We start from the raw sequence: 57,671 nt of genomic DNA, 5'->3' as shown, positions 1-57,671 counted from the left end.
CACCACGACGAACTCGAACGTGGGCGGCAACACGGTGACGCCGAACGTGACCGTGCAGCCATTCTTCTCCGGCGTGCTGCTGGACGTGACGCCGCAGATCGACGACGACGGCAACATCATGCTGCACGTGCACCCGTCCGTCAGCTCCGTCACCACCATCAACAAGACCGTCAGCCTGGGCAGCGCGGGCTCGCTGAACCTGCCGCTGGCGGCGTCGTCCACGTCCGAAATGGACAGCCTGGTGCGCGGACGCAATGGCGAGATCGTCGCCATCGGCGGCTTGATGCGCCAGGCCACGTCCAGCGACCAGTCGCAGCTGCCCGGCGTGGGCAACGTGCCCGTGCTGGGCGCGCTGTTCCGCAACAAGGACAGCGTGAGCCAGAAGCGCGAGCTGGTCGTGCTGATCAAGCCCACGATCGTCGACGACGCCAGCACCATGACGACCGACATGCAGGACACGATGCGCCGCATCGAGCGGCTCGACCCGCAGCGGGGCCGGTGATGTACGAAGCCCACTTTGGCCTGACCGAGGTGCCGTTCTCGATCACGCCGGACACCAGTTTCTTCTTTGGGAGCCCGCATTCGCAGGAAGGCCTGAACACGCTGCTGGTGGCGGCCCGCAGCGGCGAGGGCTTCATCAAGATCACCGGTGAAGTGGGTACCGGCAAGACCCTGCTGTGCCGCAAGTTCATGGCCACCCTGGGCGACGGCTTCGTCACCGCTTACGTGCCGAACCCGTATCTCGAGCCGCGCGCGCTGATGATGGCGCTGGCCGACGAACTGGAGATCGTGCTGCCGCGCGACGTGGACCAGCACCAGCTGGTGAAATCGCTGACGACGCGGCTGCTGGAGCTGGCGGCGCGCGGCCAGCACGTGGTGCTGTGCCTGGACGAGGCACAGGCGCTGCCGCTGGAAAGCCTGGAAGCGCTGCGGCTGCTGACGAACCTGGAAACGGAGAAGAGGAAGCTGCTGCAGATCGTGCTGTTCGGCCAGCCGGAACTGAATGCCCACCTGGCCAGTCCCAAGATCAGGCAGCTGGCGCAGCGCATCACGTTCCATTACCACCTGGGCGCGCTGAAGCGCGACGACCTCGATTACTACCTGGCGCACCGGCTGCGCGTGGCCGGCTTCGCGGGAGCGCGGCTGTTCAGCGCGCGCGCGGTGCGCCGCATGTTCCGCGCCACCGGCGGCATTCCGCGTCTCGTGAACATCGTGGCGCACAAGGCGCTGATGCTGGCCTATGGCGAAGGCCGCCACCTGGTCGAGCAGCGACACGTGGCGCTGGCCGCCGGCGACACGATCGGTACCCGGCCGGCGCGCGTGCCGCGCTGGGCGTGGCTGGCCAGCGCCACAGCGCTGGCCGCCGCGGGCGGCATCGCCCTTGCGTTGACAAGATGGGCCTGACAGATGAGCTTAATTAACAAGATGCTGCAGGATCTCGATGCGCGCGGCGGCACCAGGGCCCGTGCGGAGGGCGGCGACGTGCGGCCGGTCGCGCCCGGGCGCACCGCTACCACGTCCGGCACGGCGATCGCGGTGGGCGCCGGCGTCGGCGCGCTGATCGTGGCGGCCGGCCTGGGAGGCTGGTATGCCCTGAACCGCGTGCCGGCCACGCCGGCAGCGGTGGTCGTGGCCGCAGCGGCGCCGGCGACAGCGGCGGCTGTCGTTCCGCCGGCTCCCGTGCCCGTGCCCGAAGTGCAAGCCGCTCCCGTGCCGGCCGTCCCCGTGCCGGCGGAACCGGTAACGGCAGCGGCTGCAACGGCGCCGGCCGGGGTGGCGCCGCTCGTCGAACCATCGCCGACAGTCCCTGCACCCCATTCCGCCAGGCCGCGGGCACCGCGCAGGGAGCCTGCCATCACCGCACCGGTCGCGCCGCCAACGGAACGCGCAGCCGAAGCGCCGCCGGGGCAGGGCGCCACGCTCACGTCGCGCCAGCAGGGCGAGAACGCCTACCGGCGCGCGCTGGCCGCGCTGCAGGAAGGTCGCGTGAACGAAGGCATCGGCGCCCTGGAGGCAGCGGTGCTGGCGTATCCCCGGCATGAAGCGGCGCGGCAGACGCTCGTCGGCCTGCTGCTCGAGAACGGGCAGGGCGACGAGGCGATGCGCCACGCGCAGCTGGGCCTGGCGCTGGACGCCAACCAGCCGCAGCTGGCGATGGTGCTGGCGCGGCTGCAGCTGGAGCGGGGTGGGCCGGCCGACGCAACGCTGCTGCGCTCGTTGCCGCATGCGGCCGGCAATGCCGACTATCTCGGTTTCCTGGCCGGGGTACTGCAAAAGCAGGGCCGGCACGCGGACGCGGCGGCACAATACGAGGCCGCGCTGCGGCTGCGGCCCGCCAACGGCGTGTGGTGGATGGGGCTCGGCATCTCGCGGCAAGCCGAAAACCTGCGCCCGAACGCGCGCGAGGCGTTCCAGAAGGCGAAGGAGGCCGGGCTGTCGCCCGAACTGCAGGCATTTGTCGAGCGGCGGCTGGGGCAACTCGATTAGGCAGTCGAGCCCGAATCCCGTAACGAACGGCATTTGGGGCCGTCCCTGTTTTTGCGCTGTTTTTGCGCCGTGTTTTCGTTGTGCTACAAGCTTGCCAACTGGCCCCACACGCCTTTCATCGACACGGGCATGTCGAGATCATCCTCGGCCAGCGCGGTGGCGATGGCGCAGCCGGCCTGGCCCACGCGGCGCGGCAGCGGCACCGTGAAGGCTCGCCCCATGGCATCGCGCAAACAGAACACTTCCGGCTGGCCGCCATCGCGGTGCGCCACCACGCCGGTCTCGCCGCTGGCCAGTCGAACCACGGCGCCGGGAGGATAGGCGCCGATTTCGTGGCGGAACGCCGCCGTCAGTTCCGGGTCGGGCGTCCCTTCGAGCACGCGCGCCAGCGCGTCGTCCGGCAGGAGGGCGCGGCGGTAGTTGCGTGGCGAAACGCCTGCGCAATAGCGGTCCGCCATTTTCAGCAGGTGCGCGCAGGCTTGTGTGTCGCCATCGTCGTGTCCGTCCGGCGCGTGGTCCTGCAGCAGGTTGGCGAACCAGTCCGGTTCGGCGGTACGGGGGGAGGGCATGACGTGTGCATCGGCGGGCCGGTGGCCGTCCGCATGGCGCCCCGTGGCTTGCAGCGCCAGCGCGGCGGTCACGAGCAACAGCAGGCGGGACGGCCGCATGTTCAGGTGCCGTCCCACGAGCGCGGCGATGACGGCGGTCTCGATGCTGTGCCGCACAGCGTAGCTGCCGGCGACCTGGTTGCGCAGCACGCAGGCCAGCGCCACGTCGGCGGACAGGTCGATCGCATGCAGCAGCTCGCGCGCGCTGGCGCGCAGGCCGGCGGGATCGTCATGTTCCCGCGAATGTGCGGCGTTCTCCAGGCGCTGCTGTACGGCGTTCAGCGCGCGCAGCACGGACGGCGGCGCGGGCGGAAGGCCGGTGTCGCCCGCGTCGTCCGCGTCGCGGGAATGTTCTTGTGGGAGCATGCGCGGCGCCTCCGGATCAGATGCGGGTCAGATGCGCGACAGCCGGTCGAGCGCCAGCGCCAGCGTTTCGTCGCGCTTGGCGAAGCAGAAGCGCACGATGCCCGATTCCTTCGCCTGGCGATAGAACGCCGACACGGGAATCGCGGCCACCTTGATCTCGCTTGTCAGCCATTCCGCGAACGCCGCCTCGGGCATGGCGGAAATGGCGCCATAGCGCACGCACTGGAAATACGTGCCGTCCGCCGGCAGCAGTTCGAAGCGGCTGCCGGCCAGCCCGGCGCGGAACAGGTCGCGCTTTTTCTGGTAGAACGCCGGCAGTTGCTGGTAGGGCGCCGGATCGGCCAGGTAGCCCGCGATGCCGTGCTGCATGGGTGCGTTCACAGAGAACACGTTGTACTGATGGACCTTGCGGAATTCCCGCATCAGCGACGCCGGCGCGGCCACGTAGCCGATCTTCCAGCCGGTGGTGTGGTAGGTCTTGCCGAAGCTCGAGACGACGAAGGTGCGCGCCGCCAGCAGCGGGTGCCGGCTCATCGACGCATGCTGCTGGCCGTCGTACACCATGTGTTCGTACACTTCGTCCGACAGCACCAGGATTTCCGTGCCGCGCACGATGCCGGCCAGCGCTTCCAGGTCGGCTTCGCGCAGCACGCTGCCGGTGGGATTGTGCGGCGTGTTGATGACGATGAGGCGCGTATTCGTGGAGACGGCGGCCTGGATGCGCTCCCACGGCACGTGGTAGCCGGCATCGTCGAGCACCATCTGCACCGGCACCACGACGCCGCCGGCCAGTTCGACGGCCGGCATGTAGCTGTCGTAGGCCGGTTCGATGACGATCACCTCGTCGCCCGGGTGGACGACGGCCAGGATCGCCGTCGTCAGCGCCTGGGTGGCGCCGGCAGTCACGGTGATTTCGGTGTCGGCATCGTACGCATGGCCATACAGCGCGCCGATCTTGGCGGCGATGGCCTGGCGCAGCGCCGGCGTGCCGGTCATCGGCGGATACTGGTTGTGGCCGGCGCGCATCGCCTCGGCGACCAGGTCGACCAGGCGCGGGTCGCATGCGAAATCGGGGAAGCCCTGGCCGAGGTTGACGGCATCGTGCTGGGTCGCCAGCGCCGACATGCGCGTGAAGACGGTGGTGCCGACGGCGGGCAGGCGGGTCGTCAGCGAGGGCGTGACGGCATGCTGGAAGGGACTGGTCATCGATGGCTCATGGTCGGTCGGTTCGGATTGCGCGGTGCGGATTATTCTAGCGCAGCACCTGCCGGCGCGGGGAGAACCCACTGTTCCGGCGGCATCACGGCGAACATGCCGGCATTGCGCAGGCGGCGGGCCAGCTTCAGCAGCGCCTTGTCCTTCGTGATCAGCACCTGGGCACCGGCATCGCGCGCCAGTTCGAGGAACTTCTGGTCGTCGGGGTCGGTGCAGACGGGCAGGCGCACGCCCGACTCGGGCGGCGCCACCACCTTGATCAGCTCGTCGAACCGGGCCGCGCTGGCCGGGCGCGTGGAATCGTCCAGCGGCAGGTGCGGGTAGTGCAGCACGATGCGGTATTCGTCGCGGCAGTCGGCGCGCGTGACCGCTTCGACGGCCCCGCCCTCGATGGCCGCCAGCAGGGCGGCCCAACGGGGGTCGTGGAAGACGAACAGGTCCAGGCACACATTGGTGTCGATGACGATGCGCTGGGGTGCGCCCGTTGCGTCGGCGGGCTTGATGTCAGCGGGTTCGACGTCGGCGGGCTTTACTTCGGCTAATGCGGGTATCATGCGGGAAATTATTTTTGAGTGAACCAGTTTCGAATCATATGCTGATAGTGCTTTCCCCCGCAAAGAGTCTCGACCTCGACACCCCTCCCACCACCGACATCGCCACCCGCCCCGCCTTCCTCGACCATTCGGCGCAGCTGATCGGGCGGATGCGCGAATTCTCGCCGCACGAACTGGCCGAACTGATGGACCTGTCCGATGCGCTGTCCGCGCTGAACGTGGGCCGCTACGCTTCCTGGACCATGGATACCACGCATGCGCGCCAGGCCGTGATGACGTTCGACGGCGATGTCTACGACGGCCTCGACGCGCGCACGCTGTCCGCGCCGCAGCTCGACTACACGCAGGGGCGAGTGCGCATCCTGTCCGGCCTGTATGGCCTGCTGCGGCCGCTGGACCTGATCCATCCGCACCGGCTGGAAATGGGCACGCGGCTGAAGAACCCGCGCGGCAAGGATTTATACGCGTTCTGGGGCGACCTGATCACGCAGGAACTGAACGGTGCTGTCCGGGAGCAGGGTGCGCGCTGGCTCGTCAATTGCGCATCGGAAGAGTATTTCAAGTCGGTACGGCCGGCAAAGCTCGACGTTCCCGTGATCACGCCCGTGTTCGAGGAGTACAAGAACGGCCAGTACAAGATCATTTCGTTTTACGCCAAGCGGGCGCGGGGCATGCTGGCCCGGTATGCGGCCGTGAACGGGATCACCGATCCGGAAGCGCTGAAGCACTTCGATGCGGACGGCTACGCGTTCGCGCCGGACGCATCGAACGACGCGCGGTGGGTATTCAGGCGGAAGGCGGCCTGACGCTGCCAGGCCGGGACGCCGTCCCGGCCCTTGCAGGCAGGCTTACGAGGCGGACCAGAACTTCCACCACTTGCGCTCGGGCTTCGGCGCGCCTTCGTCGAGGAATTTGCTGGACGGGAAATTGAGCTTGAAGACGCGCATCGCGTCGTCGCGCAGGGCCACGTTGCCGAGCTTGTCGTAGCTGCGCACCATGATCCACAGCGCTTCCTCGATCGCCGGCGAATCCGCGTATTCGCGCACGGCATCCATCGCGCGGTTGGCGGCGGCCAGGTAGGCGCCGCGGCGATAGTAATAGCGCGCCACGTAGACTTCATACGCCGCCATCGCATTGATCAGGTATTTCATGCGGTCGATGGCGTCCGGCGTATAGCGGCTTTCCGGGAACTTGTCGACCAGCGCCTTGAAGGCGGCAAACGCTTCGCGCGTCGCTTTCGGGTCGCGCTCGGCCGGATCCTGCTCGTACACGAAGTTCAGCAGGCCGATCTGGTCATTGAAGTTGATCAGGCCGCGCAGGTAGTACATGTAGTCGACGTTCGGATGATTCGGGTGCAGCTTGATGAAGCGCTCGACGGCGGCCAGCGCCTGGGCCTGGTCCTGCGCCTTGTAGTAGGCATAGGCCACTTCCAGCTGCGCCTGCTGTGCGTACACGCCGAACGGGTAACTTGCTTCAAGGCGGTTGAACAACTGGATTGCCCGCTCATAATGCTGTCCGGCCAATTCTTCCTTGGCCTCCGAGTATAATTTCGAAGCGGACCAGCCTTTGGTCTCATCCGACTGTTCCGGTAACAGGCTGCAAGCCGAGAGACTGGCGAATAGCAAGGATGCTGCGACTACCTTCAATTTTTTTTGCATGTTCTCGTGCAAGAAGACGTTTAAACAAGATACGACCTGGCTGATTATAGCCGATGGGAATGCTGTGATATTGAATCCTGAGCCGAATCCGGCCGAACACCCCCTTGACCACGACCTGGACACCGACTTCGAGCCCGACCTGCTGGCCGACGATGTCCTCGGCGACGAAGCCGCCGGCTTCGCCGACCCGCTGGCCCCGATCGAACTGCACCTCACGCCCGACGTGTGCGGCGACCGCCTCGACAAGGTGATCGCGAAGCTGGTGCCGCAATTCTCGCGTGGCCGCCTGCAGAGCTGGATCGAGGAGGGCTTCGTCACCGTGGACGGCAAGCCGGCCAAGGTGCGCGCCACCGTGTATGGCGATGAAAAGATCGTCGTGCTGCCGCAGGCCGCGCCGGAAGACGTGGCGTTCGCGCCCGAGCCGATCGACGTCGACGTGGTGTTCGAGGACGAGCACCTCATCGTCATCAACAAGCCGGCCGGCCTCGTCGTGCACCCGGGGGCCGGCAACTGGTCCGGCACGCTGCTGAACGGCTTGTTGCACCGCTGGCCGCAGCTGGGCGGCGTGCCGCGCGCCGGCATCGTCCACCGCCTGGACAAGGATACGAGCGGCCTGATGGTCATCGGCAAGGACCTGCCGACGCAGACGGATCTCGTGCGCCAGCTGCAGGCGCGCACCGTCAAGCGCGAGTACTGGGCGCTGGCATGGGGCACGCCGCGGCTGTCCGGCACGATCGATGCGCCGATGGGGCGCCACCAGCGCGACCGCGTGAAGATGGCCGTGTCGACCGGCTTCGGCGCGAAGCCAGCGATCACCCATTACGAGCGCCTGGCGTCGGGCGAGCTCGATCGCCGTCCCGTCAGCCTCGTGCAATGCCGCCTCGAAACGGGCCGCACGCACCAGATCCGCGTGCACATGGCGCACCTGGGCTACCCGCTGGTGGGCGACTACGTGTACGGCAAGCCGCACCTGACCGGCGTGTTCCACCGCCAGGCGCTGCAGGCGCGCCGCCTGGGCCTCGTGCATCCGGCCACCGGCGAACCATGCGAATGGGAGATCCCGCTGGCCGACGATTTCCGCGCACTGCTCGAGCAATGCGGTATCGACGAGGCATCGCTGCACAAGGCGCCGGACGACGGCGCGTTCGACGACGACGACGATTACGACGACGAATGAGCGCACCGAACGTGACCCAGTGGCTGGTTCCCGACTGGCCGGACCTGCCATCGGGCGTCGGGGTGCTCTGCACGACGCGCCGTGGCGGCGTCAGCGCCGCGCCCTATGACGACGGCCAGGGCAAGGGCGGCCTGAACCTGGGCACGCACGTGGGCGACGTACCCAGGTGTGTCGAACGCAACCGCGATATCGTGCGCGCCGAACTGCCCGCCGAGCCGGCCTGGCTGACGCAGGTGCATGGCACCCGTGTGCTCGACGCGGGCACGGTGCACCACGATGCCGCACCACCGATCGCGGATGCCAGCTTCACGCACGAGCGCGGCGTGGTCTGCGCGATCCTCACGGCCGATTGCCTGCCGGTGCTGCTGTGCGATGCCGAAGGGCGCATGGTCGGCGCCGTGCACGCCGGCTGGCGCGGCCTGGCCGACGGCGTGCTTGAAAGGACGGTGGAATCGATGCGCGAGGCGGGCGCCGGCGAACTGATGGCGTGGCTGGGCGCCGCGATCGGCCCGAACCGGTTCGAAGTGGGGCCGGACGTGCTGGATGCCTTTTTGCGCCGTCCCGGCGTGGACGAAGCGGCCATCCGGAGCGCCTTCGCGCCATTCGGTGCAAAACCAGGTAAATATTTTGCGGACCTGTATGCGCTGGCCCGCATCGCATTGGCCGGGGTGGGTGTGCGCCGGGTGTGGGGCGGCGACTTCTGCACCGTGTCCAATTCCGGTCGCTTCTACTCGTACCGGCGCGACGGCGTTACGGGGCGGCAGGCCAGCCTGATCTGGCTGAAGTAGCCGCGGGCAAATGAGTCAGCGGTCGCGGGCAGCCGCTGCGGCGGCCTGCTGCGCGCGTTCCTCCTGCCGCTTGCGCTCTTCGCGCCGGCGCCGGCCGATGCGCCGGAAGCCGCCCGTCACATAGAGTAAAATTGCAAGGGGGATAACGCAGTACAGCAGGAAGGTCATGACGCCTGCGACGACCGTCGGCTCGGTCAGCGACATCAGCAGCACGACGTAAATCCAGGCAAGAGCAACGATCAGCATTGGTAGTTTCGGTTGGAATCACAAACAATTCTAAATGGAATATACATGAACATGCCCGACGCGCAGACACTGGCCGGCTGGATGGACCCCAGCCAGTGGAAATCCTGGATGCCCAATCCCGACGCCCTGGCGAACATGCCCTTGCCCGGTGCCGCGCTGTTGCGCGAAGCTGGCGCCACGGTGAAGCCCGACGTCCTGGAAACCCTCAAGAACGAATACATGGCCGAATTGGGAGCGCTGTGGCAGCAGCTCCTGGAAGGCAAGACGCCCGCGATCCGCGACCGGCGCTTCGCCAATCCGGCCTGGACCGCCAATCCCGTCACGGCCTTCAGCGCGTCCGCCTATCTGCTGAACGCGAAGTTCCTGCTGGCGATGGCCGATGCGGTCGAGGCATCGTCCCAGCAAAAACAGAAGATCCGTTTCGCCATCCAGCAGGTGGTCGATGCGATGTCGCCGGCGAACTTCCTGGCCACCAATCCCGAGGCGCAGCAGGCGCTGCTGGAATCGAAAGGCGAAAGCCTGACCCGCGGCCTGAAGAACATGCTGGCCGACATGCAGAAGGGCCATATCTCGCTGTCCGACGACAAGGCGTTCGAAGTTGGCCGCAACCTGGCCACGACGGAAGGCGAGATCGTGCTGGAAACGCCGCTGTTCCAGCTGATCCAGTACAAGCCGCTGACGGATACGGTGCGGCAGCGGCCGCTGCTGATGGTACCGCCGTGCATCAACAAGTATTACATCCTCGACCTGCAGCCGACCAATTCGCTGGTGCGCTATGCCGTCGAGCAGGGCAATACCGTGTTCCTCGTTTCGTGGCGCAATCCGGATGCGTCGATGGCGAAAACGTCGTGGGACGATTACACCGAGCAGGGCGTGATCCGGGCGATCCATGCCGTGCAGGAGATCACAGAGGAAGACACGGTGAACCTGCTCGGCTTCTGCGTGGGCGGCACGCTGCTGTCGACCGCGCTGGCCGTGCTGGCCGCGCGCGGCGAGCAGCCGGCGGCCAGCCTCACGCTGCTGACGACGTTCCTGGACTTTTCCGATACCGGCGTGCTGAGCGTGTTCATCGACGAACCGCAAGTGAAGTTGCGCGAGCAGGCGCTGGCGAACGGCGGCCTGATGCCGGGCCGCGACCTGGCCAGCACGTTCTCCAGCCTGCGCCCGAACGATCTCGTGTGGAACTACGTGCAGTCGAATTACCTGAAAGGCAACGACCCGGCCGCCTTCGACCTGCTGTACTGGAATTCCGATGCCACGAACCTGCCGGGCCCGATGTTCTGCTGGTACCTGCGCAACACGTACCTGGAAAACAAGCTGAAGGAGCCGGGCCGCCTGACGGTGGCCGGTGAAAACGTCGACCTGACGACCATCCGCGCGCCCGCGTTCATCTATGGCTCGCGCGAAGACCATATCGTGCCGTGGACGTCCGCCTATGGCTCCGTGAACATCCTCAATCCGGAGCAGCGCGAAGCCAACCGCTTCGTCCTGGGCGCATCGGGCCATATCGCCGGTGTCATCAACCCGCCATCGAAGAACAAGCGCAGTTACTGGGTCAACGATGAGCGGCCGGAAGATGCGGACGCGTGGATGGCGAATGCCGTCGAACACCCGGGCAGCTGGTGGCCGCTGTGGGCCGCGTTCCTGGCCGAGCACGGCGGCAAGGATGTCAAGGCACGGGCGCAACTGGGCAGCGCGAAGTACAAGCCGGTCGAGCCGGCGCCGGGGCGTTACGTCAAGGAAAAAGCTAATTAAGAAGGGAAATGACCGCCGCCTGCCTGCCCCAGGCGGGAAGGCGGCCTGGCACTTGTTTTCGTTGCGTTGCAATAAACGCTCTTTCTACCTGTATATTTCCTGCCGACTTCGCCGATTCGCCCCGGTTTCTGAAAAGGATGCGTACATCGGGACAATCTTTCACTCTATAATAGGGTGAGCAGGGCTAGTGAAAGCGAACTCTACGTTCGCTTTTTTTTCGCGGCCTTTTTTTCGAAGTTTATGAGCAATGCGCTGCGGCGCAAAAAACGGAACTTGTGATGAGTAGTGTAAAGAAAACTGCCGAACGCCTGATCAAGAAGTATCCCAACCGCCGACTCTACGATACGCAGACCAGTTCCTATATCACGCTGACCGACGTAAAACAGCTCGTGCTGGACAGCGAACCGTTCACTGTGGTGGATGCGAAGTCGAACGAAGACCTGACGCGCAGCATCCTGCTGCAGATCATTCTCGAGGAAGAGGCCAGCGGCGTACCGATGTTTTCCACCGACGCGCTGTCGCAGATCATCCGCTACTATGGCCACGCGATGCAGGGCATGATGGGCTCCTACCTGGAAAAGAACATCCAGGCGTTTACCGACATCCAGCGCCGCCTCACCACCGGCGCCGTGAACTTCGACGGCAAGACGTTCAGCCCCGAGATGTGGACCCAGTTCATGAACGTGCAGGCACCGATCATGCAGGGCATGATGAACAACTACATCGACCAGAGCAAGAGCCTGTTCGTGCAGATGCAGGAGCAGATGCAAAACCAGAGCAAGAACCTGTTCGGCGCCTTCCCGTTCGCCGTGCCGCCGGTGACCCCGCCGACGCCCACCGACAAGAAATAAATCTTCGCGGCTGCGGTTTGCGCAGCCCGCATTGCCCAACAGCGATGTAGCACGCCGGTTTCCAGCGCCCCCGCCCGGGGAGATGACGCTGGCACCGCCTACGCCATGTTCGTTGGCGCTGTCACCCGAACCGTAAGCGCACAGCCTGCACTGTCCAGACACTGAGCGGCGCGGCGGAAAACCGGTGTCGACCGTGACACCGGTTTTCCGCACACCGAAAAATCAGTGCCCCAGCAGCCTGCCGAATTCCTCGGCCGGCAGCGGCCGCCCGTACAGGTAGCCTTGCCCTTGCTCGCAGCGCAGCAGCTTCAGGAACTTCGCTTCCTCTTCCGTCTCGATCCCTTCGGCCACCACTTTCAGTTCCAGGTTGTGCGCCAGCGAGACGATCGTCTGCACCATGCCCATGTAGTTGGCGTCCTGCGTCATCTTGATGACGAACGAGCGGTCGATCTTCAGCACGTCGACCGGCAGCGTGACGAGGTAGGCGAGCGACGAATAGCCGGTGCCGAAATCGTCGATGGCCACGGGCACGCCGAGGTCGCGCACGCGGGTCAGGATATCGACCACGCGCCGCTGGTCCGATACCAGGCTGCTTTCCGTGACTTCGATCGACATCGGTTTCAGGTGCGCTTCGGCGGTGTTCAGGGCGCGCTCGATGTCGTCGAACAGCGAATCGCAGCGGAACTGGGCCGGCGCCACGTTGACGGCGATCTGCGGCGGCTTCAGGCCCGCGTCGTGCCAGGCGCGCCAGTCCTCCATCGCGCGCTGCATCACGTTGCGGCCCACCTGGGTCACGAGGCCGCTGCGTTCGAGCACCGGCACGAATTCCGTTGGCTGGATCAGCCCGCGTACCGGGTGGCGCCAGCGCACGAGCGCTTCCGCGCCGGCCAGCTTGCCTGTCTTGAGATCGATCTTCGGCTGGTAGAAGTTGACGAACTCGTTGCGCTCGATCGCTTCGCGCAATTCCGCTTCCAGGCTGATCTGGAGGGCCTGCGCATGGTCCGCGTCGCGGTCGTAGAAGCCGATCTGTTCTTCCTGCCCGCGTGCGCCCGCCAGCGCATCCCAGGCCTTGACCAGCAGCTCGTCGGCGCTGGTGCCGTCCTCCGGCAGCATCGCCGCGCCCACGTTCACGTTGCACCAGATCTTCTGCTGGTCCACCGAGTACGACCCTTCCAGCATCGGGATGATCGTGTTGCGGGCATAGGCGCGCGGCGAGCGCTCCTCGTCCACGGGGTAGAACAGCGCGAAGCGGCCGATACCCACGTGGGACAGCGCCATGCGGTCCGCGACCGTGTCGCGCAGCCGTTGCGCCACCTGCCGCATCAGGCCGATCGCGGCCGCGTTGCCATAGGCGGAACTGATCTCGTCGAAGCGGTTGATGTTGATGAGCAGCACGGTGCCGCTGGCATTGACCGCGGCCAGTGCGGCAATCTCCTCGTCGAAATGCAGGCGGCTGGGCAGGCCGGACAGCGCATTGGTACGCGCCAGCCGGAACAGTTCCTGCGCATTGATCAGGCGCTCCAGGCCAAAGCTCAGTTCGTTGCCGAGTTCGCCCGCCCGTTCGCGCCAGAACTGGTCGAAGAACTCCGGCCGGGGCGAGTAGAACGACACCACGCCCCAGCACTTGCCGTTGACGAGCAGCGGGATCGTCATGCACGAGCCCACGCGCGGGTCGGGGCTGGCCAGGTTGTTCGAACATTGCAGCTGTCCGGTAGTCACGGCTGTGGCGGCCAGTTCGGGCTGGCAGTAGTCCGCCATGACGCTGCCTTGCGTGGCGCCGCTCTGCAAGTCGCGCCACTGGCGTTCGGTGCCATCGCGCGAGGCCGACGTGAACAGTTCCAGGCTGCCCGCGCTGTCGTCGAGGCGGCTGATGTCCACGATCTCCAGGCCCGGCTGCTGGCAGGCGAAGCGGCATGTGTCCAGGCACAGCGCCTCCAGGGTCTTGGCGCGCGTGATGATCGCGGACAGGCGCGACAGCAGCACATAGAAATGGTCGTGCCGGATCAGCGCCCGTTCCTTTTCGACCTCGGTGGTCATGTCGATCGCGGAGCCGCCCAGGAAAGGCTCGCCATCCACATCGATCGGAAACTTGTGGACCAGCCAGTGGCGCGCGCCATCGTGCGACGTTTCCATCGTCTTGATCGTTTCGCCGTTTTCCAGCACGGCGCGGTCCTGTTCTTCCAGGCTGTGGCGGATGTCTTCCGGCCAGAAGTGGCTGTCGTCCTTGCCGACGACGGTGGGGACGCCAAAGAAACCATGCAGCGCCGCGTTGCCCATCACGTAGCTGCCGGTGCGATCCTTGATCCACAGCGGCGAGGGGGAGTGTTCGGCAAAGCCCGACAGGAAGCTCTCGGCGCGTGCCAGTTTGTTCTTCAGCGCCTGGCAAGCCGCAGCGGTGGCGGCAAGGTCGGCCAGCGCCTGGCGTTGTTCCGCACTCGCGGTCGGCGGCGCGCACGCGAGCAGGGTGCTTTCGTCGGCCAGCGCCTGCGGCGGCACGCTGCCGCCGCACAGGTAGCCGGCAAGCCGCACGAGTTCCGGCGGGAAGCTTGTTTGCTCGCTCAGTTGCTCGCTCAGTTGCTCGCTGGCGGCAGGCAGCGCCTGTTGTTCCTGTGGGGCGATATGGTTCATGGTCGGTGTCGTTACGCGTCGCGCCGTCATGCGGCAGGCAAGCGTCAATCGGTAAGCTTGAACTTGAGCTGGATGGTCAACGCGCCGTGCAGGCGATCCTTGTACTTCGGTACGATAGCAAAGTTCACTCCCACTCGTTCGTACTCCACGCTCACCACGGGAAGCAGTGCGGGGAACCAGCCGCCGTCGCGATGTTTCGGATAGCCGTCGAACGCGCCCACGACGGCGCCCAGGCGCAATGGACCGAGCGAAAAAGGCTGGTAGTACACGCCGACATAATTCGAGATCGCCCGGTCGCTGTTGCGGAACCGCCCTGCGGTGGCCGACGCCACGGTGGAAAAACGGTATTCTGCGCCAATGCCGGGATTGGTATCGTCCAGCCCTTTGTCGCGGTCGAAGTGATACGAATAAAAACCGGGATTGACCCACAGTTCGCTGCGCGGCTGCGACTCGATGACGCCGAACGGATTGGCCTGCGCCCCGGCCTGCGCGAGCAGCAGCGCGACACCCAGCATTGCGTATTTCATGCCATTTTCCCTTGATTGTTAATAGCGCGGCAATTATAGCGACAGCTCAAGCATTGCACACTCGCTCCGATGGGGTGCGTACGCGGTTGATCTGGATGGAGTAATTGCTGTTTAGAAATTGACTGCTTTTGGGCAATGCTCGACAGTAAGCGTCCCACATGACAGGGAGTCTGAAATGAGAAAGCAAACCATGGTGATCTGCGCCGCCGTCACGGTTTTGTCCGCCTGCGCCTCGACGACGAAACCCGGCACGGTCGGCGTCCAGCGCCAGCAGCTGATGCTGGTGTCGGCCGAAAAAGTGGAGCAGATGGCGCTGGTGAACTACACCCGGCAAAATCGCGCCGCGCAGGTGAAGGGCAAACTGGTAACGAAGGGGGCCGAATATGAACGACTCAAGAAGATCGCCGCGCGCCTGCAGGCGCAGGTGACGGCCTTCCGCGACGATGCCGCGACATGGCACTGGCAGCTCGCACTGATCGACGCGCCCGTGATCAACGCCACCTGCGCGCCCGGCGGCAAGATCACGTTCTACACGGGCCTCATCCGGCAATTGAAGCTGAACGACGACGAGATCGCGATCGTCATGGGCCACGAAATCGCCCTTGCGCTGCGCGAGCACGGCCGCGAGCGCGTATCCCGCGCCTATGCGCAGAACGCCCTCACGACGACCGCGCTGATGGCGGCGCCGAACAGCCAGGCGCAGGTCGAAGCGGCGAACACGGTCGCGCACTTCCTGTACATGTTGCCCAATTCGCGCCAGAACGAATCGGAAGCCGATGCGATGGGGCTGGAACTGGCGGCGCGTGCCGGCTACAAGCCCGATGCGTCGGTGACCGTGTGGCGCAAGATGCAGGCGCTGGCCGGCAAGTCGGGCGAGGGCAGGCAGGCCGAGTTCACGTCCACCCACCCGTCGAACGAAACCCGGATCGGCGAGCTCACGGCGATGCTGCCGAAGGTGGCGCCCCTGTACCAGGCGGCGCCGAAGAAGTAGATCCCTGCAGCCGCAGCTCCCAGTAGCCCACATCGAGCCAGCGGCCGAACTTGAAGCCCACCTCACCGAAGTGGGCAACTTTCACAAAGCCCAGCTTCTCATGCAGTGCCACGCTGGCCTCGTTCGGCTGGGCGATCCCCGCGATCGCCAGGTGGCAGCCTTTCGCGCGGAGCAGTTCCAGCAAGCGCGCAAGCAGGGCGCCGCCGAGGCCCCTTTGTGTATTTCCGTAGGCGAGGTACACGGACGTTTCGACAGAGAACCGGTACGCGTGCCGCACCCGCATTGGTGTCGCATAGGCATAGCCGACGATCGTGCCGTTCTCCTCTTCGCATACCAGCCACGGCAATCCAGCGGCCTGCACGGCGGCGATGCGCTCCACCATCGCATCGGCGGACACGGACGTTTCCTCGAAGCTGATCGTGGTGTCGGCGATATAGGGATTGTAGATGGCGGCAATGGCCGGCGCATCGTCGGGGCGGGCGTCGCGGATCAAGTTGGCTCCGTGCTGTGATGGAAGGCGACCATAATGCGCGGCGCCGATGCCGTCAATAGCGCTACGATGCCTTCTTCGAGACGGGGAGCGACGCGATGAAACGATATCTGCTGTGGTTGCCGCTGCTGGCGGCCGCACCGGCTGGAGGGCAGGCGATGGAAGATGTCGAGGGCGGCGTGAGCATGCAGCTGGCGCTCGAAGCGCCGCCGGCGCCGGGTGTGGTGCGGCTGCAGGTGGTACTGGAAAACCACGGCGACCGGCCGGCACTGGTGCCGCGCGCGGTGGCCTCGATGGACCAGCTGCTCGGCAACGTGTTCACGGTGAGGAATGCGGCCACGGGCGAGCCGGTGCCCTACGTCGGGCCGATGGTGAAGCGGGGGCCGCTGACCGCCGCGGATTACCTGGTCCTGGAACCGGGCCAGCACCACGAACACGTGATCGACATCGGTCCGGCCTATGGCTTCCGGCCGGGTACGCATGCCTATGCAGTGTCGTACACGGGCCATTACGTCACCGACGCCGGCGCGCTGGCGGAAGCGGGGACGAAGGCGGACGCAAAGGTGGGCACCCCGCGGCTGCCACTGGCCGCGCAGCCAGTGACATTCCGCCTTTCGCGGTGACGGCTAGCGCATGATGCTTACCGCAGCGCCGGCGTGTTTTCGCCGAAGTATTCGTGCGAATCGGCGTTGTCGACGGCGCGCGCCGGGTTTTTCCTGGCCAGCGATGCCGCGGCGGACTGGCCGTACGCCCAGTCGTCCGTGCCGGCCACCACGTTGAAGTGGCTCAGTTCGTGCACGAGCGTGCCGCCCTTCGAGTCGGTGCCGGTCAGCGGGGCGCTCCAGAACGCATTGCAGACATAGATCTTGTAGGGCTGCGTCGGATACACGTAGGCGTAGTAGCTTTCCTTACAGCTGCAGTCGACGGACACGGGCTTGTTGTCGAGCGCATCCTTGATGGCCGTGAAATGCGCTTTGACGGTCGCATACCGGGAACTGTTGTAAGTGCCGAACCACGTCGTGTAGCGGGATCCCGCCGTTCCCGCGCCGAGATAGGCGGTCGCACCGTTGGCCATCGTCTTCGCCGCACTGAACGCGGAGGCGATCGTGGACTGCTGCGAGGCGCTGCACTGGCTGTACGACAGGCTCGCTTCGCCGATCGGCACCGGCTGCGGCGGTTTCTGGTAGCTGCCTTCGATCCATACCTGCACGGCACCGGACTGCAGGTAGTCCTCGTCGCCGGCTGCCTTGCCGGCGTCGCCGTCGGGCTGCCCGGCCGTATCCCGGGCGATGCGCGCCCGCTCCAGCACGTCGGGCGCATGGGTGCGGAAGCGGATCGCATAGTCGCCCGTGGTGGAAAGGTCGTAGAGCGCTGTCAGCTCGACCGTGGCCGAATAGGATTTGCCGGGCTGGAGGACCACGTAGTCCGCCGCGGTGGGCGCCGGCCGCTTCACGTGCCGGCCTTCATAGTGCACCGGGATGCCGTCGCGGGTGATCTCGAACAGCGACTCTTCGATCGCGCCGAACGGCGTGTGCCATTTCAGCATGCGTTCCGGCTTGTCACCCGTGTTGGTGAGCGTCACGCGCACGACCAGGTCGTCGCCCGGGCCCAGCGATTGCCTTGCCACGTCGATATTGGCCACCACGGCCGCCGCAGCCAGTGCCGATACGCTCCATGCCGCCAGGGCCACGCCGCCCAACCAAACGAATTTCCGCATTGCCGACTCCTCATGTGAAGTGAATGACACACCGGCTCGTGACCGGCGTAATGCATCCTCACACGGCCATTAAAGCCGAGTCAACATTGTTAAATCGTGTGTGGTGGCCGATCGCGTTCAGTGCGGCGGGCCAGCAACAAAGCTGTGCGGGCGCTGTGCGGAATCGGGACAAACCGCTGCAAATGTTAAATTCTGAACATCCGCAGCGATGTCCGGCGGCTTTCGGCGGCGGCTGGCGGCCCCGGATCAGGCCCGGGGACGCTGCTTGTGGAACACCATCGGGCTGTAAGGCACGGCCGATGGCGGCAGCGAATGCAGGATCCCCGGCTTCATCGCGCCGACGACGTGCATCTCGCATGGCTTGCAGTCGAAGCGCAGCGTGTAGGTCTCGCTGCCCGAGACAAGCGTCATCGGCTCCGCCTTCACCTGGCCCTGCACGCCCTGCACACCCTTGGCCTGCTTCGGGCACAGGTTGAACGAGAAGCGCAGGCAATGCTTGGTGATCATCAGCGGCACTTCGCCCGCTTCCTCGTGCGCCTCGTAGGCCGCGGCGATCATCTGCACGCCATGCTTGTGGTAGAAGGCGCGCGCTTTCTCGTTGTAGACGTTGGCGAGATAGGTCAGCTGCGTATCCGGGTAGACGGCCGGCGGTTCGGCGGGCGCCTTGCGGGGCGGGCGCTCCCACGCGTCGAGGCGTGCCGCTTCATGTGCTGCAATCGCATCGCGGCGCAACGCATTGATCGCGCCCGATGGCACGAACCACGGTTGCGAAAGCTTCAGCGCCACCTCGCCGGCCTCGAACATCGTGTTGCCCAGCTTGCCCAGGCTGGTGCGCAGCGCCGTTTCGGCCTGCGCGGCCTGCTGGGCCGGCTGTAGCGCCAGCGCGGCGGACGTCGCCGACGTGATGCCGTCTTCGTCGGTCACCGTCAAGGTCAGTCCGTCGGCACTTTCGGACAGTGCCAGTTGCACGCCCACCTTGCGCTCCGACGATTTCTTCGCCAGCGCCGCTTCCCACTGGTGGTCGCGGTTGCGGTGGACCTCGGTGCCCACCTTCAGGCCCGCCAGGGTGGCCATCGGCTCGTTGGGGAACACGCGCCAGCGCTGGCCTTCGCCGTCCTCGCCCAGTTTCTGCACCGTATTGGCCTGCACACCGGCCGAGTTACGCTTGACCATGTAGTTCAGGCCGTCGCCATTGGCCATCGGCGCATCGGTGAGCAGGTCGAAGTGGTCGCCGCCCAGCTTCGTCACGGTACCGAGCTTGACGCCCAGGTACTTCGGCGAATCGAACGCGCCGATATCGTCCTGGCGGCCGCCCGCAAAATAATCGGTATGGCCGCGGTGGAAGTTCTTGTCCACATCCGGCGTAAACAGCACCTGCGTGCGGCCGCTGGAGGCGCGCACGAACTCGGGGCGGCGCTCCAGGAGCTCGTCCAGCAGCAGCCGGTAGTGGGCCGTGATGTTCTTCACATAGCCCATGTCCTTGTAGCGGCCCTCGATCTTGAACGAGCGGATGCCGGCATCGACGAGCGCTTCCAGGTTGCGGCTCTGGTCGTTATCCTTCATCGACAGCAGGTGCTTGTCATAGGCGACCACGCGGCCCTGGCCATCCGTCAGCGTGTAGGGCAGGCGGCATGCCTGCGAGCAATCGCCGCGGTTGGCGCTGCGGCCGTTTTCCGCATGGGAGATATAGCACTGGCCCGAGAACGCCACGCACAGCGCGCCGTGGATGAAATATTCGAGCGGCGTGTCGACCTCCGCGCGGATCTTCCTGATCTGCTCGATCGTCAGCTCGCGCGCGAGCACCAGTTGCGAAAATCCCACATTGCCGAGGAACTTGGCCCGTTCCACGCCGCGGATGTCGCATTGGGTGCTGGCATGCAGCTGGATCGGCGGCAGATCCAGTTCCAGCAGCCCCATGTCCTGGATGATCAGCGCATCCACGCCCGCTTCGTACAGTTGCCAGATCTGCTTGCGGGCCAGATCGAGTTCGCTGTCGTGCATGATCGTGTTCATCGTCACGAAGATGCGTGCGCGGTAACGGTGCGCGAAGGCGGTCAGCGCGGCGATGTCTTCCAGCGGGTTGCTCGCATTGTGGCGCGCACCGAAGGCCGGGCCGCCGATATACACGGCGTCGGCGCCATGCAGGATGGCTTCGCGGCCGATCTCGGCGGTTTTGGCGGGCGACAGCAGTTCGAGTTCGTGGGCAAGGAGAGACATGACGGATCCTGGGTGAAGAGACGGTAAGCCTGGGCGAAGGGGCAGATTATAGCTTTGCGGACTGCGCCTGTCATGGAAGGCCGGCGCAGCCGCCCGACCGGAGCTTAGCCCGGAGCGCAGCCCGGAGCTCAGCCGAACTCGCCCATCCGGTCGATTCCCGTACAATTCTTGCATCATAGTCCCGGGGGTACGCCCATGGAATGGCTTTCCGACCCGAACATCTGGATAGGGCTGCTGACGCTGATCGTGCTCGAAATCGTGCTCGGCATCGACAACCTGATCTTCATCGCGATCATTGCCGAGAAGGTGCCGCCGCACCAGCGGGACAAGGCAAGGCTGCTGGGCCTGTCGCTGGCGCTGCTGATGCGCCTGGGCTTGCTGAGCGTGATTTCCTGGATCGTCACGCTGACCGAACCGTTGTTCTCGGTCGGAACAATGGCATTCTCGGGGCGCGACCTGATCTTGCTGGTGGGTGGCATCTTCCTGCTGGGCAAGGCCACGATCGAGTTGCACGAGCGGGTCGAAGGGCAGGCGGCGGTGAAAAGCGGGCCGGTGGTCTACGCCAGTTTTGCCGCGGTGGTCGGCCAGATCATCGTGCTCGATGCGGTGTTCTCGCTCGATTCCGTGATCACGGCGGTCGGCATGGTCGACGAACTGGCCGTGATGATCGCCGCCGTCATCGTCTCGATGGCGGTGATGATGTTCGCTTCGAAACCGCTGACCCGGTTCGTCAACGCCCACCCGACCGTGGTGGTGCTGTGCCTGTCGTTCCTGCTGATGATCGGCCTGTCGCTGATCGCCGAGGGGTTCGGCTTCCATATTCCCAAAGGTTACCTGTACGTGGCGATCGGCTTCTCGGTCGCGATCGAGGCGCTGAACCAGCTGGCGCGGCGCAATTTCGCCCGGCAGCAGGAACATGTTCCGCTGCGCGAACGCACCGCCAATGCCGTGATGCGCATGATGGGCGAAAAGCCGGGCGCGGACGGTGCCGAAGCGCCGGTTGCCAAAGGCGAGGAGGCGGAGCCGCCCACGTTCGAATCGGCCGAGCGCCACATGGTGAGCGGCGTGCTCAGTCTGTCGCAACGGCCCGTGCGCTCGATCATGACGCCCCGCTCGGATATCTCATGGGTCGACCTGGACGACGACGCCGCGTCGATCCGCGCCCAACTGCTCGATGCGCCGCACAGCTTTTATCCGGCCGGCCGCGGGCAACTGGACAATATCGTCGGCGTGGCCCGTGCAAAGGACGTGATCGCCGACCTGATGGACGGCGGGCACATCGACCCGGCACGCAGTATCCGCCCGCCGATCGTGATGCCCGATTCCGCAGGCGTGCTGCAGGTGATGGAAACGCTGAAGCGCTCGCACGGACAGCTGGTGCTGATCGCCGACGAATACGGCACGATCCAGGGACTGGTGACACCGATCGACATCCTGGAAGCGATCGCCGGCGAGTTCCCCGATGAAGACGAGCAGCCGGTGGTGCAGCCGCTCGGCGCCGGCCGCTGGCGCGTGGATGGCGGCGCCGACCTGCATTACCTGCAGCAGGTGCTGGAATCGGATGCGCTGGGCATTGCCACCGACGACTACACGTCGCTGGCAGGGTTCATGCTGGAACGGTTCGGCACCTTGCCCCACGTGGGGCAGGTGCTGGCGCTGGACGACTTGCGGCTGGAAGTGGCGGAAGTGCGGGAGCGCCGCATCACGTCGGTATTGATTACCCGCGCCGATGCGCCGGCCGGGGCCGGCGCCTGAGCGCATCCCCGGCGCGTGTGCCTCGCCCCCCGGCTTCGGCCAGGGGACTTGCTTCGCTCAGGGGATCTTGCGCCGCAGCGGCATCGGCACAGGCATCTCGCGCGTGGGCATGGGCGCGCGGTCCGGCGGATTCAAGCCGGTGACCAGGTCGGCGATCCGCACGGACTGGCCGTTCTCGAAGCACTGGTTGGCCGCGACGCCGATCAGGATCGAATACGCGCCGGACCGCTCGTCGGCCAGGCGCTTGTACTTGTCGGCCGGCGCATTCCCGAAAATCTCCTCCAGCATCACGGCATCGCCGCCGCCATGGCCGCCCTTGCCGGTCCAGGGCTCGATGTCGCGCGCGGCGCCGCGCAGCGGGATCACGCGGATCTGCACCTGGTCGCTCCGGCTCTGCACTTCGGCGGCGCCCGCCGCGCCGACCTGCTCGACGATGCGGTGCTCCAGCCGGCCTTTCGTGCCGTTGAAGGCCACGTGGTACCCCTCCCACGCATCGTAGGCCGACAAGGCGTAATTCAGCTGCGCCCCATTGTCGTAGCGCACCATCACGTTCATCGTGTCCTCGATGTCGATTTCCGGGCGCCACACGCACTGGTCGCGGAAGTAGCCATCATGCTTTTCATTGTCCAGGTAGAGCGCCTTCAGGCCCGGGTCGGCGGCCAGGTCGAAATAAAACGTGCACTTCTGCTTTTCCGGGCAGGTCAGGCAGCGCTCGTGCGCGCCCGTCAGTCCCATACGCTTCGCCGTGGCCGGCGTATAGAACTGGCGCGAGCCGAAGGCATGCACCAGCTCCGGCTGCGCGCCCAGCCACCAGTTCACCAGGTCGAAGTGGTGGGTCGACTTGTGGATCATCAGCCCGCCCGACATGGCCTTGTTGCTGTGCCAGCGGCGGAAGTAGTCGGCGCCGTGCACGGTATTGAGCAGCCACGTGAAATCGACCGACATCACGTCGCCGATCTCGCCGCTCATGAGGATGTCCTTCACCTGCGAACGGGGCGGCGTGTAGCGGTAGTTGAACGTGACGCGGATGTGGCGCCCCGTGCGCTTGACGGCATCGAGGATGCGCTGCGCCTTTTCCGCCGTCGTCGTCATCGGCTTTTCCGTGATGACGTCGCAACCGGCTTCCAGCGCGCGCACGATGTATTCGTCGTGCTTGGCGTCGGGCGTGGTGACGATCACGTACTGCGGCTTCGTTTCGCGGATCATCTGGTCGAAATCTGCCGACTTGTAGGCGCGCGGCTGGCTGGCGCCAGTGGCGGTGATGTTGCGCACGGCCAGCGCCGCGCGCCCCGGATTGCTGTCGCAGATCGCCACGATCTCGTTGCCGTCACGGTATTTGCCGGTAATCGCGCCGGTGAACATGCGTGCCCGCGAGCCGACGCCGACCACCGCGTAGCGTTTGCGTGGCGTGGCGGCAAAGGCACTGGTGGCCAGCATGACCCCGGCTGCGCCGGCAGCTTTCAGTACGGTGCGGCGATCGATCGGACCGGCATTGTTTTCGCTCATCGAAGTGTCTCCATTGGTGGGTGAAAGCGTCGCGCCATCACCCGTCTGGAGCGGGCTGATCTTTGGCGGCGGCTTTCGCGATGGTAGGTCCATTCGATCCGGGTGGCAAGACCACTTTTTGTAACTGGACGGACCAATCACGCGCGTGAGCGTTGTGCCGTATCCGTTGTCCACCGCAGCACTCGTGTCATGCATTTTTTTCAATAAACGCCTCAAATGACGATATCATTTGTTAAGTAGGAAATTCCTTACGAGCGCTAAGAGTTCCCCTAATAACTTTTGGAGGCAGTCATGACGATGCGCTCATACCTGCGGATCGATGGCGTCGCGGGCGATTCGACGAATGACGGCTATGCGGGGTGGATCGCATGCGATTCGGTCGGCTGGTCGCTGCGCGCCGCCGGCAGCGCGGGCGGCCTGTCGGAAATCCGCTTCGTCAAGGGCAAGGATGCAGCATCCGCCGTGCTTGCCCGGCTGTGCATCGAGGCCACCCCGCTGGCGAGCGCACGCTTCGACTTCGTCCGGCTCGGGCCGGACGGCGCATGGGTGCGGCACTACGGCATCGAACTGGAACACGTCACCGTGGCCAACGTTGCCACCGGCCCGAGGCGCGAATCGGCGGTGACGGAAACCGTGGTGCTTGCGTTTGTGCACGTCCGGCTCACGTCCGGCGGGCAGGGCGGCGAGGCGGCCTGACTGCGCGCGGCTATTCCGGCAAGCGATAGCGCTGTTCGCGGTACAGCAGGGAAGGCAGCATCACGTGCGCCATCGCGCGGTCGACGAGGGCCTGCGGCGGCGGCGCCCGATCGAGCGACAGATTTCCGGTTGCCCCGTCATATCGTCCGGCCAGCGGCGGCTGTCCGGGGCGCAGGATGGTCGCCGAATCGCCTTCCAGCCAGGCGAAGTAGTTGTCGAACTGGAGCAGTGCGCGGCCCGGCGTATCGCTGTCCCGCGCCAGGTCGCGTCCGATCATGGGATGGTCGCTGGAAATGCCCATCAGCGACAGCAACGTTGGCCCGAGATCGATCTGGCTGGCCAGCGTGCGGAGTTGCCTCGGCTGCACATCCGCACCGAGGATCAGCGCCGGGATATGGAACTTGTTGATGGGCACGAGGCTGTCGCCGTACACGCGGTTGTCATGGTCGGCCACGATCAGGAAGATGGTATCGCGCCAGTAATCCTGCTGCTGTGCTGCGCGAATGAATTTGCCGAGCGCGAAGTCGGCATATTTCACGGCGTTGTTGACGCTTTGTTTCACGGGATCGTGCAGTGCGATCTTCCCGTCGGGGAATTCGAACGGTTCGTGGTTCGACGACGTGAAGATCAGGCTGAAGAACGGCTTGCCCTGCGCGTGCAGCGCTTTCAGGCGTTCCAGCGAGGTGTCGAACAGGTCCTCGTCCGAAGCGCCCCAGCTGCCTTCGAAGCGGGGATGCATGTCGCGCCGGTCCACGACGTTCTTGAATCCGTTACCGGTGAAGAAGCCGCGCATATTGTCGAAATGCGCTTCGCCGCCATACACGAATTCCGTGTTGTACCCCTGCTTGCCCAGGCCGAGCGCCAGCGTATAGAAATCGCGCTGCGCCAGCGACAGCTTGACCACGCTGCGCGCCGGCGTCGGCGCGTAGCCCGACACCACCGCTTCGATACCCCGTACCGACCGGGTGCCGGTGGCATACAGCTGCTCGAACCACCAGCCTTGCTCCTTCAGCTTTTCCAGCTCCGGCGTCACCGGCAGGCCGCCCAGCGATTTTACAAAGGTGGCGCCCAGGCTTTCCTCGAGCACGATCACCAGGTTCAGCGGCTTGTCGCGCCGGTAGGCGGCTTGCTGGTGGTGCAGCGTCGGCAATTCCGCGGAAGGGAACCGGTAGTCGCGCATCCAGGGCGCGGACATGACTTCCGCGAGCACCTTTTCGCGCGGCATGCTGCCATAGATTTCCGACGACCGGGCTTCCTTGCGCATGGAGCCCACGGCATCGAGCACGGACCACGCCGAATTGATCACCAGTGAATTGACCAGCGCATCGCCGCTCAGCGCGAACAGGGCCGGGTTGGCGGGGCGGTGCGCGGTGGTGGAGCGGATCTGCACTATCACCGCCAGCAACAGCAAGGGCCATGTGAGCCACAGCACGCGCGACGGCCACATCGTCATGCGGCGCGACGCCTCCGCCAATACCCGGTGCACCAGCACGGCCAGCACGGTGGTGGCGGCAACGGTCACGACCAGCGCCAGCCGGTAGCCATGCCACAGTGTGCCGAAGACTTCTGCCGGATAAGCCAGGTATTCGATGAACAGCCGGTTCGGCCGCACATCGTATTGCAGGATGAACTGCGGCGTGGCCAGCTCCATGAAGCCGATGAACACCAGTGCGGCGGTTGTCCACCATGCGGTGAAGGCGGCCCACAGCCGCGCCGTGCGGCGGTACGCCAGCAAAGGGGCGAGGGCGAGCGGAATCACGATGAAGTAGCCCAGCACGATCAGGTCGGCGCGCATGCCCTGAACGAAAATCTCGCCGAGGAGCCCGGCCGCGGCGACCCGATCCCGTTGCCAGGCAACGAGTGCGATGCGCGACACGGACAGCATTGCCAGCCCGGCCGCCAGCAGGCAGGACAGGTTCAGGTACGGGCCAGCGAATCGGCTCCAGTACTGCCACCAGCGCACCGTGGTGGATCGGGAAGAAGAGGGAGATGCGTTGGCGACGGCCTGGTTCATGGGATCGGTGTGCGGTGGATCGGCGATACGCGGCGGGCGCGCAAAGCCGGACAGTAGCGAACTACCTGTCGCGGTACGGTTAAGCACGGGTTAAGTTCCCGTTAAGGCCGCGCCACCGAGTGGGGCCCCGGGGCATCGGCTCATGTTGCTGATTGTTCGCCCGGACCATCCATGGCCACGGCCGGAGCGGTTATAAAGATGGTTTTACTCTTCACCGGAGATTTCATGTCTGCATGCCATCGCCGCACTGGAGTCCGGACGATGCGGGCCGGGTTCCTGCTCGCCATGTCAGCCTTGCTGCCGATGCCGGCGGCCATGGCGCTGCAGGCCGGCGCGACCGTCGCGCCGGCCGTGACGGTGAAAGGAAGCCGCCTGGGGGCGGCGGACCCCACCGAATTCGTCGCTGCCGACAGCCGGGTGCTCAGCCGCAAGCGCGCATCGTCCTGCAACTTCATGGCGGGCTACAACCCGAACGAGGACGACCTCGTGCTGGACTACATGCGCCATTTCCACCATTCGCTCGAGGGCAGCGCCGTCAGCTCGCTGGGCGGCGCGCCCGTGCAGGTCGTGCGCGACACGGCACCGCTGGGCGACGTGGCGTCCGCCAGCAACGCGGAACTTGGCGCCCTGGCCGGCGAACTGCGTGCCGCCGCGCCGGACCCGATGGCGCCATCGGTGAAATGCTCGCCCAGCGACCTGCGGTTCGCCGCCGGCATGCACCGCATCGCCCGCAAGGACCGCACGCTTGGCGAAGCCTTCGCGGCCCATGACCGCGGCGACTTCGGCGAGGCGATGGCCCAGTTCAGGGAAAACTACCGGAAGCTGGGGTACGGCATTTCCGCCCTGATGATCGGCAAGCTGTACCTGCTGGGCCAGGGCGTGCCCGCCGACACTGGACAGGCCATCGCCTGGCTGCGCAAGGTGGTCGATGCCCGGTTCGCGCCGGAAGATCGCATGCGCTTCGATCCGAAAGCGCCCGGGCAGATGAGCGAGCGCGCCGAGGCGGCGATGACGCTGGCAAAGATCCACCTGGTTGGCCACGGTGTGCCGAAGAATGCGCGCGAAGCGCGCAAATGGTATGAGGCGGCGTCCGAGTCGGGCTACGCGCCGGCCACGAGTGCGCTGGGCCTCGGTTACCTGTCGGGCTTTGCCGGCGACCGTGACCCCGCCCGGGCGGTGAAGTACCTGAAAGAGGCGGCCGAGGACGGCTACATGCCGGCGATGTACCAGCTCGGCAAGCTCTACTACACGGGCGAATCCGGTATCGCCGAAGACCTCGGGCTGGCGGGCGCGTACTTCGCGGCGGCGGCGAAGGAAGGCCATCCGCTGGCCCTGTACGCGGCCGGGCGGATGTATGACCTGGGCGAAAGCGTGCCGTCGGACCAGAAGCGGGCGATCGGCTACTACAAGGAAGCGGCAGTCAAGGGCGTTGCCGATGCGCAGAACGCGCTGGCTACCTACTTCTACCAGGGGGAAGTCGTCGACAGGAACCTGGAAACCGCACGCAAGCTGTTCGACGCCGCGGCACGCCAGGCGCAGCCGGACGGCATGTTCAACCTGGCCGTGATGTCGATGCGCGGCGAGGGCGGCCCGAAGGACCTGGCGGCGGCCTATGTGTGGTGCAGCCTCGCCAAGGCGCGTGGTCACGCCAGGGCGGAGGCCGCGCTCACGGAGCTCCGTCCGATGTTGTCGCGCGATGAGCTGGCGAAGGCGGAAGGCATCCTGCAGCCGGCGACCCGGAAGTGACGCGTACGTCGGCGGCTGGCGGCGCGCCGCGGCCCAGCCAGCGATCGCGCAGGCGCAAGCCCGGCCGTTCGATCGCCAGGTAGAGCAGGGAGGCGACCGCGATCGACGCCAGCGCATAGCCGAGGCAGGCGACTGCCGGTGCCTGGCGGGCGAGGGCCGGCAATGCCGCGTCGAGCCAGGCATAGACTTGCTTGTGCGTCAGATACAGGCTGAACGCCAGCATCGCCAGCGCGCGCGCACCCGGCACGGGCCGGCGGCCTGGCCAGGCCCGCGGGCTGGCGGCACCCGCCAGCAGGCATGCGCAGCCGAGCGCCACCAGCGGGAAAAGAAGGGTGGCGCCCGCGGCACTCATCGGCTGGATGTGCGATGTGCCCGCCACGATGCCGGCACCGCCGGCGATGAGCAGCCAGGGGTGTCGCATCAGCACGATCCACCATGCCGGGCGGTAGGCGCGCACCGCGGCCAGCATGACACCCATCAGCAATCCATCCAGGCGTGCATGCGTGGGGTTATAGATCATCGTGACAAAGTTGCGCAGGGCCGCGCCGCCATCGCCCGCGTCGAGGAATGGCGCGACCTGGTAGCGCCAGAGTCCCGCGCGCAGCAGCGCGCCACCTGCGATGACGCCAATTGCCAGTACCGCCACCTGCATGGCGGTCGACCGCCCGGCCATTCGCCAGGCAAGCAGCGGAAACAGCAGGTAGAAATGTTCTTCGACGCACAGCGACCATGCGTGCGAATATGCCGTGCCGTGTTCCCATTCCGGGAACAGGTTCAATGTGAATGTGATGAATTTCCACGCCGGCTGCAGTTCGCCGCCTTCGCGCCACGCCGGCATCGACATGTACAGGCCGAGGACCACGTAGTAGGCGGGGAGGATGCGCGACGCCCTGCCGAGCATGAACGCCCTGTAATGGCGCCAGCGCGAACTGCCGTCACGCGACTGGTTTTTCAGGAGCTGCCAGCCAACCAGGTAGCCACTGAGGACGAAAAACAGATCCACACCCATCCAGCCGTGTTCCACGAACGCGGGCAGGGCAACGCCATGGCTGCTGAGGTGATAGGCCATCACCGCGACGATGGCGATCGCGCGCAGCAGGTCGATGCCTGGAACGCGGTTCGCTACGGTTGCCGGTTCCGTCAGGGCAGGTTTATACATGGCGTGCGAGCCTGTGTCTCAGACCTGTTTCTCAGGCCTGTGTCTCAGAACGAAAGAAGAAATCACAGGAATGACCCCACATGGCGGTTGACGTGTGCTTTTGTTATAGAAGCGAAATTGTAGAGCAATCGTGGTACCGGTCGTGGCGCTCGCTACGACTTCATGGCACAGCTGCCTGCCCGGCGGTTGGGATAGGCGCGAACCTGGCTGCTTTGGACGCCTGATGGCACACAGGGATGACGATGCAAAAAGCACGTTGCTATCGCTACATTTCTCGACATGCCAGTTACCATGGGCGACATGCATCAGCATATAAATGCAACTAACCGAAGGAGTCATGTCAACACGACACCTCATCCGCCAATGGCTGAGCAGAGATCCGGTCTATAAGAACACGGGTGGCACATCGCGGCGGAAAAGCAGCAGAACAGCTGACCGGTTGACCGGCCGATGGCTCCGTTAGCCGATCAAAGGCACAGGCGCACTGTATTGCAGAGCAGGTTGATGGCGTCGTCTTCCAGCATGGGCATCTTGAAGAGCTTGTGCTCGCCCGGTAGGACTTTGCGAGTCAGCGGCTCCGCCAGCTTGAGGCCATTCTCGCTGTTGGTCAGCATGACCAGTCCATCGCCCGTTCGGGTGGAAGCGATGACGAATGCGCGATAGCCGGTGTTATTTCCCCATTGCCAGATATAGGCATCGTTCCCATGGTGCTCGATTCCCCAGCCCAGTCCCCAGGCAATGTCCAGGCTTCGATCGACCGACACGGGGGACTCGGTGATTGCACGGATGACGTCGTCATCGCCAAGCACCATTGCGACGAACTTCCCATAATCCGCCGCCGTGGAATAGAGGGTGAAGGCCGCGATCGGGGCATCCAGTACCATCGCGGTCCTGAATGCGCCGTTGGCTTTCGATCCCGGGAGGAGGCGTCGGGCGAGCGGCTCGTTCCAGGCGAAGCCGCTGTCATGCATGCCCAGCGGTTCGAATACCTGCGCTGCAATGAGCTGGTCGAGCGGCTGTCCCGAGACCGCTTCCACGGCCCGCTGCAAGAGCAGGTAGCCTTCGCCCGAATAATGCCATTCTGTTCCAGGTTCGGCATCGAAATCCAGCGGCCCGGACGCCCAATTGGGCAGACCCGAAGTATGGTTCAGGACCATGCGGACGGTGATTTTTCCGAGACGCGGATCGGTCACCAGGTCCGACGGTTCCGCCTTCAAAGGATTGAAGCGGTGCCGGTAACCCCGTGGCAGGTAGCTCATGACCGCGGCGTCCAGCTCCATTTTGCCGTCCGCAACCAGCTTCAATACCGCATACGCAAAGACAGGCTTGCTCAGCGATGCGGCCTGGAAAACGCTGCCTGGCACCGGCTGCTGCGCGGACTGGCAACCGGTGGCCGAGTCGACCGAGTCGAGCTTCCGGTTCCTGATGACGGCGATCGCCACGTTGCAAACGTGATGCCGTTCCGCCAGGACCTTCAGCGCATCATGCAGGCTTGCCGGCATGACTTTCGGCTGGGGGGAGGCACAGCCGGAAAACAATACCATCAGGGCACTCGCGAGCAGCAAAAAACGGATGTTCCGGACCGGCAGGGCGGTTGGCGGGAACGATAGCACAGGGAGAAATCGCATTGACACCTTGTATTGTTGGACGCACATCGAGAATCCTGCCACTCGGCCAAGGGCGCTGATCAGCTGAAAGCCATGGGATTATGTCAGAAACCCTTTTTCGCTGTACGTTGCAATAAGTAAAATGCTTCTGAGTGAGGTAGTGCACCAGCACTCGACTTGCATGTCGCTCGCTGCAGTAAATAACTGGCGACTTACCGTCCTGGCGTTCAAGAGCACTGCGTCCCCACGGGAAAAATCCGTTATCTCTGTACAGGTCCTTCCTCGAGGGCTATCTGCCCGCGCACTGCTGGTCCATTGAATCCCGGGTCTCCGCCTGGACGACAACAATAGAGTCTCAACAATACCCAGACGGTTCAGATTGCCTCTGTTACTTGTGTTACGTGGCGACCCACGCTTACCATCGATTCGCGCGATCCGATTTACGGAAACGCCATGGGTGCCATTTTCACAGCCCGAAACTGGAGATTTGGTAAACCTGCGATAAGGACGAAGACCGTAATGGACAAAAATCCCCAACAACGCATATTGGACACTTTGAATTGCATATCAAGGCTGTTCCCGCAACCGCAGGATGGCGCCAGGATACGCGCAGTCCTGGAGAAATGGTTGAACACGCAAAATGTCAACGAGCTCAGCGGTCGGTTGTCTCTGCGGCAAGGAAACCGATTTTCTGACGACACTGCCAGGGAACTGCGGCATGCGAGGCGAGCGCTGCTGATGGTTTATGAGCGTCATCAAGTGCCAGCGTCCCGGACAGCGGCGGTGCGGACCATGGGATTGGACACGATCAGGGAAAAGCTGTTGGAGTATTTCCCGAGGAAAGATCTTTTCAATTCTGGCATGCCGCGTGAAACTTCGCTCGCGTCGTCGTTTGGTTACGCCAGAGAAGAGCATTGCAATTGGGCAATGCTGGCTGGGGCCGAGGTCATCCCTCGTGTAACGGCTGCGTTGCTGGGATTGTCGCACGTCCGAACAAACAGAGTCGAACAGGCACGGTTTGAAAAATGGTTTGGTAAATTTACCGATGCCAAGTATCGGATAGTATTAGAAAATCTTCAAAAAATCTGCCATAGTCCCAAAGGTTATCGTCTCTACTATCGTGGGCAGGACCTGGACGGCAAAATCGCAATGGAAGGAGTTCCTCCCTATGAGAGTTCACTGGTAGCGATACAGTCGGTGCCGGATGCCGGTTTCTATTCCAGAGATTCAAGAAGGGATAACGATGAAAAATATTGCCATATTTTCTTAGGAAAGGCGTTTTGGGGGTCCCAGGTGAAGGCCAACGGGCAGGAAGGTGTGGCGGTTTCACGTTGCGCAGTTCTCGTTCACGAGTTGACACACTATTTGTGCGGGACAGTTGACTTCACGTATGGCAGCGAAAATTGCAAACAACGTGCCGCTGAAGGCCGAATTGAAGTCATTAACAATGCATCAAGCTATCAATGGTATATCGATGAGTTCTAGTGGCGATGTCCTGCGTTGCTGCCACCAGCAGTGTAGCGCGTCCCGCCCGACCGGTTAACTTCGGCGCTCTGCAGTATATTGCGGCTTTGGCCAATTACATTTCTCGACAAATCTGCCAACCCGACCGTCAGGCAGAGCACGGAAGGCATTGACGCCTATTGCGTTGGGTAGCGCGAGCAGATCGCGTAACTGGTCGAGGTGTTGCAAGTGGAATAGCACAACCTAGACTGCAGCATCAGCGAACGGCTGCTTTGTTCCGGCCTCCCATCGTGGCCCGGCAGTTGGCGGGCGTGAATGATCCCCAGGACGGGGCATGGTGAAGGCTTTTGCCGGCGCGGCAAGTCTCCGAGTCATCCATGGTCGCTTCCTCGCCACTTTCAAAGAGGTGGCTGGTCACCTCAGCCTGGTCGTTCCTGAACATCCGGAAGGCCGGTCATTTTGACGTTATCGCTGCCTTTGGCAAATCGGGCCGGCTGATGAAGCGAATCCGTGTCTGTGGAATTGGACAGGATGGACATGGTCGATTTCGAATGTGGGGTAACGGGTGAAAAATCAGGGATTGGCACCAAGCTTCACCGGCTCGATCAACTCGCTGACCTCTTCCGGCCAGTAAGCCTGGCCGTTGCGGTCGCTTTTGATCACATACAGCGTTTCGCCCACCAGTTGCGTGGCCGGACAACTGAGATACCAGACGAAGCTCGCGTGCCGGTGCAGCATGCCGGTCCGGAAGCCACGTCCCGGCTCCACCAGGTCGACCCGGCGCGGCAGCGGTGACTGCGCATGTAGCGGCATCGACAAGCGCCATTTGCCGTCGCCGCTGCTGGTGCGGTGCAGCGCCGCATACAGCGCCGGGGGCGGCTCGATCACGGCGTCGCCGGTGAGCACCAGGCGCACCGTGCGCTCATTGATCGCGCCCGCGGCAATCGTGACCGGCTCGACCCGCGCGGCGCCCGCGTTCCACAGCCGCAATTCGAGCGGCGCGGTATTTTCCAGGGCCAGCGTGAATGCCAGGGTATCGCCCGCATGCAGGCGCGCCGGCGTGTCGTCGGCTTCGCGCAGTGCCGCCAGCGGCAACGTGTACACGATACCCAGCCGTACTGCCTCGGGGGCCGCCAGCTTGAGCGCACGGGACACGCCTTCCTGCGTGGTCAGCATGAAGCTGCAGCGCCCCGGGCCCACCGGCCCTGGCTTTTCCAGATCGCCGCCGGCCACGATGTCGGCCATTTCCGCCTGATCCTGCGACAGGGCATCCATCGGCCGCTCGTAGCGCACGTCGAGCATGAAAGTGAGCACGCCCTGACAATTGACCACATCGCGGTCGACATCGAGGGCCAGGCGCAGCGCACCGCGCGCTTCCAGGCCGGCCGGCGCCGGATTGATCGGCTTGATATCGCTCGCCGGTGGGCCGGACAGATCGCGGTCGTAGGCTGGATCGTTGAACACGATGCTCGCCGGGGTCAGCGGCATCGTCCCGCGCGCCTGCGACACCGGATACAGCGGCATTCGCAGCACCAGCGGCGCATTGCTGGTGCCGGGCGCCAGGCTGGCCGGCTCGGCCTGCTCCGGATCGAACAGGGCGAGCAGCTTCCCGAGCGGCGCCACGCGGGTGCTGCCGCGCGAGGTGGGATGCACCGTCCAGTGCAGCTCCACCGCCGGCAGCGGCACGGCGCCGGCCAGCGCCTGGGCGATGGCGCGGTTGGCCTCCTGCACGCCGAACGGCTGGGTGCGCCCCGGGTCGAGCACCAGTTCGACCTCGGCCGTGTGAATGTGGTGCTCGCTGCCATCGCCGGCGGGCGCCGGCGTCGGCAGCAGGGTCCACTGGCCGGGCTTGGGCAGCGTCACCCAGCCGTATTCAAGCACCGTGTCGCCGATCCGCAGCATGGCGCGCGCATCCGGCACCGCCGCCCCCAGCCCGGTCAGCAAGGTGCGCATCACGAACTGCAAAGGGCGGGTCGCCAGCGTGGCGGTGCCCTTGACCAGCACCTCGACCCGCAGCACCACCCGCAGCGATCCATCCCAGCGGGCGTTCACGATGCTGGCCGTTTCCGGTGCGGCGACGGCGACAATCGACCAGGCGTCGAACGATTCCTCGACCGCATTGTCGGGAGCGCCGTAGGAGGCCAGGGGCAGGATACGGCCGGCGCCACCCTGCACGATATCGGCCGAACCGAACAGCACGTCGCAGGCCTGTAGCGGGCGCACGGCGCACGCATGGATGCGGCGGTCGCGCAGGGCGTCACCCCGATTTTCCGGCAGCGGCCCCGGGCGTGGCGTGCGCAGCTTGCGGACGAACGAGGAACCGGCCTGGCTGGGGCGGCCGAAACGCGTATTTTCCGCGTCATAGGCAGCAACTTTCCCTGCCGCGCCATCGAGCGCGGCCAGCAGGCGGGCGCGGCGGATAGTCAGCACGCCGGCACGCTCGCCCACAGAGGTCAGACTCAGCTCCTCGGGCAGGAATCCTTGCACCGTGCGCAACGCGCCTTCAGTGGCGGCGGTGCCGCTGGCCAGCAGCGCGGCCTCGATTTCGGTCGCCAACGGCAGCCGCACCAGCGGCGGCGCCGATTGCAGCCAGCCGATCGGCGGGCCTTTGAGACCGCTGAGGTGCAGCGGCAGCCAGGCTGGCACCCGCGTTTGCGACAGCCACACCAAATCGGCGCCGGCGCCAACCCCGCCGAGCGCGGTGGCAGCGCCGGTGTGGGCCGGCAGCCGCATCCGGTGGCCCAGGCCGGCAAGGCCCGATGGGGGCGTCGGCCCGGCAGTGGACGCATCGTCGCGCACCGGGCTGACCCGGCCTTCCTCCGGCGCGCTCAGCCAGCGGGTAATGCGCGGCGCGGCCGGCGCCGCCAGATGGCCGCGCCCGGGGTCGGCAAAGGTGGCCGCGGAGCGACTGCGCGGCGCGCTGGCGCCCTTGTCGAGGGCAGGCGAGGCAAACACGCCTGCGCTGAACAGCTCAGTGCTGGGCTTGCCCGGCCAACTCAGCAGGAAAGCGGCGGGATCGGGATCGCGGGTCAGTGCCAGCGCGCGCACTGCCGGCAAAATGGTGCTGCCCGCGTCGGGTCGCGGTGCGGCCGCCCACCCAAGGGAGCTCAAGCCGGCGCCCAGCACTACCAGTCGTGGCGGTGCCGGGATGCTGCTGGCTACCAGTTCAGCGTCACGCATGGTGAGCGCCGCCGCCAGCGCCAGCGTTCGCGAGTCGCCGTCTTGCTTGCGCAGCAGCATATGGCCGGCCAGCAACGACAGTGCCTGCACCGCACTTTTGCCCCGGCGGGCAGCGCGCAAGGTGCTGTCAACCGACACCGCCGCCGCCAGAAAGAAAGGCGCGTCGAGCGACACCGCCTGTTCCGGACGGCGCGTGCCGAAGCTTTGCTCGGCCAGCAGCGCCCCGAACACATCCAGTTCATCCTCACCAGGATGTCCATGGGCCAGGGAACCGGCCACCAGGGCCGCGCTGACAGCGGCAAAGCTGGCGTTCGCGGGCGAAGGTGCGCTGGGCCGGCTCAATGCCAGCGCGCATGCCGCGCGGCCATCGCTCCACGCCAGTTCGAACGCCCCCTTGCCGAAATCCGTCTGGCTCAGCGTCCCGGCCATGCCGGCCAGTAGCGGCAGGCGCAGTAGCGGCGCCATCGGCGTGCCTTGGTCGAGCACCCCCAGGAAGCCGCCGGCCGCCATGATGGCATCGCCCCGCGTGACGTTCCAGAACGCGGACCGCAAGCCCGCACCCAGCGTTCCCTGCAGCACGGTGGCGGGTGCCCCCAGCCCGGCGCGCAGCATGCCCGGCTCCTTGCCGATTTTCTTGCCGTCCTCGATGCGCGCCATGAAACGCGCGCCGAAGGTGGTGCCCTTGGCGCCCGGTTTCGGCACAACGCCGGCCGGCCGGCCCAGCGCCATCGATTCCACGCCGCTCCACTGCAGCGTGGTGCTGCCGCGCGTGAGCCGGTTGCGGCCGACCACCGGCGTCACCCATGCCACGCTGGACAACGGGCGCAGGATTGCGGCCGCCAGCGCCAGAGGCAGCTGATGGCCAGCCAGCGTCCATTCGACCTCGTGCTGCGCCGGCGCCGGCACGTCCTCCAGAGCCACCAGCACACGTCCACTGACCGGCCCGTCAATGAACGGTTCCGGGATCGGATCGGGCGGGTCGGACAAGGCCAGCATCGGCCACTCGATCGCGCTGCTGGCCGTGACGGCGGCGCTGACGGTGGCCTGGCCGCGCCAGACCCCGTCTGTTCCACTGGTCACGGCAAATTCCAGCCGGCCTCGCGCAATGCCGATGCCGGGGCCGAACAGGGTACCGGTCAGCGCCGCCTGCTGGATCAAGGCGCCTTCGCAGTGGCCGGCCGCCAGCAGTGCAATTCCCGGCACGGCCGGATGGCGCTCCAGTTTGGCGATCAGTGCGCAGGCAAGCGTTGCTTCTTTGCCGAAACCGCCTTCGAAGCGCAGCGCGAGGGCGCCATTTTCCGCATCGGCGCTGTGCCCAAGCAGCGTTGCCGGGTAGCCGAAGAGCTGGACGCCTTTGGCCTCTGTCGTCGAACGCCAACTGATGACGGGACTGTCCGGCACGCCGTATTCCCCGGTAGGGAAGATTTCGACCACATGCTCGACGTGCAGCGTGGTGCTGCCCGGCACATGGCTTGCTGCGATGCGTGCGTCCAGCACCCGCAGCCGCGCCTGGCCCGCGGAGCCTGCCGGCTCCTTGGGCGCGACGCGGCAGCTGACTGTGTCGCCCAGCAGTTCGATGGTGGGCACGCCGAGCGGCAGCGTGACGTCCGTCATCTCGATCTGCATCCCGATCCCCGCCGGGACGAAGCCGGCGCCTTGTTCCAGGTTGAGGGTCACGGTGACGCGCCGCAGCGCGGCGTGGGCGCCCGGCCAGGCCGTGCGGTCGCGCAGGCGGAACGCGTACGTCAAGTCCTGGGCCTCGCGCTCGAAGGCGGGCACCAGGGCCCCGGGATCGGCGCCGGCCTTGAGCGTGAGCGTGAACAGGTCGTGGCCGGCGTCGGGCGTGGCGTCGCCCAGCGTCAGGCGGCACAGCAGCCTGGCCGACGCCACCGCACTGCCGGCGAGCGTCACCCCGACCAGGCGCAGCGGTTCCAGCAGGAACCCGAAGAAGCGCAGCTGATGGCGGCCGAGGGCAAACGGCACGTCATCCCCGGGGGCGCTCAGGCGCCACTCGAAGCCGCTGGCGGCCAGCCTGGCATCGTCATCGAGCACGGAAAAGTCGAGCGCGCTGTCGCCTGCGGCCAGCTCGGCGTGATTATCCTTGAACAGCACGTCCTTGAACCAGAATTCAAATGGCCGCTGGTTCACCAGCAGGGCCAGCGGTTGCGCCAGCGACACCAGGCGCAACTTGCCCGCAACCCCGTGCAGCGCCACCGGCCGCTCGATCAGGAATTCGGCGGCTTTGGCCGGGCCGGCCCCGCAGCGCCGGTTGTCCAGCTCGAAATCGAAGTGATTGTCGCGGAACGTGGCCGGGCTGTTCCCCAGCACGGTGATATTGCCGCCCTCGAACGTGGCACTGTGTCCCGGCAAAGCGGCGTTCCCGCTGGCGGCGACGCCGTCGATCGACAGCGTCCCGTACGGCAGCTTGTACACGGTGGCGTCCGCGCACCTGGTCATGACCTTGAGAACCGGTTTCCATGTCAGGCCGCTGACCAGGGTGGTGACCTCGACCTGCTTGTCGGCGTCGGTCGCGAAATAGGGGCTCAGATAGCTGTCCTGTACCCGGCTGTTCTGGTGCTTGCGTTCCTGCTCGCCCCAGAAGCGGGCGAGCCGCGGCCAGTCGAGCGCAGTGGCCACACCGGCCGCGGCCGCCGCCGCACGCGCACGCTGGCGCGCAGCTTCGTCCGGGGGCAGGGCGGCGCTGGCAAACGCTTCGTCCAGCAACGGCAAATCGAAGCGCACCGCCGCCTGGTAGGCGTCGGCTGGATTCAATTCCACCCCGGCCACGCCCACGCACGAGAAAGCGATGCCGCGTTCGGGCAGGGCCGCGCTGCCGGTGGCGCCCGGCCAGGCGGCCACGGCACGTACCGAGGTCAGGCTGTCGTGCAGGCCCAGCAGTGGAGCATGAACCGATTCCTGCAGCACCGCGAGCACTTGCGGCTTGCCTGCCACATACTTGTCCCAGGCAAGCGCGAACGGCATCAGTTCGCGGCTTTCCAACGGCCGCACGCTGCCGGCTGCCATGCGCGTCATCGGCATGTTGGCCGCCAGCGCGATCACCGCATGGCGCCGCCACGCCACTGCCTGGTACAGTGGCTGCTCCGGGGGCGGCAGCAGGTCGACTTTGGCTAGCCCGTTCCTCAGGGCGTCCTCGGCATCGGCCAGCTCGGCGCGCGCCTGGTCGGCCGCCTCCTGGACCTCGTCCAGCTTCTTGTCGGCTTTGGCCATTTCCTTCTTCAGCACCGGGTCGAGCGCCAGTTGCGCTACCTGGCTGCTGGCCGCGCGCACGTCGGCCTGTGCCTGGGCCAGGCCGCCTTCGATCGCATACAGCACTTCCTGCGCGCGCGTCACGCCCTGCCACAGCAGATCGACGGGCAGCACCGTGAAACCCGCGCCGTCGATGCATGCACCGGCCGCGCGCAATGCCAGCTGGGCTTCGATTGGCTTGAGCACTTCATTGCGCCAGCGCGCTGCCTGGGGATTGAACGCCAGGGTGAGCCTGGACCAGCGAGCCAGCGATTTGCCGGCCTTGTTGGCGAACAATTCGAGGCCGGTGAAATCTGCCTGGAGCATGTCGTCATGGTCGTCCGTGTCCATCGCCACGTCGATGAAGGCACCCGGACCGGCGCCAAGCCGTGGCAAGGCTTCAAGCGCGTCCGGACGGTCGCCCGACACCCACAACAAACCGCGCGCCGACAGTCCGGGGCCGTACAGGGTCACACTGGCGTCGTCCAGCGTGGCGCCGCCTGCGTCCAGGGTCAGCAGCACGGTGCCGGCGCTGCCCCTGGCTCGTTCCAGCGTCACCATCCACGGCGCCTGCGTGTTGCTGCCGGGATGCCAGGCACCCGGCTTATGGCCCGATTGCACCGCGTCCGGCCCTGCCATCGTTCTCAGACGGAAGAAGCCGTTGATGACACTGCGCACTGCGCCTGCCGGACGGGCCGCGGCCAGCACCCGGTCGCTGTCGATGTCCAGCGGACCGAGGTTGGGGACCGGCAGCTGCAGCCAGCCATCGTCCAGGGCGACGAAGGCGGGGATCAGGGGCCGCTCGAAGCCGGCGCCGAACAGCTGGCCGGCCGGGCGCCGGGATGGCACCGGCGGTGGCGTCGCTTGCCCATAGGCAGCGCGCAGGTCGGCGGCCAGTCGCGCCACGTCGACATGCAGTGTGGACGCGGTGCTGGCTGCGCTGAGCCCATCGGTGCCAAAGCGGCAGGCCAGCTGCGCGCCGCCGGCCTGGCCGGCCCCGAAGGAAAAAGCGACCCGGCCATCGGTGGCGAGCTGCATGGTGACCCGGTCGAGCCGGAGCACGGCCACGCCATCGATGCCGCCGCCAGCAGCCGGGCTGACCAGGGCAATGCTGATGTCCCCCGGCGCCAGCTCGACCGGCTTGCCGGCCGCAAAGCGCAGCGACCCGCCATCGACCTCGAGCGGCCACTGGAACACCGGCAGCCGCTCGCTGCTGGCGGCAAAGCGCAGGCCGTACAACCTTTCGGCCGCCGCACGCGCCGGAATTACGGCCCGCCAAGCCTCGCGCCAGGCAGTTTCGTCATCCGCCTGCAGCAGCTCCAGCCTGAAGCCGTCGGGCTGGCGGTGCAGCAGCACCCGTCCGGCCAGGCCGGTGGCGCCGGGAAACGGCAGCGTGGCCTCGAATTCGATCCCGTCCTGGACCAGCCAGATATCTCCCCAGCCATCCGCGCCTGCGCGCACGCCGAGTGCCGTCAGCCAGTCCAGCCCTTTGGCACGGGTGTCGACGTGCAGGCCGATCCGTCCAGCCAGCAGGCGCAGGGGCGGCATGGCGACCTGATCGTCGTCCGGACGCGGCAGCTCCCATGGGTTGCCGTTGGCCGGCAGCGCCTCCGCCACCACGTGCACGAAAGGCGCGTCGCGGTCGTCCGGCGCGGCTTCATTGATGGTGCGGAAGGTGTCGCCGAAGCGGGATGACACTTGCCTGTCGCCCGCCCAGCCCAGCTGCAGGAAGTCGCTGCTGGGCGTTGCGGTGCCGGTCGGATTGCGGTAGTGCCGGTTGCGTGCCGCCACCAGCAGGTGCACGCTGAGCAGGCGCGGCTGGTGCCACAAAGGATCGACGCCTGTTGCGCGCCGGGCCTGGTCGAGCGTCAGCACGCGCACCGGGAAGGTGCTGTCGGCACTGCTGCCCGTCTTCTTGCCGTGCGCGTCCTTGGCATGTTTATGGTCGAAGTCCGGCGCGCCTGCCGCCAGCGTCCAGAGTGGCATGCACGGATGGTCCGGCCCGGCTGGAGCACCCACCACCGTGATCTGGCGCAGCGGTTCCGGCTCGCCGTCGAGGGTGTCAATAATGTAGGGCATGATCAGGTCTCCTCCTTGGTCCACTGGTTCCACTTGGGTAATGCAACGTCCACTTCGACTTCGCCAGGCGTTTCCACTTTGTCGCCCACGCGGGAAATCGCATTGCGGGTATCGACCGCGCGGATGACGAACTTGTCGGCGCCACCCATCAGCCGTTCGCGGCACACCTGCCACAGCCGGCCATGCTTGCGGCTTGCCAGCGGGTGGCCGCTGTTGGCAGCGGCGTCCGCTTCCTCGTCCGCAGGCAGTCGAAATACGCGCAGGGTTTCCGTTCCGCTGACGTTCAGCGCCACGCCGAACACGCCATGCTCGAGGTCCGGCGCGATCAGCTCCGTGCTGGCCGGGTCGCCATCGAGGATCATGCTGTGCAGCCGCTCGCGCGCCAGCCGCGCGGCCGTGGTCTCCCAGTCCCCGATGCCGGCCAGTTGTTCGGCCTCTGTGTCAAACTCGGTGGCGATGTCCGCCATCGCGCTCAACACCTGCTTGGGCGCCGTGCCGTCCAGCGTGGCGGCGGCGGCGCGTACCTGGGCCGCCATGGCGGCGATCTGCACCTTCGCCTCGTCCACTGTTGCAGGTGCCGCCAGGACAGCGAACGGGCCCACATTCAGCTCCGCTTCCATACCGGTTCTGGCAAAGTTGGCGGCGGCATTGAATTGAGCGCGCAAGTCCGGCGTGGCCGGCCTGGCGGCACGGATGAACTGCACGTCCTGGCTGCCGTTCTCGGTCACCGGATCGAGCTGGAAGGCAAGCAGGAAGCGCCGCCCGGGCGCGGTGAGCTCCGAGCTGATGGCCGGATTGAGCGCGGCGCCACCCGTGGTGTCTTCGACCACCGCGCCAGCCTTGAACCGGCTGCCGCGGCAGCGCACTACTACCGGGCTGCTGTCGGCTTCTGCGGGCGCAGGGCTGGCAAGCAGGTTGACGGCGGCATCTTCATCCTCGAACGCCTTGCCGGCGCTGCCCATGCCGCGCCGCAGCAGCGTGTAGCGCACATTCGGATCGGGCCACCACGCAATATCAAGGGGGTCCTCGGTGATCCAGCCGCGCGCGCCGGTCTCGGTGAGGTCGGCGTGCGACACCAGGCGCAGGTCCGCCAGCGTGATGCGCAGTTGCGCGTCGGCGCTGCGGCTCAGGACCAGCTGCGGCTTCCAAAGCAAGGCTTCGGCCTGTTCCCGGTATTCGTCCGACCCGGGCATCGCCTGCGGACGCAGTGCGCGGCGCGGCGTCGCATCCTGCACGCTGCCGACCACGCGCGACACCACCAGCCCCGCGCGCGCCACCGCCAGGGCACTCACGCGGTAATGGGCCGGCAACTGGCCGATCCTGATGATTTGCGCCCCCTTCCACAGCGATGGGTAATTGCCAGCCAGCTGGCGCAAGGCCAGCGCATCGACGCCGGTGGGCGTGGTCGGCACCTCGGTCGGGAGCACAGGGTCGCGGTTGGGGTACAGATTGGCCAGATGACGTTCGTGCATGGCGCGATTGATCCGCCCGGGCCAGGCCGGATCGCGGTATTCGCGCACGAACGAGAGTGCCGTGCCATCGGTCTGCAGGCGGGCAAACAGGGGCCGGTTGGAGGCCGCCAGCGCTTCCTCGCCATGCTGGGCCATTACCAGTTGCCATTCGTCTCCCACCAGTTCGGTGCCCAGGATGACCGGCGGCTCGATCCTTTCGGTGCGGGGCGACACCGCCAGTGCGTAGCCGATCGGTACCTTGAACGTGGCCGCCTTGGCGGTGCGCGTGATCAGCCGCTCCGAGATCAGCTGCTCGGTCTCGTCCTGCGAGGCGTAGTAACCGGCGCCCAGCGCCAGGTGCTGGTAGCGCGGCGTCGGGCGCACCGCGTACACGCGGGCATGGGCCCAGCGATCGGCGTGCAGGAACGACAGGTTCACCTGGCCTTCGGCGTCTGCCGCCAGCTGCAGCGGGTTGGCCTTGAGCGGCGCCGCCAGGGCGAACTGCAGCGCCTTCGTCGCGCCCGGCATGGCGCCGTGGTCGAGGAAACGCTGCTGCCAGGGCAGATACGCGGCCAGTACTTCGGCCAGGGCGTTGAAGCCGTTCGGCCACGCGAGGTCGCGCTTGACCCACACCAGATTTGCGCGCAGCGATTCGAACGCAGCCAGCGCGGCCGGCATATCCTCCGTGCGCGGCGTTCCCGCCGGCTGCTCCGGCAGCCCGCTCGTGAGCACTGCCGCCAGTTCCGGGGCAGTGAGGCTTTGGAAACGTTCGAAGGGCGAATCGTGCTCGAGCCCGACCGGCTGGTCCACCGGATGAACGAACGGTGGCTGGTTGTCCTCGAGCGGCGCGCACATGCCAAGCTGGGGAAATTCGTCATTATCCTCAACCAGGGCTTCCAGCTGCGGCAGCGACAGCAATACCTCGCTGGTGGCGCCGCCCGTGCTGGTCCTGACCCGGGCCATCAGCTGTGGCACGGGGCGCGCTCCCGCGTGCCGGTAGTAGAAGCGCAAGGTTGGATCGGCCAGCACGGTCTTGCGCGCCGATTTCGGCCAGGTCAGCACCGGCAGTACGGCCGCCGCCGCGCCAGGGACGACGGTGAGACGCGCGCTGTCCGCCACCCGGATCACTTCGTAGGTCAGCGTCGCATGCGACGGGAAATGCAGTTCGTAGCCGAGCAGGGTGCGGGTGGTGGTCCTGCCGGATTCCGGATCGGTATCGGTACGCAGCCAATGCGGCCACGCGGCAGCCTCCCAGCCCATCGCCAGCAGGCCGTAGGAGCGCACCGGAGCTGGCACCGGCCGCAGCGACAGCTGCAGAATCGCGAGGCCGGCGTCCGCCAGCGCCAGCGCGTCGTGTTCGGTCTCCACGGCGCCTTCGTTGAGCACGGCGTCGAACGGGCCGGCGACGCGGTCGCTCCCGGGGCGCAGCAGCACCTCGGCGAATGGCTGGCCCAGACTGATGCCGTCGTAACACCGCTGGTAGCGCGCCAGCGCGCGGGCGAACACCTGGTTCACATGGCGGTGCAGCCGCACCGGATCGACGAAACTGTCCTCGTTGCGGTCGAACAGCTTGATGGTGGCTGCAAGGCCGAGCTGCTGCAGCGCCGCCCAGCCGTACGGGTCGGTTTCGGCCGTGGTCCCGGCCAGGAAGCCCGCCAGATTGGCCGTTTCGATCAACGGCGCTGGCTGCACCGACACTACGTAGCGGCGATACAGCGCACTGGCGCTGCCGCTCGCGCTGTATTCCAGCTCGCCCAGCACTTCTTCGATCAGCGCGTGCTGCGGGTTGTCGAACGCGAGGTCGATGGTGGTTTGGCCGGTGATCCAGCGCGTGTTGCCGGCGGCCGGCATCGAGCCGGTGACCTCGATCGCAAAAGTCAGGCGCCGGTCTTCGGTCAGCGCCTTCATCAGCTCCGCCAGCCGGGCCGGCGGCACCTGCCAGGCCATGCCGATGAGCGCAGCGCGCACCAACACCGCGCCGAGCGCCGTGTGCTCCGTTTCGTGGCGGATTACGAACAGGTCATTAATCACCTCTTCCTTGAGAGATGCGAAGGGATCGGCTCCGCCTTCGGGGCGGTCGAAAAGCAGGTGCTCGAAACGAAGGCTGGCGGGTGCGGTCACCGCCGCATGCAAGGCGGCCAGGGTGGCTTCGCCCGGGTCCCCGGCATTTTTCGCCACGAAGGGCAGAAAGCGGACCTGAAGCCAGGTCGGCTGGCCATTCTTCATCAGGTCGCTGATGGCGCCTTCCGACGCCGTCGGCAGCAAGCGTACCCGCGGCACGCGCGCGGCGAACGCCAGCGTCGATTCAGCCGCCGAAAGCCAGGGCGCGCGGCGTGGCGCGGAACGCCCGCTGCTCAGCTTCGCGCGATTCTGCAGGCGCCAGGTCTCGCTCGGATAGTGCGCGTGCCAGCCCGGCCAGTCGCGGTTGGTGTCCGGGGTCAGGCGCGCCGTTTCGGCCGACACCCGTTCGATGCGCGCCACGCGCCGGGCGCGGCCCCAGGTGGTGGCGTTGCTGGCGAACAGCGGTGCCTTGGCCGTGTCCAGCGCGGCCAGGTCGTCCAGGTCCAGCTCGTGCAGATCGAAGCCGGCGATGCTGCTGGCATGGGCGCTGTCGATGGTCACGCCAGCGGCGTCGAAATCGGGTGCGGCGTCGAAACCGACTTCCGTGAGGATGCGGCGCTCCGGATCGCGCACTTGCAGGCAGCCGGCCAGCAGGCCCTCGCCGGCGATGTCGGCAAACGGCGCATCGGCCGGCGGCACCCGGAAGCGGGCAAAGCCGGTGCGCACATGGATTTGGTTGGCCTGGTGCGCCGGCATGTCGAGGTGGACCGGCCACTCGAAGGCTTCCGGCCGCATCAGGCCGATTTCCTGGGTGACCTGATCACGCGGTTCGATGCGCACTTCGATGGTCACCGGTACCGGGCGCGATTCGGAGCGCACGTCCACGGCTTCTCCGCCAGGGCCACTGACCGTTTCGATCTGCACCGTGACCAGCGCGAAGCGGGTGGCGATGCGCGCCCCGGTTGCGCCATCACGCCGCCACAGGCTGTCGATGAAATCCTTCGGTCCCGTTTTGTGCAAGGCCTGGGGCGCCAGCATACGGGGCGCAAGCGCAGCGTCGACCCGAGCCAGGCCGGTGGCGCCGGCCAGCATGGCCCAGTGCGGGAAGGTGGCCAGGGTGTCGTGGTCCGGTTCCAGCGGATCGATGAAGGTATCGGCCGGCACCTTGCCGTTGCTGTCGGTGACCACCGCAAACGCCGCCGCATCGATGCGCCAGCGGCGCGCGTCCGCGCTCTGGCCGAAGCTGGAGGCGATGCCGAGCCGCCGCTCGGTAAGGCCGTCGGTGCCGTAATGGCCCGACGGGCTGATGTCTTCGGGGTCCGCGATCAGCTCGTAGTGGCGCGTCACGCCGGTGGTGCGGGCCGCAGCGTCGCGCGCGCCATCCTTCAAGCCCATGACCACCGCCAGGTTGGGGGTGGGCGGCACAGCATCGTCCCACGGCTCGGCGCTGCCCGGCACGCCCATCCCGGTTAGCACGAAGCGCAGCTGGGCTTCGGCCGGACGCAGCGGCGGCGCGGGGCGATACACCGGTACCGAGAACGATTTGGCCAGTCCGGCCGTGCCGGCGCCATCGACCGGCGTGACTGTGTAGGTCAGCTGCAGGCTGGTGCGCTCGCCGAGCCGGTTCGCCCACAGCTTGGCCGCTTCCAGCACCAGCGTTTCGTCGTTCGAGGGCAGCAGGGCGCGCCGCAGGTCGGGCGGCAGTCCCGCCAGGTCGTCGACGAACTGCCAGTCCGAATCGATCAATTGCACTTCTTGCGCGGTTCTCTTGCCGATGGTGGCGGTGGGCTTGACGCGGATGATCTCCGGCGTGAATTCCATGCCCTCGACCGTGCGCAGGATCTCGTAATGATGCAGGTACTGTTCGGGGTCGCTTCTGGCGTCAGAATTCGTGGACTCGGCAGGGTCGCTGCTGGCGCCAGCTCTCATGGACGCGGCAAATTCCGTCTGCAGGTGCCAGTCGAGCTTCACGCCGTCATGCTCGACGGCGAAGCGGTCGCTGGCCAGCACCGGGTCCTGCAGGTCGAACCAGCTCTGCGGTGGATTGAAGACCGTGATCGCGCCCGGGCCTGGGGAGTCGGCTTCAACCTTGGTGATGACCAGTTTTTCCAGCATGGCCAGGTCGTCCCTGGGACCGAAAAAGATCAGGCCAAGGCTGCCCACGCCAGCCACGCCTGCCACGGGCCGCTGGCCATGCTTGGCCAGCGCTTCGAACTGTTCGATGAACATCGCCAGCATGGTGGAGCGGGATTGATGCACTGCTTCGCTGACCGGGTCGGCCCGCTGGTCGGCGGCGCGGGCGCGCTGCGCCATGTCGCGCTGCGAGTTGCGTTCATGTTCGCTGCCGGCCGGCGCCCGCATGCTGCGCTGGTGCACGCGCGCCGCGGGTTCGCTCCATTTGGTCGTGGTGCGGTAGGGCACCCCGGCCGTGTCGCGCTGCCACTGCGTATCGGAGAGGAAGCATTCGTCGAACAGGTGCGCCAGCGTCAATCCTGCATGGCCCTCGACATTGGGAACGCCGTCGTTCCAGGTCGCGCGCGCAGCAATCAAGGCGTTGAAGGCGTTGGGCGGGCCCGGTACGACGGGCTCGAAATTGCCGGTTTCGGCGACCCAGCGCTGCAGTTTGCCAAGGCTGGCCATGATGGCGGCGGCGTCCGCGTCGGTCGTGTCGGCGGGCAGGTTCAGGACATGCGCCGCAGCCGTGTCGTCGCGTACTGGTGAAGCGGCAACGAAGGCGCTCGGCGCGGCATAAAACGCGCTGCTGACCTGGATGCCATCGGCAAACCTGGCTTCAGTCGGCAGCAGCAGCGCGAAGGCCTTGTCGTCGCCGGCCTGCGCCGTGGCCCGGTGCAGAACCAGCCAGAAGTCGGTGGGAAGCTGGGTTGTGTCATTCGAGCGTTTGATGCCTGGCTGCAGGGGCAGGTCCGGGTTTGGCACCCTTTCAGGCGCTTTCGGGGCGACCGCCGCCTCGGCATTTTTGGCATCGGCATCGATGCGGGCGTCGCCGCTGGCGTGCACGGTGGCCGGCGCCGCATCCGGCTCTTCGGACGTGATCGACATGGCCAGGAAGCGCTGGACCCGCGCGCGGGCGTCTTCCAGCTGGCCCTTGCCGGCCTCGAAGCCGACACTGACCGACAGCGTGCAGCCAAAAATCGACAGCGCCACGCGCGCCGCCACGCGGGCCCCCACGCCTTCGGTGGAAAGGGCGATTTCAACGGCGGCGGAAAACTGGAGCGAGACCGAAAAGCCGATCCGCAGGGTGAAACTGGTGAACCCGAGGTCGATTTCCATCCAGGCCCGCACCGACACCGCCAGCGTGGCGTCGAGCGCAATCAGGCCGTAGATCAGCGAACCCTTGAAGCGCCACGACAGGTAGCACAGCACGCGCGCGACCAGGGTGGCGTTCAGGGTAGCCTCGGCACACACGCCGATGGAACCCGCTTCGAGCGAGCCGCCGAACCGGAAGAATGCCTCGGCCTCGACGTTGTAACCCCACAGCAGGCCATCGTCGGCGGCGCGGAAGATCATCCCGCCGCGCACGATCACGCGCATGTTCGGTTCGTCGAACAGGCGCACCACCAGCTGGTTGGGCCAGCCCAGTTCATAGTGGAACAGGCCGGGCTTGATGAACAGCGTGGCCGACCAGTCGACCGATTTCAGGGCGCGCCGCATGGGCGGATCTTCCTGGTCCTTGACCTTGGCCAGCGCCGGCAGGCGATTGCCGATGTATCCCTTGCTGTCGCCGATCATGCGCGCCAGCAGGCGCTGCTGCGGTGCCGAGATGTACAGATAGCCACGCAGGCCGGGATTGGAGCGCAGCTGTTCGTCGTCCTTCAGGTAGTCGACGTAGTTGGTGCCAACCCAGCCGCGCAAGCCCATGAACAGCGTAAAGTCGGAGCGGATCGCAGCCACGATGTCGAAGAAGAAGGGATTCTGAGCCGCTTCTTCCTGCTCCTCGTTCCACTGCTTGGCCGCCGGGTAGACCTGGATCGCGCCTTTCAAGGCCAGCGTCACGCGATCGCCTTCCGGCTCCGGTTTCCAGGCCGAGAATTTGTGCAGGTCGCCCTGGCGCCTGGAGACGTCATCCAGGGCGCTGATCAGTTTCGGGATCGACGTGGCCTTGTCGGCGGCGCTGATGGCGTCCAGCGTGTAGCGAAAGCCCATGCCGAAACCGGCTTCGCGCAGGTAGAAATTCCACACCACGGTGGGAATTTCGATGGCCAGCTTCTTCTTCTCGGCGAAGAAGTAGAAGCACTTGCGGCGCTCGCCCGGCTGGTCCTTGCGTTCCAGTTCCAGGAAACCGAGGCTGGCGCCCATCGAGCCCCAGCCCGGAATGTCGAATTCGCCGTGCCCGAGAAAGCCGTAAGTCTTGAATTCGGGCGGTGCCAGTTCGGCCCCTTCGACCGTCTTGGTATCGGGATCGACCGCGATCACGGTGCCGCGCACCCGGATCGAGCCTTTCATGTTCAGGTCGATGCCAAGGCCGTCGGCCTTCACGCGCGGCAGCGACTCGCCTTTGGCCGGTGGCGCGATCCACAGGCCGTGGAAGTCGATCGAGGGCTGCATCACGTCGCCCATTTCCACGAACTTGATTTGGCCGGAGATGTTCACCGCGGGCGAGCCGTCGAATTTGGGCGAAGCGGGATGGTAGCCGAAGCCGCGCAGCTCGAATGTGAACAGATTGAATAGGTTGAACGACTTCTTCGGGTTGAGCGTCTTCTGGAACGAGATGTGGCGCGCCAGCACGCTGGGGTCGGCCGACAGAGGCGTGCGTTCCAGGTTGATTTCAACGCCGTCCAGGTATTGCAGCAGGCCGCTTTCGAATTCGCCCGGTTTCGGCGTGAAGCGCAGCGAGCCGGTGACCATGTAGAAGAAGTGGTAGCCGCCGTCGTTGACGAAGCCGATATCGAGGTTGGTGATGGTGAGCGTGAAACGTGATGCATGGCACACGACGGGATCGTTCTTTTTGTCGAGTTCGACCTTGCCCGACTGGAGCACGATGCCTTTTCCCGCTTCGTCGCCGAAGGTGAGCGCGATCGTGCAATCGGCTGCGCCGATCAGGTCGGGCGGCAGCGAGCCGCGCCCGGCGATCATGGCGCTGACCAGTTTGCCGCCCTTGATTTCAAGCGCGCCGGCGGTAAAGCGGAACGGCACGTTGATGCCGTTCAGGCGTACCGGATCGTCCTTGACCCTGGCTACCAGGTCGAGCCCGCCGGGGCCGATCTTGAAGGTGGTGACTTCGAACACCACACCTTTGCCGTCGCCGGACAGGGCATCGAAGCGCAGCTCCATGCGCGCCACTTTGCTGTTGAGTTCGAAGTAACTCTGGCCGCCCGAAAAGCCGAGCTTGAACATTGGCACCTTGGCATTGGCCAGGCGCGCCTCCTTGTCGGTTTGCTCGATCACCCACAGCATGCCCAGCGCTTTTTCCTCGACTCGCTGCGATTCGATGGTGAATTCGTCGCTGCCTTCCAGCGTCAGCTCCAGCGTATCGAGCGATATCTGCGCCTTGAGCATCAGGCTCGTTTCCAGGCCTGCCGCCTTCAGACCGAGTTCGAGTTCGACGCCCGCGGCCCGGTTTTCCAGCTTGCCAAATGGCCTGGTGCCCTTGACCCAGATAACGTTCGCCAGCGACCCTTGCAGCTTTTCCAGGAAGGATGGCGCTTCGGTCCCGATGGGCGGCGCTTCGCTCCTGTCGCCGGGCTCGCCCATGCCGAGCAGCGGCAGGATGCGGTCTTTCTCGAATTTGACGTCGACGGTGAATAGCGTGTCGTCGATCGGTTTGAGCAGGAACGGCCCGTCGATGCTGCGCAGCTGGACCGGGCTGCCGGGGATGGCCATCGGCGTCGCGTCGCCCACCAGCTGCTGGAAGAATACAGGCTGGCCGCGCTGGATCCCGGCCAATACCACCATGGCGGAAGCCGCCCCGGTGTTGTTGACACGGTTCAGGATCAGGCTTAGTAGCGGCGCCTGTTCCTTGTTGCGTGCGCCCGGCTCGGATGCGCTGCCGTCGGTGTCGCGCACGGCGGTGCTGACGGCAGGCTGGGCGAGCCACAGGTCGGTGGACAGGGTCGCCACGGTCAGGTTTTCCTGGCCCGGATCGGCGTCGCAGCTGAGCACCAGGTAGGCACCCGGCTGGTTGACGAAATCGAGCAGCAGACCCGGTTTCCAGTAAGCGGGAATGGCCACGTGCAAGCCAAGCAGCTTCATGTCGACGGCCGGCAGCGCGGTGTCGGCGCGCATGGTGACCAGGATCTGGCGCAGCTCGAACGGGTGGGTGGCAATGCGCAGTTCGACCGAGAGCGCGCCGGTGCGGGCCGACAGCTGGGACAATTGCTTGAGCAGGGCACCCACCAGTTCAGAGATTGCCGCCAAACCAGCCTGCAGCAGGTCGCCCGCTGCCGCCAGGGCGCCGGCAATCTGGTCGCCGATGAACAGCGCCGCGCGCCCGGCCGCGAGCGCGATCTTGCCCAGGATGTCCAGCAGTTGGCTCACCTGGCTGGCGGTCAGCCTGGCAAAATCGAGCAGCACTTTCATGACCGAGGCGCCGGCCCGGAGCATGACGCCGGCGGCGTTGGCCACCAGGACGAGCGAGAAGGGCGCTTCCAGGCGCAGTTCCACCAGCTGGGCGCCGGATGGGTCGAGATCGATGACGCCCGAAAACGTCAGCGCAGCGCCGGGATCGTCGTATACGCGCAGGGTCAGGTGGGAAAAGCGCACGCGCGCCTGCACCGTGGTGCCGTTGCCCAGCACCACGCTGGGCTGCACCGTCAAGCTGCGCCAGCTTACTTCCAGCGGACCGAAGCGGCGCGGGCCGGGGATGATGATGACAGGCAGGTCCGGCTTCGCGGACACGGCACCCTCGATCACGGCGCCATCGGACAGGGATGCCAGCCGGATTGCGGTGATGCTGATCGCTGCCGGCAGGGCGTCGATGGTAACTGCGGCGTCGAGGACTGCGAGCTTGCTTTTGACGTTGGCCCAGTCGTTGTTCTCATCGAAATCGTGCTGCACCAGCGCCCACTCGAGGCTGGCGCCGTTCGCGCGCAGGGCCAGGCGCGCAAAGGCCGGGCTGGGCGCTGCCGCATAGGTAAACTCGATGCTGGCCTGCTGGCCGAGGCGTTCGAAGACGCCGGCCGCGCCCTCCATGGTACCGGCCAGGGCCAGGTTGAAGCCCTTCAGTTGCAGATCGAACGACGGCAATTCGAAGTCGGGCAGGCTGATGTTCAAGTCGTCTGCATCGAGCCGCAGGCGGGCTGGCGCGTTCGCCGCCAGGACGATTACCAGTGATAGCGCCCGCTCGATGGGGCCGACCTGGAGCCGGGCGAAGACCGACAAGTCCGCACTCAGGGCCAGTGCGGGACCGGCGGCGTCGGTAAAGTCCCACAATGCCACGCGCGCATGCGCAGCAGCGAAAGCGGTCCCACTGCCGAACACCATCGGGACTTTCAGGAAGGCGGCGCCTTGCGCTTCGATGTCGATCGAGAGCAGGCGGCGCTGGGCTTCCTGCAGCAGTGCCAGCGCGCGCTGCCGCTGCGCCTGGGCGGCCGTACCCAGCGCGTTGCGCAAGTCATCGGTCGAGCGCAGCGTGCCATCCGGATTGAAGGCCCAGCCTGGAAGCTCGATGGGTCTGGAAAAAGTGAGACTGCAGTGGGTCGGCGTGCCAGGCTGATAAGCCGCGTCGGCTGGCCCCACCACGCTGGTGACGATAAGTTTTACGCCAGAGCCGATATCGCCCAGCGTGCCGTCACGCGTGCCGATCAGGAAAAAATGCGAGCCATCGGGCAAGCTTGCAATCGAAGTTTTGCAAAAATCGGACAAGGCAGTCTCCTGAAGTGCCGCAGGCGGCGGCAGCAAGGTGGAACACGGAGTACGCGGGACGGGCGCGCGCCTGCCACGACGGGCCTGGCGGCACCAGCGGCAAGAAAAAGTCGCGTGCGGTTACTAGGGGAGGGGAATCAGGGTGGGGACGGCAGCGGCGTGCGCGGCATGCCTCGAAGGCTCAGCACAGGCGTCACTTGAATTGCGGCCGCGATTGGCTTGCGAAGGACGAGGTACTGGTTCATGATTTTTCCGTGGAAAATGTCGATGAGCGCTGCGTTGTTTTTTCAGTATCATCGCAATAAATTTCCCCGTCAATGCGTATATAAATATAAATCATTATTCGAAAAATATTGTCGCGGCGCGGACTTTCGGGGCATGCTTGGCGATGCAATCGTCAACCCACGATAGGAGGGCATCATGGCAGACTGGATGTATCACCAGAGTACGGGCGACCTGTTCTACAACAGCGTCGTCGTCAGCCCGGTGGAACGCGGCTACTCCGGCTACGGCAACCTGAAGAACGATCCGGACATGCAGGGCGTGTCCGACCTCGGTCCCATTCCGCGCGGCGAATACACGATCGGCGAGTTCGCCGACATCCACGGCGGGTCCACCACCAATGCTGTGCCGCTGACCCCGGCGCCGGGCAATGAGATGTTCGGGCGCAGCGGCTTCTTCGTCCATGGCTTCAACAATGCCAACCCGGGCGGCGCTTCGCAAGGCTGCATCATCATGACGCTGCCCACGCGCCAGAAGATGGTCGATTCACGGCCATCCAAGCTGGTGGTAGTGCGTGGGCCATAATCTCGGCCGGCTTAAAGGCGCTGCGCCCGAAGAGGGTTCGCCGAGGTCCGTGGAAAAGTCGCTACAATAAAGTCATGAAAGCGATTCTTTTGGTAATCCTGACAATCTGTCTCTGCACGAGTGCTGTCGCTGGACAGCGCGTGCCGCATGACTGCTGTCCGGATCAGCATTGTTCGCTGCAGTGTATCGACATGGGCTGTGCCCCTGGCGCGCTGGCGACTGCGCCGCCGCCAGCGCTTGTCAGTTGGCGGGAAATCACAGCCAGCCTGGAACAATTTTTCGATGTCGGCCCCGCATTGCCGTCGCCTTACCGGACCATCTGGGTTCCTCCTGATTGAAGCGAAACGATATCCATCCGCTATCTTTCAAATTCAAAAGGAATTCAACCATGAAATCGAAACTCATCAAAATCTCTATCGCCGCTGGCCTGCTGGCCGCGTCTGCCGGCGCCTTCGCTGCTGCAAATGGCTGCTGCGGTAGCATCGAATGCTGCCTCAAGATGCTGGCTTCCTGCTGCTGATTCTGGGCAGCGCTAGTTAGAAGAGAAGGGCGGCCTTGGCCGCCCTTCGTCAATCTGAACACACCTTCCTCCTGCGATTACTCGATGCGATTCCTCGACGAAAACATTCCTTTGACGCCGCAGCAGTACGAGCTCGCGGTCAAGGGATTTTGGATGGTAGCGGACTTGGCCTCCAAGGATATGCCTCGGCACGCCTTGAGTCTATCCGGGCACCGGAAGTCTATCCAGGCACCGGACGGATCCTGCATTTTCGATGTCACGGTCCGGTTCGGTGCGCTCGGCGCTGATTTCTTTGTTGTGGTCGAGTGCAAGCAAGAACGGCGCAAAGTCGAGCGTCAGGACGTTCAGATCCTGCACGCAAAGCTGGTATCGACCGGGGCACAAAAAGCGATGCTGTTCTCAATCGCCGGATTCCAGTCCGGCGCAATGGAATATGCAGCGTCTCATGGCATAGCGCTTGTTCAGCTGCCGAACGGCAGCTCTACATGGTTCACGGAGCGCTTCGGGCCGCCGGTCGCGGCACCGTCAATCCTAAAGATCACTTAGGACTGATGGGCACGGCCATAGCTGAGCCTCGAGTTCAGGCGAATTCAGGGAATTACATCGGCCTGGACTTGCAAAGCAGCGGTTTTGGAAGCCCCGATACGATTGCCTGAAATGACCCGATACATTTCCTTGAGTGCGCTGAAGCTGCTCGAAACAGACAGAAGATCGCGCCCGCAGCCCGGATCCATAACTTCGCATAATCTATATTATGTCAAATACGATCTGCGCATCCATGGAAGGCGCTCCCCTTGTCGAGATAGTACGCATTGCAAGAATGAACCGTCGTCGATTGCTGGCAGCGCCGAGCCGATGACAATCTGCTGGTGCCGGACCACGTGTGAGCCAATCGCACGTGTCCGAACGAAATCGCTCAGTGCGGATGTCCCGGAATGATTTCAGCATCCTGCTACGCCAATCACTGTGGCTCAAGGGCCCAGAGTTCGATCTCGACGGTTGGGCAGCGCGCCTGCATCATGTCCACGTACTCCTTGATCTTCTCGCGGACATTCCACAGCAAATCGGCGCGGCTCACGGCGCGGTAAAGTCCGGCTGCGGGATCGAGATAGTCGCCACCGCTCTGGGTCACCTTGAAACCGACGATGTGGCCGCCCATGCCGAATGGTGAAAGCCCGACGCTGAAATACATCGACGGCGCCGGCCGGCAGGTCATTATGACGTCGAGGAGATCGAGGGCCGTGGCTGGCGTCGCGGTGCCAAGGGATGTTTGATCGAGTCCGGCTTCGCTTACCGGATCGGTCCATCCCAGTCGATAACCGGCGTGCGCGATACCCAATGCCAGAGCACGCGGCAACTGGTCCCGGGCGTTGACCTGGGCGCGGTGGTCCGCCTTTACCCAGTTGGCCAGCATCGTGTAACACGCGCCGGTGATATGGATCACCTCACCGGTGGCGGTTCGGCGCAAGGAGCCTCTCGGATTATCGGCACGGGGGTCGAGATCGAACAGGAGTGTCACAAGGTCCTCCAATGGTCATCTATGCTAGAGGGTCATCTATGCTAGAGGGTCATCTACGCTAGAGGCAGGTCATCGCTGTTCCGGCTGGCGCACCCGGAGCCGCCACGGCATTTCGCGGCCTGCGTCCAGTATGCGCCCACGCTCGCCACGGCGCCACCCGAAGGCGGAAACAGTCCCGGCGTCACGCACCGTATCGCAGTTCCTCCTCATGAAAAAATGGCTTCCGCCCTTCTCCTCCGCTGATTGTCGTGGGGGGCAAGGGGAGTGCGAGCCTGGCCCACAACTCGCCCGATTCTTAAATTTTAACTCGACAATATATACTGTAATGTCGAGTTGAATTCCAGCTCATCGCACACGGTTGCACCAGCGCACCCACCCATGTTCCGAGGCACGGCCACGCTGGTCGGCCCGGATAGCGACCCTCAACGAGCCCGTGGAAAGTCCGGGACTTTCCAGCCGCGAATGCTAAACTACCTCGATGGCCGGTCCTGTCCGCGCCGGAGTTTGCGAATCCGGCAGAGATACATGCGTTGGCCACGTGCAGGCCTTGGCGGCAAGCCAACCGCCACCGTTCACGAGGAGAACCGCCATGCCAACCTCGCTTGCCCCCCTTGCGAACCGCTCCACCAGGCCGGGTGCTTCCAGGGCGATGGAATTCTCACCCTCTTCCACCCGTCTGGCCGTTCCCGCGGTCCAGCGCGAGCGCTCGGCCTCTTCCTGCGCCTGTGGCGGCACCTGCCCGCGCTGCCAGGCCAAGTCCAGCCTCACGATCGGCGCCGCCAACGATGCGCATGAACAGGAAGCCGATCGGGTGGCCGATGCCGTGATGCGCGGCGAACCTGGCGCGCCCATCCGGCAAGGCGGCCCTGCCCTGCAAGCCAAGCTGTATCGCAAGGTGCTCGAGCCGCAAGATATCTACGACAGCGTCGGCGCGCCAGGCGCGGCGGAGGAAGAAACCGTGCCCGAAGAGAATGAGGAGCCGGCCAGTGTGCAGCGCAAGGAGACGGCGGGCACCCCCGATGGCGCGGTGGCCGTGTCGGCCAGCTATGAACGGTCGCTGCAGCAAGCCGTGCGAGGCGGGGGCAGCGCCCTTCCCGCTTCGACCCGCGGCTTCATGGAAAGCCGGTTCGGGCATGATTTCTCCGGCGTTCGCGTGCACCATGATGCCCAGGCCGACGCCCTGTCCCGGCAGATCGACGCACGCGCCTTCACCCTGGGCCGGGATATCTTCTTCGGCCGTTCCGAATATGCGCCGTCGTCGGGCAATGGGCAGCGCCTGCTGGCGCACGAGCTCACGCACGTTGTCCAGCAGGCCAGCGGTACATTGTCGCGCCAGATCCGGCGGTTGCCCCGAACGCCCTGCAGCGCCTATCCCAGCTATGACGCAGCAATAAACAGGCGAACCTACAACTGCGCCGGGCTGGCGTTGCGCAGCTACGAGTTCACCTCGCCGGCATCTACCGTGTACAAGGAGATGGGGGAACGCTTCAGCGTGCCGTACTCACCCGTCGGCAACTGCGCAGCGGGTGAGGTCAAGTTCTGGACGTGGGAATACGACATGCACGCGGAAGACGATCGCGGCGCGAGGTTGAGTCCAACCCATCAGGACTTCCATATCGTCGGCGGGCGCATGAACGCCGTCGGCGGTGATCCCGCCGTCTATAGCAAGAACGGCCGCAGGCCCATTCATGGCACCGGAACCGGCGCCAGTTTCAGGCCAGCCACTCGCGAACAGGCGCTCGACGATGACGACAACCCCGTCACGCTGCCTGACGGACGGCCCGTCTTCAAGGTGCGCGCCAACATGAGCGAGCAGGTCAGCTGCGCAGGGTGCCTGTGATGCCCATGAACTTTCCAGCCGATGCCGTCGAGTGCGCGGCGGGCGACTTCATCATCCATGCACAAGCCGGCCCGCAGTGGCACGTTTACCGCGTGGACGACATCCTCGCCATCGAGCGCCTGCTGGCCGCTGCCACCTCGCCCGTCAGCCTGCTTCCCGAAAGTACCGTGCTCGATTCGGTGGCGCCGGCCTACCAGGGCGCAGTCCACCTGCTGCTCACGGCCTTCGACCCCGTGTTTGGCGACGCGGCGGCAGCCAGGCAGGCCATCCCGCACGGAACGCTGGTCGAGCGCGTGCGCGGCCTGCTGCGCAACGCGTCCGACTTCCCCCGGGGTGCATGCGAGGTAGTCAAAGCGCAGGAACCTTGACCCGGGCATTCGCGCACGATGCTGTCATGCTTCTTGCTTCACAACGTGGGTGACCTGAGAGGAGGACGGCATGCTCGCAATGGAACACAAGACGGCCGCGAGACGCGGACATCCTACACACGAACGGATACAGCGGCGAGCAGCGGATCATGGCCAGCACGCCGATCCGGCGCCGTCACGCGAGGGAGCCTGTGCCTGTGGCGGATCGTGTCCGCGCTGCCTGGCCAGGTCGGCGCTCACCATCGGCGCCACCGGCGATGCCGGCGAACGGCAGGCAGACGCCGCGGCGGAGCAAGTCATGCGCAAGCCGGGCCTTGGTCGCGTGCCGGCGCTGGCCGCGGCTCCCGGCGGGTCTGCCACCGGCGGCGGACCCGCGGCGCCGGCCAGCGTCGATGCCGTGTTGCGCTCGCCCGGCCAGGCACTGGATGGTCCCACCCGCGACTTTTTCGAATCGGGTTATGGCCATGATTTTTCCAACGTTCGCGTGCATGCGGACGGTGCCGCGGCGCAGTCGGCCCGGCAGATGGATGCGCTGGCCTACACGGTCGGCCGCGACA

General features: G+C 65.6%; 37 protein-coding genes (2 of these 37 cut by a window edge). 20 read left to right on the top strand and 17 right to left on the bottom strand.

What is annotated here, in order from left to right; genetic code table 11:
* The 3 genes in view from mshL to ACY65G_RS04575 are tightly spaced (at most 3 nt apart) and all read left to right on the top strand, a layout consistent with a single transcriptional unit that may run on beyond the window.
* Positions 1-502: the final stretch of a pilus (MSHA type) biogenesis protein MshL gene (mshL, locus tag ACY65G_RS04585; RefSeq protein WP_464996174.1), read on the top strand. The gene continues 1,274 nt to the left of window position 1, outside the view; the window shows 502 of its 1,776 coding nt (coding positions 1,275-1,776); the start codon falls outside the window, past its left edge; the stop codon is at positions 500-502.
* The gene (locus ACY65G_RS04580; RefSeq protein ID WP_464996173.1) at positions 502-1,404 is read left to right on the top strand and encodes an ExeA family protein; all 903 of its coding nucleotides are present in this window, start codon (positions 502-504) and stop codon (positions 1,402-1,404) included. Before mshL ends, ACY65G_RS04580 begins: the two co-directional genes overlap by 1 nt.
* A gap of 3 nt (positions 1,405-1,407) precedes the next feature.
* On the top strand, positions 1,408-2,487 hold the full coding sequence (locus ACY65G_RS04575; RefSeq protein ID WP_464996172.1) for a tetratricopeptide repeat protein: 1,080 nt from the start codon (positions 1,408-1,410) through the stop codon (positions 2,485-2,487).
* 83 nt (positions 2,488-2,570) lie between these two features.
* Here ACY65G_RS04575 and ACY65G_RS04570 read toward each other — a convergent pair whose 3' ends face one another.
* Genes ACY65G_RS04570 through ACY65G_RS04560 form a run of 3 tightly spaced genes read right to left on the bottom strand, consistent with a single transcriptional unit; the run spans position 2,571 to position 5,230 of the window.
* A complete protein-coding gene (locus tag ACY65G_RS04570; protein ID WP_464996171.1) occupies positions 2,571-3,461 on the bottom strand; it encodes a metal-dependent phosphohydrolase in 891 nt (296 codons plus the stop codon).
* A gap of 27 nt (positions 3,462-3,488) precedes the next feature.
* Positions 3,489-4,667 (bottom strand): pyridoxal phosphate-dependent aminotransferase, encoded by a 1,179-nt coding sequence (locus ACY65G_RS04565; protein WP_464996170.1) that lies wholly within the window; start codon positions 4,665-4,667, stop codon positions 3,489-3,491.
* Positions 4,668-4,708: 41 nt separating this feature from the next.
* Positions 4,709-5,230 (bottom strand): putative toxin-antitoxin system toxin component, PIN family, encoded by a 522-nt coding sequence (locus ACY65G_RS04560; protein ID WP_464996169.1) that lies wholly within the window; start codon positions 5,228-5,230, stop codon positions 4,709-4,711.
* 38 nt (positions 5,231-5,268) lie between these two features.
* Here ACY65G_RS04560 and yaaA point away from each other — a divergent pair, with 38 nt between their 5' ends.
* Positions 5,269-6,036, top strand: a complete 768-nt coding sequence (yaaA, locus tag ACY65G_RS04555) for a peroxide stress protein YaaA (RefSeq protein WP_464996168.1) — start codon at positions 5,269-5,271, stop codon at positions 6,034-6,036.
* Between the two features lie 42 nt (positions 6,037-6,078).
* Here the strand turns inward: yaaA and ACY65G_RS04550 are convergent, their stop codons facing one another.
* The gene (locus ACY65G_RS04550) at positions 6,079-6,888 is read right to left on the bottom strand and encodes an outer membrane protein assembly factor BamD (RefSeq protein WP_464996167.1); all 810 of its coding nucleotides are present in this window, start codon (positions 6,886-6,888) and stop codon (positions 6,079-6,081) included.
* Between the two features lie 64 nt (positions 6,889-6,952).
* On the opposite strand from ACY65G_RS04550, the gene ACY65G_RS04545 reads away from it, so the two are divergent.
* Positions 6,953-8,065, top strand: coding sequence for an RluA family pseudouridine synthase (locus ACY65G_RS04545; RefSeq protein WP_464996166.1), 1,113 nt, complete (start codon positions 6,953-6,955; stop codon positions 8,063-8,065).
* Entirely contained in the window at positions 8,062-8,853 is a 792-nt protein-coding gene (gene pgeF / locus ACY65G_RS04540; RefSeq protein WP_464996165.1) for a peptidoglycan editing factor PgeF, read from the top strand. The genes ACY65G_RS04545 and pgeF overlap by 4 nt, the downstream gene beginning before the upstream one ends.
* Before the next feature lie 15 nt (positions 8,854-8,868).
* Here pgeF and ACY65G_RS04535 read toward each other — a convergent pair whose 3' ends face one another.
* Positions 8,869-9,099: a hypothetical protein gene (locus tag ACY65G_RS04535; protein ID WP_464996164.1), complete on the bottom strand. Its 231-nt coding sequence runs from the start codon at positions 9,097-9,099 to the stop codon at positions 8,869-8,871.
* Positions 9,100-9,144: 45 nt separating this feature from the next.
* Between ACY65G_RS04535 and phaC the strand changes: the two genes are divergently transcribed.
* A complete protein-coding gene (gene phaC / locus ACY65G_RS04530) occupies positions 9,145-10,854 on the top strand; it encodes a class I poly(R)-hydroxyalkanoic acid synthase (protein ID WP_464996163.1) in 1,710 nt (569 codons plus the stop codon).
* A 278-nt stretch (positions 10,855-11,132) separates the two neighbouring features.
* The gene (gene phaR, locus ACY65G_RS04525; protein ID WP_464996162.1) at positions 11,133-11,705 is read left to right on the top strand and encodes a polyhydroxyalkanoate synthesis repressor PhaR; all 573 of its coding nucleotides are present in this window, start codon (positions 11,133-11,135) and stop codon (positions 11,703-11,705) included.
* A gap of 222 nt (positions 11,706-11,927) precedes the next feature.
* On the opposite strand, the gene ACY65G_RS04520 is transcribed toward phaR, so the two are convergent.
* Both ACY65G_RS04520 and ACY65G_RS04515 read right to left on the bottom strand, forming a co-directional pair.
* Positions 11,928-14,333 carry a bifunctional diguanylate cyclase/phosphodiesterase gene (locus ACY65G_RS04520; protein WP_464996161.1) on the bottom strand — a complete coding sequence of 802 codons (2,406 nt, stop codon included), beginning with the start codon at positions 14,331-14,333 and terminating at the stop codon, positions 11,928-11,930.
* Positions 14,334-14,377: 44 nt separating this feature from the next.
* Positions 14,378-14,860 (bottom strand): hypothetical protein, encoded by a 483-nt coding sequence (locus ACY65G_RS04515; protein ID WP_464996160.1) that lies wholly within the window; start codon positions 14,858-14,860, stop codon positions 14,378-14,380.
* Between the two features lie 175 nt (positions 14,861-15,035).
* Here ACY65G_RS04515 and ACY65G_RS04510 point away from each other — a divergent pair, with 175 nt between their 5' ends.
* On the top strand, positions 15,036-15,851 hold the full coding sequence (locus tag ACY65G_RS04510) for a M48 family metallopeptidase (RefSeq protein WP_464996159.1): 816 nt from the start codon (positions 15,036-15,038) through the stop codon (positions 15,849-15,851).
* Here the strand turns inward: ACY65G_RS04510 and ACY65G_RS04505 are convergent.
* On the bottom strand, positions 15,796-16,344 hold the full coding sequence (locus ACY65G_RS04505) for an arsinothricin resistance N-acetyltransferase ArsN1 family B (protein ID WP_464996158.1): 549 nt from the start codon (positions 16,342-16,344) through the stop codon (positions 15,796-15,798). The genes ACY65G_RS04510 and ACY65G_RS04505 overlap by 56 nt on opposite strands.
* 95 nt (positions 16,345-16,439) lie before the next feature.
* Between ACY65G_RS04505 and ACY65G_RS04500 the strand changes: the two genes are divergently transcribed.
* Complete coding sequence (locus ACY65G_RS04500; protein WP_464996157.1) at positions 16,440-16,964, top strand: hypothetical protein; 525 nt, start codon at positions 16,440-16,442, stop codon at positions 16,962-16,964.
* A gap of 17 nt (positions 16,965-16,981) precedes the next feature.
* On the opposite strand, the gene ACY65G_RS04495 is transcribed toward ACY65G_RS04500, so the two are convergent.
* Positions 16,982-18,058: a M35 family metalloendopeptidase gene (locus ACY65G_RS04495; protein WP_464996156.1), complete on the bottom strand. Its 1,077-nt coding sequence runs from the start codon at positions 18,056-18,058 to the stop codon at positions 16,982-16,984.
* 246 nt (positions 18,059-18,304) lie between these two features.
* The gene (locus ACY65G_RS04490; RefSeq protein ID WP_464996155.1) at positions 18,305-20,275 is read right to left on the bottom strand and encodes a peptidase U32 family protein; all 1,971 of its coding nucleotides are present in this window, start codon (positions 20,273-20,275) and stop codon (positions 18,305-18,307) included.
* A 195-nt stretch (positions 20,276-20,470) separates the two neighbouring features.
* Between ACY65G_RS04490 and ACY65G_RS04485 the strand changes: the two genes are divergently transcribed.
* A complete protein-coding gene (locus ACY65G_RS04485) occupies positions 20,471-22,030 on the top strand; it encodes a TerC family protein (RefSeq protein WP_464996154.1) in 1,560 nt (519 codons plus the stop codon).
* Between the two features lie 57 nt (positions 22,031-22,087).
* Here the strand turns inward: ACY65G_RS04485 and ACY65G_RS04480 are convergent, their stop codons facing one another.
* Positions 22,088-23,536, bottom strand: a complete 1,449-nt coding sequence (locus tag ACY65G_RS04480) for a Gfo/Idh/MocA family protein (RefSeq protein ID WP_464996153.1) — start codon at positions 23,534-23,536, stop codon at positions 22,088-22,090.
* 291 nt (positions 23,537-23,827) lie between these two features.
* Between ACY65G_RS04480 and ACY65G_RS04475 the strand changes: the two genes are divergently transcribed.
* Entirely contained in the window at positions 23,828-24,232 is a 405-nt protein-coding gene (locus tag ACY65G_RS04475; RefSeq protein WP_464996152.1) for a type VI secretion system tube protein Hcp, read from the top strand.
* Between the two features lie 10 nt (positions 24,233-24,242).
* Here the strand turns inward: ACY65G_RS04475 and ACY65G_RS04470 are convergent, their stop codons facing one another.
* Positions 24,243-26,246, bottom strand: a complete 2,004-nt coding sequence (locus tag ACY65G_RS04470; protein WP_464996151.1) for an LTA synthase family protein — start codon at positions 26,244-26,246, stop codon at positions 24,243-24,245.
* Between the two features lie 261 nt (positions 26,247-26,507).
* Here ACY65G_RS04470 and ACY65G_RS04465 point away from each other — a divergent pair, with 261 nt between their 5' ends.
* Entirely contained in the window at positions 26,508-27,992 is a 1,485-nt protein-coding gene (locus ACY65G_RS04465) for a tetratricopeptide repeat protein (RefSeq protein WP_464996150.1), read from the top strand.
* Here ACY65G_RS04465 and ACY65G_RS04460 read toward each other — a convergent pair.
* Both ACY65G_RS04460 and ACY65G_RS04455 read right to left on the bottom strand, forming a co-directional pair.
* On the bottom strand, positions 27,913-29,151 hold the full coding sequence (locus ACY65G_RS04460; RefSeq protein ID WP_464996149.1) for an acyltransferase family protein: 1,239 nt from the start codon (positions 29,149-29,151) through the stop codon (positions 27,913-27,915). The two genes, ACY65G_RS04465 and ACY65G_RS04460, sit on opposite strands and share 80 nt — an antisense overlap.
* 467 nt (positions 29,152-29,618) lie before the next feature.
* A complete protein-coding gene (locus ACY65G_RS04455) occupies positions 29,619-30,779 on the bottom strand; it encodes a serine hydrolase domain-containing protein (protein WP_464996148.1) in 1,161 nt (386 codons plus the stop codon).
* Between the two features lie 498 nt (positions 30,780-31,277).
* Here ACY65G_RS04455 and ACY65G_RS04450 point away from each other — a divergent pair, with 498 nt between their 5' ends.
* A complete protein-coding gene (locus ACY65G_RS04450; RefSeq protein ID WP_464996147.1) occupies positions 31,278-32,243 on the top strand; it encodes a M35 family metallo-endopeptidase in 966 nt (321 codons plus the stop codon).
* 552 nt (positions 32,244-32,795) lie between these two features.
* Here ACY65G_RS04450 and ACY65G_RS04445 read toward each other — a convergent pair.
* Together ACY65G_RS04445 and ACY65G_RS04440 are read right to left on the bottom strand one after the other, a co-directional pair.
* Positions 32,796-40,727: a hypothetical protein gene (locus tag ACY65G_RS04445; RefSeq protein WP_464996146.1), complete on the bottom strand. Its 7,932-nt coding sequence runs from the start codon at positions 40,725-40,727 to the stop codon at positions 32,796-32,798.
* A gap of 2 nt (positions 40,728-40,729) precedes the next feature.
* The gene (locus tag ACY65G_RS04440) at positions 40,730-52,060 is read right to left on the bottom strand and encodes a hypothetical protein (RefSeq protein ID WP_464996145.1); all 11,331 of its coding nucleotides are present in this window, start codon (positions 52,058-52,060) and stop codon (positions 40,730-40,732) included.
* Positions 52,061-52,480: 420 nt separating this feature from the next.
* Here ACY65G_RS04440 and ACY65G_RS04435 point away from each other — a divergent pair, with 420 nt between their 5' ends.
* From ACY65G_RS04435 to ACY65G_RS04425, 3 genes are all read left to right on the top strand, one after another.
* Complete coding sequence (locus ACY65G_RS04435) at positions 52,481-52,867, top strand: tlde1 domain-containing protein (protein ID WP_464996144.1); 387 nt, start codon at positions 52,481-52,483, stop codon at positions 52,865-52,867.
* A gap of 388 nt (positions 52,868-53,255) precedes the next feature.
* Entirely contained in the window at positions 53,256-53,387 is a 132-nt protein-coding gene (locus ACY65G_RS04430) for a hypothetical protein (protein WP_259772479.1), read from the top strand.
* 84 nt (positions 53,388-53,471) lie between these two features.
* Positions 53,472-53,933, top strand: a complete 462-nt coding sequence (locus ACY65G_RS04425; protein ID WP_464996143.1) for a restriction endonuclease — start codon at positions 53,472-53,474, stop codon at positions 53,931-53,933.
* A 415-nt stretch (positions 53,934-54,348) separates the two neighbouring features.
* Here the strand turns inward: ACY65G_RS04425 and ACY65G_RS04420 are convergent, their stop codons facing one another.
* Positions 54,349-54,906 carry a hypothetical protein gene (locus ACY65G_RS04420; RefSeq protein ID WP_464996142.1) on the bottom strand — a complete coding sequence of 186 codons (558 nt, stop codon included), beginning with the start codon at positions 54,904-54,906 and terminating at the stop codon, positions 54,349-54,351.
* A 649-nt stretch (positions 54,907-55,555) separates the two neighbouring features.
* On the opposite strand from ACY65G_RS04420, the gene ACY65G_RS04415 reads away from it, so the two are divergent.
* From ACY65G_RS04415 to ACY65G_RS04405, 3 genes are all read left to right on the top strand, one after another.
* Complete coding sequence (locus ACY65G_RS04415) at positions 55,556-56,746, top strand: eCIS core domain-containing protein (RefSeq protein ID WP_464996141.1); 1,191 nt, start codon at positions 55,556-55,558, stop codon at positions 56,744-56,746.
* Positions 56,747-56,751: 5 nt separating this feature from the next.
* Complete coding sequence (locus ACY65G_RS04410) at positions 56,752-57,114, top strand: hypothetical protein (protein ID WP_464996140.1); 363 nt, start codon at positions 56,752-56,754, stop codon at positions 57,112-57,114.
* A 298-nt stretch (positions 57,115-57,412) separates the two neighbouring features.
* Positions 57,413-57,671: the 5' portion of an eCIS core domain-containing protein gene (locus ACY65G_RS04405; protein WP_464996139.1), read on the top strand. 734 nt of this gene lie beyond the right edge of the window; only the first 259 of its 993 coding nucleotides appear in the window; the start codon lies at positions 57,413-57,415; its stop codon lies off the right edge, out of view.

It is taken from the genome of Pseudoduganella sp. jia 12, from assembly GCF_055502675.1.
The sequence above is the reverse complement of the archived record's forward strand: the minus strand, read 5'-3'. Positions and strand labels throughout refer to the sequence as shown.

Bases quoted from the DNA above. Each gene is read 5' to 3' on its own strand.
- ACY65G_RS04565 (WP_464996170.1), bottom strand. From the start codon at position 4,667: ATGACCAGTCCCTTCCAGCATGCCGTCACGCCCTCGCTGACGACCCGC.
- ACY65G_RS04490 (WP_464996155.1), bottom strand. From the start codon at position 20,275: ATGTCTCTCCTTGCCCACGAACTCGAACTGCTGTCGCCCGCCAAAACC.
- ACY65G_RS04515 (WP_464996160.1), bottom strand. From the start codon at position 14,860: ATGAAATACGCAATGCTGGGTGTCGCGCTGCTGCTCGCGCAGGCCGGG.
- pgeF (WP_464996165.1), top strand. From the start codon at position 8,062: ATGAGCGCACCGAACGTGACCCAGTGGCTGGTTCCCGACTGGCCGGAC.
- ACY65G_RS04410 (WP_464996140.1), top strand. From the start codon at position 56,752: ATGAACTTTCCAGCCGATGCCGTCGAGTGCGCGGCGGGCGACTTCATC.
- ACY65G_RS04535 (WP_464996164.1), bottom strand. From the start codon at position 9,099: ATGCTGATCGTTGCTCTTGCCTGGATTTACGTCGTGCTGCTGATGTCG.
- phaC (WP_464996163.1), top strand. From the start codon at position 9,145: ATGAACATGCCCGACGCGCAGACACTGGCCGGCTGGATGGACCCCAGC.
- ACY65G_RS04445 (WP_464996146.1), bottom strand. From the start codon at position 40,727: ATGCCCTACATTATTGACACCCTCGACGGCGAGCCGGAACCGCTGCGC.
- ACY65G_RS04430 (WP_259772479.1), top strand. From the start codon at position 53,256: ATGAAATCGAAACTCATCAAAATCTCTATCGCCGCTGGCCTGCTGGCC.
- yaaA (WP_464996168.1), top strand. From the start codon at position 5,269: ATGCTGATAGTGCTTTCCCCCGCAAAGAGTCTCGACCTCGACACCCCT.
- ACY65G_RS04475 (WP_464996152.1), top strand. From the start codon at position 23,828: ATGACGATGCGCTCATACCTGCGGATCGATGGCGTCGCGGGCGATTCG.
- ACY65G_RS04465 (WP_464996150.1), top strand. From the start codon at position 26,508: ATGCGGGCCGGGTTCCTGCTCGCCATGTCAGCCTTGCTGCCGATGCCG.
- ACY65G_RS04450 (WP_464996147.1), top strand. From the start codon at position 31,278: ATGGACAAAAATCCCCAACAACGCATATTGGACACTTTGAATTGCATA.
- ACY65G_RS04460 (WP_464996149.1), bottom strand. From the start codon at position 29,151: ATGTATAAACCTGCCCTGACGGAACCGGCAACCGTAGCGAACCGCGTT.
- ACY65G_RS04415 (WP_464996141.1), top strand. From the start codon at position 55,556: ATGGAATTCTCACCCTCTTCCACCCGTCTGGCCGTTCCCGCGGTCCAG.
- ACY65G_RS04560 (WP_464996169.1), bottom strand. From the start codon at position 5,230: ATGATACCCGCATTAGCCGAAGTAAAGCCCGCCGACGTCGAACCCGCT.
- ACY65G_RS04485 (WP_464996154.1), top strand. From the start codon at position 20,471: ATGGAATGGCTTTCCGACCCGAACATCTGGATAGGGCTGCTGACGCTG.
- phaR (WP_464996162.1), top strand. From the start codon at position 11,133: ATGAGTAGTGTAAAGAAAACTGCCGAACGCCTGATCAAGAAGTATCCC.
- ACY65G_RS04580 (WP_464996173.1), top strand. From the start codon at position 502: ATGTACGAAGCCCACTTTGGCCTGACCGAGGTGCCGTTCTCGATCACG.
- ACY65G_RS04425 (WP_464996143.1), top strand. From the start codon at position 53,472: ATGCGATTCCTCGACGAAAACATTCCTTTGACGCCGCAGCAGTACGAG.
- ACY65G_RS04575 (WP_464996172.1), top strand. From the start codon at position 1,408: ATGAGCTTAATTAACAAGATGCTGCAGGATCTCGATGCGCGCGGCGGC.
- ACY65G_RS04510 (WP_464996159.1), top strand. From the start codon at position 15,036: ATGAGAAAGCAAACCATGGTGATCTGCGCCGCCGTCACGGTTTTGTCC.
- ACY65G_RS04550 (WP_464996167.1), bottom strand. From the start codon at position 6,888: ATGCAAAAAAAATTGAAGGTAGTCGCAGCATCCTTGCTATTCGCCAGT.
- ACY65G_RS04570 (WP_464996171.1), bottom strand. From the start codon at position 3,461: ATGCTCCCACAAGAACATTCCCGCGACGCGGACGACGCGGGCGACACC.
- ACY65G_RS04520 (WP_464996161.1), bottom strand. From the start codon at position 14,333: ATGAACCATATCGCCCCACAGGAACAACAGGCGCTGCCTGCCGCCAGC.
- ACY65G_RS04495 (WP_464996156.1), bottom strand. From the start codon at position 18,058: ATGCGGAAATTCGTTTGGTTGGGCGGCGTGGCCCTGGCGGCATGGAGC.
- ACY65G_RS04455 (WP_464996148.1), bottom strand. From the start codon at position 30,779: ATGCGATTTCTCCCTGTGCTATCGTTCCCGCCAACCGCCCTGCCGGTC.
- ACY65G_RS04435 (WP_464996144.1), top strand. From the start codon at position 52,481: ATGGCAGACTGGATGTATCACCAGAGTACGGGCGACCTGTTCTACAAC.
- ACY65G_RS04470 (WP_464996151.1), bottom strand. From the start codon at position 26,246: ATGAACCAGGCCGTCGCCAACGCATCTCCCTCTTCTTCCCGATCCACC.
- ACY65G_RS04480 (WP_464996153.1), bottom strand. From the start codon at position 23,536: ATGAGCGAAAACAATGCCGGTCCGATCGATCGCCGCACCGTACTGAAA.
- ACY65G_RS04500 (WP_464996157.1), top strand. From the start codon at position 16,440: ATGAAACGATATCTGCTGTGGTTGCCGCTGCTGGCGGCCGCACCGGCT.